The organism is Pseudobutyrivibrio sp. 49 (genome assembly GCF_900100545.1).
Classification (GTDB): domain Bacteria; phylum Bacillota; class Clostridia; order Lachnospirales; family Lachnospiraceae; genus Pseudobutyrivibrio.
On record NZ_FNDP01000023.1, the window covers coordinates 1 to 42,938 of the forward strand.

Here is a 42,938-nt window from a genome sequence, read left to right on the forward strand (position 1 = left end):
AATTTTTAAGCTTCAAAACCAAGGCAAAGAATACTCTTTTGCACCTTGGTTTTTGAAGTTGTTTTCGATTTTGGAACAACTTCAATTTATACTTCTTTTTCTTTACGAAAAAGTGTATAGACAATTTTCAAATGAAGGATCATTTTCCTTTCCCATAACATCATCTGCTGACAAACCTTTGAAAATTGTCTATGCACTTTCGTATATGCGATATAAAATAAAGTGCTAATAATACCCCAAATAATTCGACTGATACTATACTGCTATCACTAAACAGCCTCATTTAATCTGAAGGTTGGAGCTTCAATTAATTTGACGAACAACACCACATTTACTCTGCTACTACAAATGTGATAGTTATTAGACTTCGTTGTTCCTTGCCAACTTATCTCTCGTAGCCTAGCCTTATATGTGATTTCTGTCCGTCGGACCGGAGATTTGCTTACAGCTTCCTTCAGATTCCACCTCACAATGGACACCCTTGCTGTTCGGCTATACACTTCCCACTATCTGGGCATGTTCGGGACTTTCACCCATTAGAGCGCGCCCATGGCGCGCAAACAAAGAAAGCAGATTTTGCAATATGCAAAACCTGCTTTCTAAGCTTACTCTGCTTCAAGTATAAACATACGAGATGTAAAATCCTTGTCGGCATGATACCATGGTTCGTCAGCACCCATTGTGCCAAGTCCACGTTCCATAAGGAAATCTCCGTATAATTTTTCCTTGTTATTAATATTGTAAATAAGGTTTTCGTCGAGACCCTGAAGCTTTATGGTCTCCATTCCGATGTTTGGAGTCTTGTGGGTCTTGTACATAACTACGACCGCCTTCTTCTTATCATCTGAAACAACCATCCAGCTTGCAATATTCTTCTCAAATGGAGACTGCAATCTGTAAAGTGTTCCGTACTGGAAAAGTCCTCTGTATTCCTTCATAAATACAATTTGGCGCTTAACTGCTTCGAATTCTTCCTCATCCACATCGTTAAGATCCAGCTCGTAGCCAAAGGTTCCGAAGCATGCAATATTTGCTCTGTCATCTACGTGCATGATACGTCCAGTCTGGTTGTTAGGTGATTTAGAAACGTGAGCACCCATAGATGCAATTGGATATCCGTAGCTTGTACCATACTGAATCTTCACACGCTCATGTCCATCTGTATCATCTGATGTCCATGCCTGTGGAGCATAATATAAAAGTCCAGCATCAAATCTACCACCGCCACTAGCGCATGACTCAAACAAGATGTGTGGGAAATCCTTAATGAGTCTCTCGTAAAGTGAGTATACTCCAAGGATATATTTGTGATAAACCATGCCTTGCTTTTCAGGCTCTATTCCTTGGCTAAAGCACTCTGTAATTGAGCGGTTCATATCCCACTTGATATAGCTAATATTTGCCTTTGAAATAACGTCGTAAAGCTGATGATAAATGTTGTCTACAACCTCTGGCTTTGAATAATCAAGTACCATCTGGTGACGACCAAGAGTTCTTCTGCGTTCTGGTGCAGCAAGTACCCAATCAGGATGTGCACGATATAAATCTGAATCTGGATTTACCATTTCTGGCTCAATCCAAAGACCAAAATCAAGACCAAGCTCGTTTACTTTTTTAGCAAGTCCTGTAATTCCATCTGGAAGCTTCTTCGTATTTACGAACCAATCTCCAAGTCCTGCATAATCATCATCACGCTTGCCAAACCATCCATCATCAAGTACAAAAAGCTCCACTCCAGCTTCCTGTCCCTTCTTGGCAATCTTAAGGATTTTCTCCTCATCAAATTCCATCTCTGTAGCTTCCCAGTTGTTGAGAAGAATTGGTCTTGGCTTGTTCTTGTATGGTGAACGAACTAGGTTGTTGTTCATAAATTTATGAATGTTCTGGCTTAAATCATTAAGACCTTCCTTGGTATATGAAATGATAACCTCAGGTGTATCAAACACTTCCCCTGAATTAAGAGGCCATACGAACCAGTTTGGATTTATACCCATTGTAAAACGAAGCTTACCAAAGTTATCCACCTCTGCTGCCGCTCTAAAGTTACCACTGTAGACAAGATTTACACCGATTGCTTCGCCCTGAAATTCATCTGTATTTTTACGCTTCAAAATTACAAATGGGTTGAAGTTGGCACTTGAATGTCCACGCATGCTTTCGATGGAAATAATGCCCTTTTCTACTGAGCGAACATGTGGATAACGCTCTCTTCCCCACGCTCCCTCAAACTGCATCCAGTCATACTCATAATCAGGCAAATCTAAGCAAACACTATAAGCCTTTGTAAGCTTAACTTCCTCAGAGCCAAGATTTCTAAAGCTTGTATGACGAGTGATGATATTGTAGTTTTCATAGATTGTGTAATAAAGAGTTACCTCTACATTTATCAATTCATCTTTGCAAACAATCTCAAGGGTTGTCGCTTCTGAATCCGTATTTACGTAGCTGGCTGGAAGACCAGGAATTGGTTTCTTGCCCTGATATATTTCATATCTATCATAAACAAGATTGGTTACTCTAGAGCCATTTGCCTGTCTGATTTCATATGCTGGTCCTCTGAAATCACCATTACCAAAAGCTGGATATTCAAGGCTTGCCAGCTCCTTAGTATAATTCTCATCATCTGTCACTGGGCAACAAAGAGGTCTGCCTGCGAGAGTCTGATAACCATATATAATCTGATTTTCATTTATCCTTTTTCCGAAGTAAAGCTGCCCGATTTCTCCATCGCGGCATTCGCCAATAACATAGCTCACCTTTGAATTATATAAATGAAATTGTTTTTCCTTTTCAAATACTTTAACTGCCATAATTCCTCCATTGAATCTCTATTTTTCATACGATAGAATGAATTATAGTATTTAATATAGTTTTTTAGGATGTTTTTGTTGACTAAACTGATGTCATTTTGTGACATATATGATATTTTATGAGTGAAACGAAATAAAATGTCATATGCCATCGCGGCGAGCGACATATAATCATTTGGGAGTTTTTTATTATGGAAATATCGGGAGTAGACAGGGTCAAATTCATTGACCTTACAAAGTCTAATGATTTTTACTTATTTGAAATCGGGGAATGTAAATGTAAACCTAGCTACAGCTACGGTCCTATCGTCAGAACCAGAACCATTTTTCACTATGTTGTTTCTGGTCGTGGACATTTTATTCTTAACGATAAAAGATATGACATCGAGCCTGGTCAGGGCTTTTTAATCCCTTCAAAAATAAAAGCATATTATGAAGCCGACCCTGATGATCCATGGGAATATGTATGGATTCATGTGGACGGTCCACGTACCATGGAGCTTTTTGCCAGCGCTGGCATCACTGAAGAATCTCCTGTTTTTATTCCAAATGGAGACTCTGGAAAGATTGTAGATATCATCCATGATATTTACGATCACAGCGACAGCGAGTGCTACTGCTATGCAAAGGTTTATGAGTTTTTTGATACCATTATTTTCATGTCAAAAAACCGTGTATTCCATGATGTAGACCCACGCCTGGCATATGTAAAAAGCGCGATCAACTTCATTCGCTTAAAATATTCTGAGCCTATCACAGTGGAAGATATTGCCGCTGCTTGCTGCCTTAATCGTAGCTACCTTACCAGATTGTTTAAGCATGCCACTGGCTACACTCCACAGGCTTACCTTGGTACCTACCGCATAAAAAAAGCTACTGAGCTTCTTTTGGAAAGTACCGAAAGTGTCAGTAGCATAGCATTGCTAGTTGGATATTCAGATAGCTTTACATTCTCAAAAGCCTTCAAACGCTTCAAAGATGTCTCACCTAGTGAATATAGAAAAAATCACGGAGTCGAAATCTGACCCCGTGATTTATTTTTTTATAAATTCTTAACTAGCTCGTCCATTACGGCTTCTGATGACGCATTTAGAGTAGACTTAATGGATACGACTGGTTCTACCAGCTCGAGATTCTTGCTGCCCTCTAAGATTGCTTTCATCTTGCCAGCAGCCTGAGGTGCCCAGGTACCGTTTTCTACGAAGGCTACCTTACGGTTCTGATAAGCCTTTGCTGTCAGGTGATGTAAGAAATCCTGCATTGGTGGGAATAAACCTCCATCATAGGTACAAGCACAGCAAACCATCTTGTCATAATAGAATGCTCGTGCTACAGCCTCTGACATACTGTCTCTTGTCAAATCAATAAACATAGTCTTCTTGCCAGCAGCCTCTAATTTTTCTTGAAGCTTAAGCGCAGCCTTCTTTGTATTGCCATGAATAGATGCACATGTAATTAACACACCCTCTTCCTCTGGCTTATAGCTGCTCCACTTGTCGTACAAATCAATATAGTACCCAAGATTTTCTGTAAGAATTGGACCATGAAGTGGGCAGATAGTCTTGATATCAAGTGTTGCTGCCTTTTTCAATAATGCCTGAACCTGCACTCCATACTTACCCACAATATTAAGATAATATCTACGAGCTTCATCAATCCAAGGCTCATCGCTATCAAGCGCTCCAAACTTTCCAAAGCCGTCTGCTGAGAAAAGAATCTTCTCTGTAGATTCATACTCTACCATTACCTCTGGCCAGTGAACCATAGGTGCAAATACAAATGTAAGCTCATGAGTACCAAGAGAAAGCTTATCTCCCTCAGCCACTACATGCTTTCTATTCTCAAAAAGAGCAGCTTCCATAAACTGTCCCATCATTGTAAATGTCTTAGCATTTCCAACAACTGTTGTGTCTGGATATTTCTCAAGAAATGCCTTGATAGAGCCAGCATGATCTGGCTCCATATGAGATACCACAAGATAGTCTGGCTTGCGACCAGCAAGCTCTCTATCCAAATTTCCAAGCCACTCATCTGTGACTCTTGGATCAGCTGTATCCATTACAGCCACCTTTTCATCTAATATTAAATATGAATTGTAGGATACCCCATTTGGTACTGAATACTGACTCTCGAATAAATCGATAGTCTTGTCATTGCAGCCGATGTATTTGATTGAATCTGAAATATACATGATTTACCCTCCTTATTATTTATCAATATCATACCAAATTTGTGTATAAAAAAGAACCTTGGAAAAATCCAAGGTTCTTAACATATCAATTATTTATTTTCCAGAGAGTCTTTCTACAATTTTATCAAGTGTCTCACGAGGTACTGTACCATCTCGATATAACTGATTAATTGTGCTTTCACTTCCAAGAAGAGCTGTGGCATCAAGCCATGTTCCCTTTTGAAATTCTTCATCAAATACAGCAAATATTTTTCTGTTTTGCAAAAGCTGTGAAAGCGGAAATTCTCTGTAATCCATAATAGTCCTAACTAAATAACTGTCTATATATTATACTCTTGAGAGGTACTCACCTGTTCTTGTGTCGATCTTAATTGTCTCGCCGTTCTCAACGAAAAGAGGAACGTATACAACTGCGCCTGTCTCAACAGTAGCTGGCTTTGTAGCACCTGTAGCTGTATCACCCTTGAAACCTGGCTCTGTATCTGTAATCTGAAGCTCTACGAACATAGGTGGCTCAACTGAGAAGATTGAACCATTGTGTGAAAGCATCTTAACAATCTCGTTTTCCTTAACGAACTTAAGAGCATCACCAATCTGATCTGCTGTAAGAGCAACCTGATCATATGTCTCAACATCCATGAAGTTGTAAAGCTCACCATCATTGTAAAGGTACTGCATATCCTTACGATCGATACGTGCAGCTGGGAACTTCTCTGTAGGACGGAAAGATGTTTCTGTAACACCGCCACCCTTGATATCCTTAAGCTTTGTACGAACGAAAGCTGCGCCCTTACCTGGCTTTACGTGCTGGAACTCGATAACCTGGTATACCTTGTTATCCATCTCGATAGTCATACCGTTTCTAAAATCACCGGCTGTAATCATTATAAAATCCTCCTTAACAGGTGCGAAACAACATCCTTTCGCACATTTAATACTAATTCAATTGGCATATAGCCACACTCGTATACAGTATTTTACCTCAGAAGTACAATAATTTCAAGACATTTATATATTTCGCACCTATGTTACTATGTCGTAAAAGGAGCGAAAAACTATGGAAATCGAAAGAAAATTTTTAATAAAAGAACTACCTGATTTATCAAAATATGAATACGTGGATATTGAACAGGGCTATCTTTGCACTCACCCCGTAGTTCGAATCAGAAAAAAGAATGATAAATATATTCTTACCTACAAGGGCAGTGGCCTTATGGCTCGTGAGGAAATTGAGGCTGAATTAACAAAGGAAGCCTATGAGCATCTTCGTGAGAAAATTGATGGGCATGCCATCACAAAGCGACGCTATCTCATTCCATTTGATCCATACACAATCGAGCTTGATGTATTCGAAGGTCATAAATCTGGCCTCATTATGGCTGAGGTAGAATTTCCTACCGTTGAAGAAGCAAACAGCTTTGTTCCTCCAGAATGGTTCGGCGAAGATGTCACTCAGGATAGAAGCTATCACAACTCTAATATGATTTACGATTAAAGAGAGCCCCGAGGGGCTCTCAAATTTATTTCATATAATCTTTTACATTACTAGCATCAACTCTTTCAAATGGAACCCAAATGTAAAATCCATCTTCTGATAAACCTTCTATTCCATCTGCTGTACCACCGCTTGCCAATGCTTTTGTTAACTGAATAGCCTTTTGAGCCTGGCCATCTGCTGACTGATAAACTGTAAACTGCATCTCGCCTTTTGCAATAGATTCGCATCCTGCAACAGTTGCATCTACACCTACTACAGGGTATTTATCCAAATCATAGCCAGCTTCTTTTAAAGCCTCTACAGCACCAAGTGCCATATCATCATTATTACAGAAAATAGCATCGAAGCTTTGATTTGTTTTCTGGAAAATATGGAACAAATCCTTTGCCTGTTCAGTGCTCCAATTTGCTGTATCATCGAACACAACATTAACCGCAACCCCTTGGCTTCTCAGCCAGTTCTTTACTGATACTGAACGAGCTACTGCTGCATTATGGGTAGCCTCGCCACGGAAAATAATAATGTTCATTGAGCTTGGCTTACCCAGCTTGTTGTAAACATACTCAGCCTGATATTCACCGGCATTCATCTCGTAACTACTAACTGCCATATATTTATTTGGCTTTAGGAACTGCTCATCAGGACAAGCATTAACGTAAATTATTGGTTTATCCCCAGCTGCAATTTCCAGCTGCAATGCAGTTGCTCTATCCACCGGCAAGCAGATGATGGCATCATATCCATCAGCTACTGCTTTTTGAATCTGCTCCACCTGATCATTTGTAGAAGCACAAGCTTCTCCAATTGTAAGATCTATACCTTCACTTGGGGCATATTCTGCAAGCTTATCCATCAGCATCTGCTTAAAGGTATCTGTACCAGGGCCAGAATAAATCGCCTTAATTCCTCCAGAACTACTAGAACTACCGGAATTACCTGAACCTCCCGAGTTTCCACAGCCTGTTAGAATCAATCCTAAGGACATTATAATTGTTAGAAGAAGTACCGTAAGGTTTCTACATTTTCTGCTAACCTTCATAATCACTTACCTCCTCATCAATCTTAAATTTCTGAACATAATCCGTAAGCTTCTGAGATGTATTTGCCAACTCGTGAGAATTGTCTGCTACATCCTGGCTGCTCTGGCTAATACTATTGGCCTGTTCAACCATATTCTGAGATGTTTCAAGAATTTCATCAGCACTAGCTGCCTGCTCCTCAGATATTGCAGCAACATTGTTTGCAACATCATCAACCTTCTGAATATTATCAAGCATCAATTCAATCAGTTCATTAGATTTTTCTATGTTAAGATAAATCTGATCAAAGGTTTCAAGTGCTGTACCAATTCTCTCTGAGTTTTGTTCAATTTCCTCTGCACTTGTCTGAGCCTGCTCTACAACACTGTCTATTGCTCTACCTACCTCATTGATAAGGTTCGAAATATTCTCGGCACTAGACGCAGAATTTTGAGCAAGCTTTCCGATTTCTGTTGCAACTACAGCAAATCCCTTACCTGCTTCACCAGCACGGGCCGCCTCAATAGACGCATTTAACGAAAGCAGATTTGTTTCGTCTGCAATATCCTTTATCAAACTAACAATCTTTGTAATCTCTTCAGATACTTTTCCAACCTCGTTGATTGATTCAACAAGCTGGTCATTACTACTCTTAATTCCTTCCATAGCAACGGAAAGCTGTTCCATATCAGCCTTACCCTTCTTACTGATTTCAACAGTTTCCTTCATGCTATCATTAGCTTCATTTGAATTATCTCTTGTGTCTGCTACTACCATAGCAAGAGTAGTTGCATTTTCAGCGATTTCATTAACAGCTATAGCCAGCTGATCTACTGTAGCATTCAGATTCTGCATAGCATCCGCCTGAGAACGAGATGCATCAAACATATCCTTTGATACCCTATCAGAGTTATCCGACTGCTCTTTTAATCTTTCAGATTCGTTATTAATTTCAGAAAGCATTCCTCGCATTGACTGAACGAACTCACTTACCTTGCGTCCCATAAGTCCAATTTCGTCATTGCTCTCCTGCTTAACCTTAATTGTAAAGTCTCCAGCAGACATATCTGAAATATGCTTTGTAATATTTCCTATAGGTGCGATTACTCTGCTTACAAGCACATTAATTAGAATGACAATGATAATAATAGCTACTACACCTATTATTGCCAAAAGCTGTATCAATTTATTTACGTCCTGCAAAATTACACTATTGCTTATATATGAAACAAGATACCATTCTGTTCCTGCAATATTTCTAAATGCTACCTGATAGCCTTCTATTTCGGTGGTTGTATAATCACGTTCAGCAAACTTTTTTGCTATACCTGCCATAAGCTTATCTGAATCATCTTCACCAAGAACTGTGAATATTCTAGAGGCATCTCTATGAGCCAATATAGTGCCATCAAAAGAATCAATAAGGAAGGAAGTTGCCTGATCCATTTTTACACCAGAATTAACGATGATACTAATTTGGTCAAGTGTAACATCAGCTGCAAAAACTTTAAGTTCGTCGCTTCCATCATTAAGAATACCTGATGCACTTATAACGGAATCACCATTTGCATTTTTATAAGCCCCACCATAATTTAGGCGCACTCTAGTAATGCCCTGCTTATACCACTCTTCATCCTTTGGATTAGAAACGGTCTTAGAGGACTCACTAGCTTTCATAAATTTTCCTGATTCGCTGGCAATATAAAATCCGTCAGTACAATAGGTGTTGTAGCCATAGAATGCATCCAAAAGAGACTGCAGAGCCTCATCGTCAGGCTTCTGAGTCTCAATAACCTGCTTGGCTGTTGAGAAATTCTCGAGATTTTTCTGTAACCAGGATTCGATATTATCGCCCTGGTTTGAGATAGAAGAATCAAGCTGAGCTGTCGCCATCTTTTTCAAACTCTGGCTAGAAATATAACCAGAAATAACAACCAGTAGTATCACCTGAAGCAATACTACTGGCATCAATAACGCAATCAGCTTATTCTTTATTTTTGCGTGCTTTTCTGAAGATTTTGTATTGGCCATGGTATTCTCCTTAACTAAGAAAAATGTATCCCTTACACACTACATTAAAATTATTTTAATACCACAGCCACATTATTTGTTGTTTTTCACCAAATCTTCATGCATATTTAACATTAACGTCTAAAACGTAATGTTTCGTATTTAGAACGTGTTCTAACACAGTTCTTTAAATCCTGAACTCTAGTCTCAATATCTCCATCCTCAACAACTACATCAATAGAAGATGCCATATTATCTATCAGGAGATTATCGAAATCCATAATAGGTGTTGCCACCAAAATCTTATATTTCTCCTCAAAATCATCTGTATCCAAAAACTCTAAGAGAATTGGATTGACTTCTCCATCATAATTTCTTTCCATAATTTATATTGCTCCTAACTTAAAAATTCGAATAATAAATATGTCTAGCCAAATCAGCTGTACCAAAATCTACGATAATAATACCATAGCTGGTCTCAGATTTAAGCTCATACTCCATAAGTAGAGTATTTAAGGCATTTGCATATCCCTTTGGATGTCCAAATTTACCATCGCCAGCAGTACTAACGAAATTTAGGAAAAAGGTAGTCTCGTCAGCCTCGCAATTTTCCAAACCATCTACCACTGACTCATATTTATCTTCTACAGAATATTTATATCTATCCTGCACCCAGAATCTGTAATCTGAGTTAACATAAAGCTCATATGGAATATCTGCAGGTACTCTATTATCCTGCTCCTCCCATATCATATTCAGACCAGTAACATCAGATGCAAGCTCATCATTAAATCTTGTAGCAAGGATAATTCGACCTCTGACATCACCGAGAGTAGGTATCTCATTTTCTGTGTACCAGTAATCCTTATTAGCTTTTACCTGCTCCAGTAATAGCTTCTGAATATCAGCTGTTGCGTAATCCTCATCCTCGATTTTTATATTTACAATAACAGTCTCACTTTCGTGATTCTGAAGGAATTTATATATATCTGCAACGACATCATCAAAATAAAGAAAATCTGAGAAAAGATTTCCATCTGTGTGACAGCTGGCAAAATTATGCACAAGCTTTAACTTATCTCCGTCCTCAGTCTCTTCGATGGCAACTCTGAAATCCAAATATCGATAACCATCTTCAAGCTGCTGTGCAATTGATGTCTCCTGACATCTCATAACATAGCCCAACGCAACATTCTGAGCGCCTGAGTTGTGAGCTCCTGGTATGGTAATCTGTGAAATATAGGTATCATCGGATATGTTCTCCATCCAGCTGGCAGTGTCCGAATATTCCTTCGTCATATCCACACTGAACTCCGAGGCAGTATCATCATCGCTGACAAACAGAATAACAAGAATACCCACGATGATTGCAATCATTACTCCACAAATAATTCTAAAAAGCCGTCCCTTATCCATAAGCACGTCCCCCGTATTTAGGCTTTAACATTATTCTATATAAATATATTACCATTCTTTAGTGACAAAGTCTTTCAAAATCGGTACTATTGAATAGAAATATATCTGATTTATGGAGGATAACTATGATAGATAGAGGCAGACTCTTATCTTTAGGATATTATAAAAAAGCTCCCTCTTTTACAGGGAGCGATAAAAATAAATGTTATAAAATTGAGCGCTTCCGCGAGGAAGATTCTGAGGTAGATATGTTCAAAGCCACAATCTGGCCTGGCCCATTCAGCTCAGAAAACACTCCTGAGGAATCCAAGCAATCCAAGCTTGCTCCTTTTACCGAAGACGGCTTACAGGAGCTGGTAGATTGGATGAACAGTCTGGATATCTAAACTGTCTTGGATGCTTTCTTATTTTCGTACATTGATTCGTCTGCGCGCTTCACAAGTGCGCGGAAGTCTTTGTCGAGCTCAGAGTCAAACATCGCAGCTCCGATGGCAACTCCAATTGAGTACTGGTACTTTCCTTCAAGATTCGCAGTATAAATCTTTGTCATAAAGAGCTTCTTTAATCGCTCCATATTAACTGCTTTGCTTGAAGGGATGATACAACAGAACTCATCTCCACCTGTACGGTAGCAAGTTCCATATCTTCCAAATACGCCGTTGAAAATTTCTGCCACAAGGGTAATATACTCATCACCAGCCTCGTGACCATAAGTATCATTACATGCTTTAAGACCATTGGCATCTGCAACAACAGCGATTATGCCATCAAGCTTTCTATCCGACTCAGCCTGACTTTCAAATGCATTTCTATTATAAAGGCCTGTCATACTATCTGTAAGAGCAAATATCTCAAGCTGTCTAGCACGACGTCCCTTTTCAATAAGTTCGTTAGTTCCTCGAATCAAATCCCATGCAAGGAGTAATACGAATATAAGAACCATGTAACGACCGAGTCTGTCAGCATCACCAATTATTCTGTAATAATTGATAACATCTACAACCATTGCAATAAGGAATAAAGATACACCGATAGTACAAATTATTACCTGACGTGAAAAATCACGGTGTAAAAGCTGTAGGATAATAGCACCTACAACATATGCCACGGCAACGGTTATCATAAGCTGTACAAACATCAGATTTTCTCTAAATTCTCGTATCTTAAGGAAATGCATAGATGTAACAGTAATAAATTCCACCATTGATGCCCAAAGAATTATTTTCTTTATAATCTTTCCGTTAATTCCTAAGTAAGAATCAAAGAAAAGAACAAATGGCGGAACTGAAAGCATTAAGCATATATAAGGAATTATCGAATCAAATATCCTATTTTCGGATACCAAAGTCCATGCAATAGTTTCATTTGTTGACCACACGCCAATAAACAACGAGAAATAACCAAGATAAATAAGGTCTTTTCCTAAATTAAGTCGCTTATTCATGAAAATATAGTATGCAAATAGTGTCAAACTAAAAATAACTATAAAGATACTGGCTATAAGCCTAGGAATAGAGTCACGAAGAAACTCAGAATATATCTGATACGTATTTCCTATGTAAAACTCAGGTACCTTTTCGCTAACAATATCATAAGCTGGAGTTAATATAACTGCCACATTTTGCATTTTCTCATTTATAGAAACAAAATTGTATTTAGCTCCTGGTGTAGAACCCCAAAAACCGCCAGTTTTTGTAAATGAGTAAATCTCATGCCCGGCATTATATACGGTAACTGACTGATGCGCGGTAAAAAACACCAAGCCAGAGTACTGACTATCATAGCTAGATAAATCGATAAAGTATTCCTTAGAGCCATCTTCTAAAAGCGCAACTTGATATGGCTCAATTCTAGAGGTAGACGTCTCATCTTTTTTTACATCTCTTGTCATCATGTAACAAATGATAAGACCCACTATCGCTATAACAAGCATCACATTATTCAATTTTCTATGAAAACTAAATAAATTCTTTCCTTGCTTCATAAAAAAACCAATCCAGACATTTTTCAAACATCATTACAAAAATAAATATTTTCATAAAAACTTCACGTTTTATAACGATTATACAATCTAAATGTTGGATTGGCAACTAAAATATTATCTAATAAAGTTATAGATATGTGGATATAATGTATCTTTTTCCACAATATAACTGCTATGATTTTCCCCAGAAAGGATTTTTAATACTGAATTGGGGATACTTTGAGCTATCTTTTCTGTTTCTTTTTGCTTCACGCAGTCATCTTCTCCAGCAAATATCATTGCTGGAACAGTTATATTCTTCAAATCCTCTGGATTTATATCAGGTTCCTGAAGCATCATCAAAGTTCTAGGATCATTATACTTTTTATAATCCTTCTTCATTTCCCTTAAATCTCTGTGATGAAGCCCTGCCGGACTAAGATTTGCACCGCAGCACACTATTCCGGATAACAACTCACTTGCCTGCATGGCAACCAATAAAGAAATAATACCGCCATCTGAATATCCAATGAGATATGGCTTTTCAATATCTAATCCTTTAATTAAGTTAATTACATCATTCGCCATATCACTATAATGATATTCCTTCGGCGTGGCACTCTCACCATGACCTCTTGAATCCATAGCATAAACGACATTGTATTTGCTGAGACGCTCTACCAATGGATCGAAGATATGATGATCTTCTCTATTTCCATGTATGAGAATAACCGGGGTGCCCTGATCCCCGGTCCTTTCATAGCATATGATTTGTGAGTTAAGTTGAATATACATATACGCCCTCGGCTATAATTATTTTTCTGCGATTACTTCTTTCATATCGTAAAGGCCAGCTGACTTACCAGCAAGGAACTTAGCAGCTTCTACTGCTCCCTTTGCAAATACACTCTTTGAATATGCTGTATGCTTGATTGTAATAACCTCATCAAGTCCTGCAAAGATTACCTCGTGCTCGCCTACAATATTTCCACCACGAACTGCAGAAATACCAATTTCATTCTTTGGTCTCTTCTCTCTTCTGTCAGCTCTGGCATAGCAATACTCATACTTTTCATCTAAAGCATCGTTGCAGGCATCTGCAAGAGCGAGTGCTGTTCCACTAGGTGCATCAAGCTTTTGATTGTGATGCTTCTCAACAATTTCAATATCAAAACCAGCATCAGCAAAAATCTGAGTAGCCTTCTTACATAAATCAAATAATGTATTTATTCCTAATGACATGTTAGCAGAGCGAAGGATAGCAACCTTTTTGCTAGCTGCATCTACATGTGCAAGCTGATTATCATCAAGTCCTGTAGTGCAAAGAACAACTGGCTTTCCAGTCTTCTCACAAACATCAAGCAAACCATCTACTGCAGCTGCTGTAGAGAAATCAATTACAACATCGTAATCTACATCAACCTCTTCAAGAGAATCGAATACAGGATAATCATTATCTATGCCTTTGAACTTATCTACTCCTGCAACAATAGTAGCCGCTGAATCATTCATGCATAAATCTGTGATAACTCTTCCCATGTGTCCGTTGCAACCGTGCATAACAATTTTTGTCATTATTCTTACCTCTTTTTCGTACATGCCAATAATATGTTTTATTTTATTATATAAAAGAACTGCCATAGAGACCATAAAAAGTCCATGGCAGTCCTATGAAATTACTTTTCAGGTTTAAGATTTAAAACACTGTCAGCAATTTCAAATATTCCTCTTGTTATATTTAATCCTGTCAAAATAACATTAGTCGAATATGAACGACCTTCCAAAGCGCATAAAATATCCTGCTCTGAAACGATTCCTTCATCAACTACACCAAGAATCTCATCAAGAATAACTAAATCACTTTCGCCTGTGCCGAGAACCTTTTTAGCATAATTAAGGCCATTTTGAATATTCAAAATCTCCTCCTGCTTCTGCTCATCTGTAAGATCAGAAAAGCTTTCCTTTGAGCGCTCAAATCTAAAAAGCTTAATCTCTGGCTCAAGCTTACTTAAATACTCAGTATTTGTCTCAGATTTAAGGAACTGGATAATTGTCGTGGTGCGCCCCTGAGATGCATTACGCACAGCAAGGCCTAGTGCTGCTGCCGACTTTCCCTGTCCTGTTCCATAATATACTTGAACAATTCCCTTTTCCATAAGTCTCCTTATTTCTTAAAGCTAGCTCTCTTTCTAAGTGTTGGATCAAGAATTCTCTTTCTAATTCTAAGAGATTCTGGAGTAACCTCCAAAAGCTCATCTACATCAATGAAATCAAGTGCCTGCTCAAGGCTAAGAACTCTTGGTGGAACAAGTGTAAGCGCCTCATCTGCTGAAGATGAACGAGTATTTGTAAGATGTTTTTTCTTACATACATTAAGCTCAACATCCTCTGCACGAGAGCACTGGCCAATAACCATACCAGAATAAACCTTCTCACCTGGTCCGATGAAAAGTGTACCACGGTCCTGTGCTGAGAAAAGTCCGTATGTAACTGACTCACCTGTCTCGAAGGCAATAAGACTTCCAAGCTTACGATAAGAAATATCGCCCTTGTAAAGCTCATAACCATCAAAAATTGTATTGATTATACCATTTCCCTTTGTATCTGTCATGAATTCTCCACGATATCCGATAAGACCACGTGAAGGAATCTTAAATTCGATACGAGTATATCCACCTGCGATAGGTGTCATGTTCTGAAGCTCACCCTTTCTCTGAGAAAGCTTCTCGATAACTGCTCCTGTAAACTCGTCTGGAACATCTACGTAAGCACGCTCCATTGGTTCGAGCTTGTGTCCCTTTTCATCTTCCTTATAAAGAACCTCAGCCTTTGATACAGCAAACTCAAAACCTTCGCGACGCATGTTCTCGATAAGAACTGAAAGGTGAAGCTCACCACGACCAGAAACTTTAAGTGAATCTGGTGAATCTGTATCCTCTACACGAAGTGAAACGTCGGTGTTAAGCTCCTTCATAAGACGCTCACGAATGTGACGTGAAGTAACGAACTTACCTTCCTGACCAGCAAGTGGGCTATCATTTACAATGAAGTTCATTGAAATAGTAGGCTCAGAAATCTTCTGGAATGGAATTGGATTTGGAGCGTCTGGTGCACAAATTGTATCTCCAATGTGAATATCTGAAATACCAGAAATAGCAACAATTGAACCAATCTGAGCCTCAGTAACGTCTACTTTATTAAGTCCATCATACTCAAAAAGCTTTGAGATACGAACCTTATTATTCTTGCTCTCATCGTGAGCATTAACTACGATAGCATCCTGGTTAACCTTGATCGAACCATTCTCTACCTTACCGATACCGATACGTCCAACGTACTCGTTGTAATCGATTGTAGAGATAAGTACCTGTGTAGGAGCCTCTGGGTCACCCTTTGGAGCTGGAATGTAATCTACGATAGTCTCAAAGAGGGCTGTCATATCCTTATGCTCTTCGTTAAGATCTCTGATAGCGAAACCTTCCTTAGCAGAAGCATAAATAAATGGACAATCAAGCTGCTCATCTGAAGCATCAAGATCCATGAAAAGCTCTAATACTTCATCGATAACCTCGTCTGGACGAGCCTCTGGTCTATCAATCTTATTGATACATACGATAACTGGTAAATCAAGATCAAGTGCCTTCATAAGAACGAACTTAGTCTGTGGCATTGCACCCTCAAATGCATCTACTACAAGTACAACACCGTTTACCATCTTAAGTACACGCTCTACCTCACCACCGAAATCAGCATGCCCTGGTGTATCGATGATGTTAATCTTTGTGTTCTTATAATATACTGCTGTGTTCTTTGAAAGAATAGTGATACCACGCTCACGCTCAATATCATTTGAGTCCATGACACGCTCAGCAACTTCCTGATTCTCTCTAAATACACCTGACTGCTTTAAAAGCTCATCTACAAGTGTAGTCTTACCATGATCAACGTGTGCGATGATGGCAATATTTCTAATATCTTCTCTACTCTGAATTGACATAAATTTCTCTTTTCTTAATTCTTACAATAAACTACATTGTAAAAACCTACCCCTAAATATCAAGCAGTTCCCAAAAATGAGAACTGCTTGATTTTACATTGTTATTTCGTTGGTGTCAACTCACTCTTTCCACCCATGTATGGACGGAGTGCTTCTGGGATAGCAACTGAGCCATCTTCACGTAAGTTATTCTCAAGGAATGCGATAAGCATACGTGGTGGAGCAACTACTGTATTGTTAAGTGTATGAGCGAAGTACTTATTACCGTTCTCATCCTTAACACGAATCTTAAGACGTCTAGCCTGAGCATCACCAAGGTTAGAGCAAGAACCTACCTCAAAATACTTCTTCTGACGTGGTGACCATGCCCCTACGTCACAAGACTTAACCTTAAGATCTGCCAAATCTCCTGAACAGCACTCAAGTGTACGAACAGGAATATCTAAGCTGCGGAATAAATCAACTGTGTTGTTCCAAAGGATATCATAGTACTTCTTTGACTCCTCTGGCTTACAAACTACGATCATCTCCTGCTTCTCGAACTGGTGGATACGGTAAACACCACGCTCTTCAATACCGTGTGCACCCTTCTCCTTACGGAAGCATGGGCTATAGCTTGTAAGTGTATATGGAAGATTAGCTTCGTCATTGAGTGTATCAATGAACTTACCAATCATAGAGTGCTCTGATGTACCGATGAGGTAAAGATCCTCGCCCTCGATTTTGTACATCATGGCATCCATCTCTTCGAATGACATAACACCAGTTACTACGTTTGAACGAATCATGAAAGGTGGGATGCAATATGTAAATCCTCTATCGATCATGAAATCACGAGCATATGAGATAACTGCTGAGTGAAGACGAGCAATGTCTCCCATGAGGTAATAGAAGCCGTTACCAGCAACCTTACCAGCAGCATCCAAATCGATACCATTGAATCTCTCCATGATATCTGTGTGATAAGGAATCTCAAAATCAGGTACAACTGGCTCACCAAACTTTTCGATTTCTACGTTGCAGGAATCATCTGGACCAATTGGAACTGAAGGGTCGATAATGTTAGGAATCTTCATCATGATTTCCTCAACCTTATCAGCAAGCTCCTTCTCAACTGGCTCTAAGTCCTTAATGCGCTGCTTGAGCTCAGCTACCTCAGCCTTAGCCTTCTCAGCCTCTTCCTTCTTGCCCTGACCCATAAGAGCACCAATTTCCTTTGATGCCTTATTCATCTGAGCACGGAGGTCGTCAGCTTCCTGCTGAGCAGCACGTCTCTTGTCATCAAGCTCGATGACCTCGTCTACGAGGCCAAGCTTGTGCTCCTGAAACTTCTTTTTAATATTTTCCTTAACTGCGTCTGGATTCTCACGTAAAAACTTAATGTCTATCATGTTTTTTCTCCTAGTTCTAATCTTAATTCTTTGAAGCAAACTTAAGCTTAAGGATGTACCAAAGCTGTGTTGCGATAAAGATTGATGAATATGTACCAGCAATTACACCAGCAAGAAGTGGTAATGCGAACTCTCTGATTGATGAAACACCAAGGATAAGAAGCATAAGTACCATGATAGCTGTTGTGATTGATGTTGAAATAGAACGTGAAAGTGTCTGAGCAAGTGACTCGTTACAAAGTGCCTTAAGTGTCTCAGCATTTTCTGTTCTAACTGCCTTGTGGTTCTCACGGATACGGTCGAATACGACGATTGTATCGTTGACTGAGTAACCGATAACTGTAAGCATACATGCGATGAATGCAGCGCCTACTGAAATTCTTGCGAATGCATAAAGTGCAAGTACTACAAGAACGTCATGTACAAGGGCGATGATTGCTGAAGAAGCAAATCTGATGTCCTTGAATCTGAACCAAATATATACGAGCATGCAGAGAACTGCAACAAGTACTGCGATTGTAGACTGGCTACGCATCTCTCCTGAGATTGTAGAACCAATTGTCTGCTGAGTTATTGAAGTGTCCTTAACCTGGAACTGGCTTTCAAACATCTCATTTAATGACTCTCTCTCTTCAAGAGTAAGATTTCTTGTCTTGAAGATTGCCTGGTTGCTTCCATCTACTGTTGTAGTCTGGATGCTTCCCTCGCTAACACCGATTGTGCTTGCAATCTGAGGAACTACCTTTGCATCCAAATCTGCAAGTGAATATGTCTCGTTGAAATCAACTGTTGTTGATGTACCACCAAGGAACTCAAGTGAGTAGTTAAGACCTGAACCAGTCTTAGCCTTCATAGCTCCCATTGTGATAAAACCAGCTGCAATAATTGCAACTGAAATTGTAATGAAGATTGCCTTCTTGCCAACGAAGTCGAACTTTGAAGGCTCCTTAGCCTTTCCATAGAACTTAGCATCACGAACGCCAAGTGCATAGAAAGAATTAATAAGAATTCTTGTAATAACAAGAGCTGTAAACATTGATAAAACAACACCGAGTGCAAGAGTAATTGCGAATCCCTTTACAGAACCTGAACCAAGGATACCAAGTACTGCTGCTGCGATAAGTGTTGTGATGTTACCATCAAGGATTGCTGAAAGTGCCTTAGAGAAACCAGCCTCAATAGATGAAACTACTGGACGACCATTCTTGATTTCCTCACGTACACGAGCGAATACGATAACGTTAGCATCAACCGCCATACCGATTGAAAGAATCATACCTGCGATACCAGGAAGTGTAAGTGTAATATCAAATGCCTTAAGAATGCCGATAAGCATTGCTGTGTAAAGAGCAAGTGCAAGTGATGAAACAAGACCAGGTACAAGGTACATAACAATAAGGAATATCATTACGAGACCAAGACCAATACCTGCTGCGATAAGTGATGTTCTAAGAGCATCAGCACCAAGCTGAGCACCTACAACCTGTGACTCTAACTCCTGAAGCTCGATATCAAGACCACCGATACGGATGTAAGAAGCAAGCTTTTCTGCTTCATCCATAGAAGACATACCAGAAATCTCACAGTTACCTGTTGTGATTGCTTCGTTTACCTTTGGAACTGAAACGAACTTACCATCATAGTAGATACCAATTGTCTCGCCTGCAACTGCTGCTACTGTTGTAGCATCACCGAAAGCCTTTGTTCCTTCGTCGTTGAACTGAAGTGTTACAACGTACTTTGTAGCGCTAGTAGTCTTATCCTGCTCGGCTCTTCCCTGAGCTGCTGTAACTTCTTTACCTGTACAAATAACTGAACCATTTTCTGTGAGTGTCTCGATATCGTAGTTGAGCTCGTATCCGTTCTCACCGTAGCTGTAGTTCTCATTTCCTTCGCTATCCTTCTGAGCGATGAAGTAAAGTGTACCAGGAGTACCTAACTCCTCCAATAATGCATTTGCATCTGAAACTCCAGGAATCTCAACTGTGATTCTGTCATCGCCTACGCGATAAACATTTGCTTCTGTAGTTGCGCTTTCCTCGCCAAGGTCATTTTCAATACGCTGCTGGAGCTTAAGGATTGTGTCTGCCATCTGCTCATCTGTAGGCTTGTCTCCAACTGCTTCATATGTAATGCTGACACCTCCATCAAGGTCGAGACCAAGCTTTAAGCTGTCATCATTCTCTTTAATTGTGCCTGTGATAACTGTTGCTGCGTAGTATCCAAGTAAACCAAGAATAACTACAAATGCAACGAGCCAGGCAATCCCCTGTCCTTTTTTTAAACGTTTCATTATTTATTCTCCTATCTTGTAATTTATAACTGCTGTGCAGTCTAAAGAGGACTATGCCTCTTTTGTTTCGTTAATCTCTGCATTGTGCACCTTTAATGCAATTGCACATTCAACACGCTTCTTCTGAAGCTCACATCCTACATGGTAATTACCAAGAATGCTTCCTGTGAAGTTAAATGCATTTGCTGCACATCCGCCGCTGCAGTAGAATCTTGCAAAACAATTCTTGCATTCTTCTTTTGCGTAAACATTGCAATGCTTGAACTGATTTACAACTTCTTTGTTCTTCACCCCGCCCCATACGTCACCGAGACAGAAATCTGTGTTTCCAACGAACTGATGACATGGATAAAGCTCACCTGTAGGTGTAACTGCCATGTACTCTGTTCCTGAACCACAGCCTGAAAGACGCTTGTAAACGCAAGGGCCTCCCTCCAAATCAATCATGAAGTGGAAGAAATTGAAATCCTTGTCTGTACCCTGGCGACGCATCATCTCAGCACAAAGTGAATCATACTCTTCAAAGAGCTTTGGTAAATCCTCCTCACGAAGAGCATAATCATCTGTTTCCTGTGCAACTACTGGCTCAACGGAAATCTGCTTGAAGCCTTCATTAGCAAGATGAATAACATCCTTAGAAAAATCAAGATTGTTACGTGTGAATGTACCACGGATATAATATCTGTCCTGATTACGTGAATCAGCAAGCTTTTTGAATTTTGGCATTACGATATCGTAGCTGCCTGCTCCCTTCTTGAATGGGCGCATAAGATCATGAATCTCTGGACGACCATCGCAGCTAAGTACTACGTTAGCCATCTCCTTATTTGCAAATTCCTGAATCTCGTCATTTAACAATACACCGTTAGTGGTGAGTGTAAATCTAAAGTTTTTATTGTGTTCCTTCTCAAGAGAACGACCGTAGGCAACTAAATCCTTAACTACCTGCCAGTTCATAAGTGGCTCGCCACCGAAGAAATCAACCTCAAGGTTTCTTCTGCTGCCTGAATTAGCAACGAGGAAATCAAGAGCCTGCTTACCAACCTCGTAGGTCATAAGCTCGCGCTTTCCTGTGTGATATTCTCCCTCTTCTGCGAAGCAGTACTTGCAGGCAAGGTTGCAATCGTGGGTTATATGTAAGCAAAGAGCCTTTACAACTGCAGGACGTGCTGTAAAATCAGCAATCCTTGGCTCGTAATTGTCTTCTGTAAATAATGCGCCATCAGCAATAAGCTGCTCAATTTCTGACTGAATCTCTGTAAGCTCTGCCTCAGAAACCTCAGGATGGCTTATCTTCATCTGTGAAAGCGCTGCATCCTTTCCCTGCTCCTGCCAAAGACCAAGAAAATCGTATGTGACTTCATCTACTACGTGGATGGCACCGCTATTGATATCAATAACAATGTTGTAACCGTTGTTTTTAAACTGGTGAATCACTAAAAAAATGTCCTTTCATAAACGCACAATAGACCGTTCCCCACCAAAACTGGTGAGGTCCGGTCTGCGTTAAATATTACTTCTTTAAAAATGAGCTATTACTTAGAGTGCTCACAGCTCTGGTTTCCAACTGTGCAAGAAGTCTTGCAAGCTGACTGGCATGATGTCTGGCACTCGCCACATCCGCCTTCCTTTACAGTGTTCTGTAATCTTGCAGTATTTAATGTTTTGATGTGTTCCATAATGAATATCTCCTTTTCTTTAAACAGCTACTACTCATAGTAACCCTAAGATTAATTGATTATACTATAAATCGGCTAAAATATAAAGCTTTTTCCTATTCTGCTACCGCAGGTGCTCCTGTGTAACTTGCATTATCAATACAGAAATCAAGCGCCTTCTGTGTGAGATATGCCTGACGGAAATATCTCTCACCTGTATAGCCGTCTACGTCATATACTTCATAGAAGCTTGTCTCGTCTGATGCTCCTGAAGATGAAAGGATGCCCTGGATGAACTCCTTATATCCATCCTCATCGATTTCGATGCCCTCAGCCTTTGCAATAGCTTCAAGGATGAGCTCTGTCTCTGTAGACTCCTGAATGCTTGTCTTCATGCTTTCAACATAAGCATCGTAATCCTGTCCCATAGACTCAAAATATTCTTTTGCAGTAGTGCCATATGACTGATACTGCTTTTCATATACATTAAGGTACATGTCTACTCTTGCCTGAAGAAGATCCTCAGGAACCTTTGATACCTTACTGTTGTTTAAAACTGCGTTTAATACTGTTGTCTGCTTGTCGCTCTTAAGATTGTTCTCAAGGCTTGCTGTGTATTTATCCTTAAGTGAATCAATGTAAGCATCAACTGTATCATAGCCAAACTTATCAGATACAATATCATCTGTAAGTGCCTTCTTAGAATCGATAGCCTTTGCAATGTAATTAACCTGGAAAGTGAAGATAACTGTCTGTCCAGCTAAATCTGCGTTGCCATAATCATCTGGGAACTTAACCTCGTAAGCAACTTCCTCACCTACCTTATGACCTACAAGACCAGCAGTAAATCCCTCGATATATCCGCCGCCTGTAGCAGAGCTGTTGTTTCCTACATCGATAAGCTGATCCTCTGCAGAACCGCCATCAAAAGCTACCCCATCCTGAGAACCTACGTAATCAACATTTACGATAGAATCCTCTTTGATCTCCTTTGCGCTGCTATCCTCAACATAGATAGCTGCCTCAGAAATAGTCTTTGAAACGTACTCATCAAAGCCCTTGTCTGTGTACTCATATTCACCATCAAGAGTGATGTCTAAGCCCTTATAATCACCCAATGTAACAAGCTCATCCACATCATATTCTATAGGCTTTGCGTCAGATTTCTTCTCCGTATCTGCTGACTGCTCAGTCTTTGTTTCTGCTTTATCCTCTTCTTTGCTGCCACAGGCTGTAAAAGAAAAAGCCAATGTGCCAACTAAAAGCAATGCTAAAAATCTATTTTTCATTTGTGTAATCCCTCCTAGAAAAGTCTGAATTAGTTTACCACAAATTCAATTTTTAGGCAAAGAAAAAGCTCGCTTACTTGCGAGCCTTTTTCTTAGCTTTAGGGGGTTTTTTAGTTCTGTCGTACATAACCGACATATCAAAAATCTTCTTTGCCAATTCAGGAGTAGGTTCTTTGGCAAGGAGACGCCACTGCCAGTTACCGCTTTCTGTTCCTGGCACGTTGATTCTGTTGTATTTTCCAAGTCCAAGGAAGTCCTGCATCTGAGCCACAAATAAAACAGAAACTGAGCTCATTCCGCCACGAATCATTCCCCAGTTAAAGCCCTCAGCCTTTGAGATACCAAGGTACTTGCTGGCATATTCCTTGTCCTTTTTATCTGCTTCTTCATACCAGCCCATGATAGTAGCATTGTCATGGGTTCCAGTGTAGCAGATACAGTTTTTATCGTAGGTGTGAGGCTGATAATTGTTAGGCTCACCTGAATCAAAAGCAAATTCAAGTACCTTCATGCCTGGCCAGCCACTATCCTGAAGAAGCTTAACAACAGTAGGTGAAGGTTCTCCCAAATCCTCAGCAATAAATTCTATGCTTGGGAAAGTCTTTGTAAGAAGGCCAACAAGATCCATTCCTGGTCCTTTTTTCCACTTACCATTCTTTGCTGTCTTCTCCTTTGCAGGAACAGCCCAGTACTCATCAAAGCCTCTGAAATGATCAATTCTAAGAACATCATAGAGCTTTGCAGCACCTTCAATTCTTCGAATCCACCACTTATAACCATCCTTTTTCAAGGCATTCCAGTCATAGCATGGGTTGCCCCAGAACTGTCCGTCCTCGCTGAAATAATCTGGTGGCACACCAGCCACCTCTACTGGATAATTATCCTCATCAAGGCTGAAAAACTCTGGTTCAGCCCAAACATCGCAGGAATCCAGTGCAACATATATAGGAAGATCTCCAATCACCTCAATGCCAAGACTATTGATATAAGTCTTAAGCTTTGCCCACTGCTTAAAGAATAAATACTGAATGTAAACAAAAAATTCAATATCCTCTTCCAGCTTCTTGGTGTACTTCTCAACAGCCTTTGCCTCGTGAAGACGAATGTCTTCCTCTGGCCACTCCTGCCAGCTAAGCTGACCAAAATGCTTCTTTATTGCCATGAAAAGCGCATAATTTTCCACCCAGGCATTTTTCTTTCTGAAATGAGAAATCTCACCGAGAGAATCTTTGTATCCTCTCTCCTTTGCCTTTTCAAGAATCTTGAAACGACTTTCGTAAATCTGGCCATAATCCACATAACGTGGGTTAGTTCCCCAGTTTTCAGCCTCCACTTCTTCCTTTGTAAGAAGGCCTTCCTCTATAAGCATTTCAAGATCAATGAAATAGGGGTTTCCGGCAAAGGTAGAAAAGCTCTGATATGGGCTGTCTCCGTAACTAGTTGGACCTAATGGTAATACCTGCCAGTACTTTTGACCGGCAGCCTTCAGAAAATCCGCAAAGTCATATGCGGCTTTTCCAAAGGTACCTATTCCATAAGGTGAAGGTAATGAAGATATAGGGAGCAAAATTCCACTACTTCTTTTCATAATTTTTAGTCTCCTTAAATTAGCCTTTTACAGCTCCTGCAATAACGCCTTTAATAATGTATTTCTGTAAGCAAATATACATAATTATGATTGGCAATACAGTCATCATAATACATGCCATCATTGGTCCCATCTCAACGTGTCCGTAGCTTCCACGGAAGTACTGAATGAGAATAGGAATTGTCATATATTTCTTTCTGTCGAGAACAAGGTATGGCAAAAGGTAATCATTCCAAAGCCACATTGTTTCGAGAATAGCAACTGATATAAGTGTTGGCTTCAAAATTGGAAGCACAATCTGGAAAAATGTCTGGATTGGGTTGCAACCATCAATCATGGCTGCCTCTTCAATCTCAAGTGGAATTGACTTCATAAATCCTGTGAACATAAATACCGCAAGACCAGCGCCAAAACCAAGGTAAATAATGCAAATATTATATGGTGTATCCAGGTCCATTCTGTCAGCTGTTGATGCAAGTGTGAACATCAGCATCTGGAAAGGTACTACCATCGAAAATACAAATAAAGCATAGCATACCTTTGAGAGAATTCCGTGAACTCTGGTGATGTACCAGGCACACATTGATGTACAAATCAAAATCAAAACTGCAGATGATACTGTAATTACCAAACTGTATCCAAAGGCTGCTGCAAATCCCTTAGATGAAAGTGCATCAAGATAATTGCTGAAGCCTACAAAGCTCTTTGCATCTGGAAGGGTAAATACGCTGTTAGTGCTGATGAAAGCATCACCCTTAAGTGAGTTAATCAAAATCATAAACACTGGATAAATCCAGCAAACTGCCAGAAGGCACAATACGATGAACACGATAAGACGTGCAACCTGTTCTTTTGCTTTCATTACTGCTGTACCTCCTTTGATTTAGTAATCTTAAGCTGAATCATGGAGATAAGAATAACCATAATACAGAAAATAACTGCCTTTGCCTGACCATAACCCTTCCACTGTGGGCCTGTACGGCTGTAGAAGGTATTGTAGATGTTAAGGGCAAGCATCTCTGATGCGTGAGCAGGCTCACCACCTGTTAAAGCAAGGTTCTGATCAAAGAGCTTGAAGCCGTTTGTAATTGTCAGGAACGAACAGATTGTAATAGATGGCATTACATTTGGAATCTTTATCTTGAAAAGAATCTGTCCTGTTGTTGCACCATCAATCTTTGCAGCCTCGATGTAATCGTCTGGGATAGACTGAAGACCAGCGATATAAATGATCATCATGTATCCAATCTGCTGCCAGCACATAAGGATTGTTAAACCTATAAATCCATATGTAGCATTAAGTGCAAGAAGTGGCTTTTCCAAAAGCGAAAGCACACAGTTGATAAGAATCTGCCAAATGTATCCAAGAACGATTCCGCCGATAAGGTTTGGCATGAAGAATACTGTTCTGAAGAAATTTGAACCTTTAATCTTATTTGTAAGTGCAAGGGCAATAGCAAAAGCTATTACATTTATAAGTACTGTTGATACCACAGTAAAAAGCGCTGTGAACCAGAACGAATGCCAGAAATCAGCATCTGTAATGGCATACGCATAATTTCCGAATCCAATGAATGTAGATTTCTTTATAGTAGTAAATTTACAAAATGATAAATATAAGCCCTGAACAAAGGGATAAATAAATCCAACCGAGAATGCAGCCAATGTTGGCAATACAAAAACTGGCCAGTATTTTCTTATTGCTTTTTCCATAATTATTCCTTTTTGAGTATTATTTACAGTGAAACTTTCCAAAATTATGGAGGGCGTTAGGCCTCGCCCTCCAATGTTAGTTATCCGCGTTTTATGCCGTAGCAAGAACCACGAATTGGGAAGAAAAACTCTTCTATGTGAACTGCCCTAAGAGAATGGTTGATTCGGACAGTTTACATCAATATAAAATTAGTGACTTGCAGCGTACTCTGAAGCCCATCCATCAACGAATGCTGAAACAACATCGTCCCATGAACCTGTACCAGCTGCATAAGCTGTAAGAGCTGAACCTACACCGTTCTTCCACTCCTCAGATGGCATTGTTGTGAAGTTCCAAGAAACTGGAGTCTTGCCTGCCTCTGTGTAAGCTCTATCGTTAAGAACGAAAAGGTTTGTTGTATCTGCTGCCTTCTTGAAAGGAATAACACCAATCTGCTCTGAAAGCATCTTTGTACCTGCATCAGATGTTACCATCCATGTAAGGAAATCAATTGTTGCCTGAATATCCTCCTCAGAAGCCTCTGAATTTACACACCAGTAGTTTTCTGTACCTGTGCAAAGTCCCTGATTCTTTTCGTCGCCAGCACCAACATAAATTGGAATCATAGCAAGCTCATCATCAGTCATACCCTTCTTTGTAAGGTTTGCATATTCCCAAGAACCATTCTGATAGAATACTGCCTGTCTGTCAGCAAACTCGTTCTCAGCATCATCACCTGTCTTGCCAGCTAAATCGCCAGGCTTGCATGTAGCGTTGTTGATGTAGAGATCCCAAATTGCCTTATAGTTGTCTAGGTACTTGCCCTCGATAGCATCTGTAGAATCGATACCCTTCTCCTGATACTCGAAGTAGATTGGAAGGTTTGCAAGGTGTGTCTTGAATCTCCAGTCAGAAGAACCATCCATACCTGATGATGTAAATGCTGCAAATCCAAGCTCATCCTTGCGAGCTGTAATGTCCTCAGCAACTTTCTTTAAATCATCAAAGCTCTGAATATCCTCAAGTGTGTAACCAGCCTGCTCAAGAAGCTTTGTGTTTGTGATGATACCGTATGACTCGATAACGTATGCGATACCTGCAACTGCATCATCATTGTAAAGAGCGAATGAATCGCTTGTTAACTCGTTGTAAAGTGAAGAACCCTTAAGGTCGTAGCAGTAATCTGCCCAGTTTGCAAGACCTACAGGACCATTTACCTGGAATAATGTAGGAGCCTCATCCTTAACGATTTCAGATGAAAGTGTCTCCTCGTATGTACCAGAAGCTGCTGTGATAACAGTTACAGGAACACCTGTCTCTTCTGTGTACTGCTTAGCAATCTCCTGCCAAGCCTCATCTGCCTCTGGCTTGAAGTTAAGGTAATAAACCTTTCCACTTGCTCCATCAGCTGATGCTGAATCCCCTGCTGAATCTCCTGAAGCGCTTGAACCACAACCTGCAAATGTTGCAGCTGCCATCATTGCGATTAACCCCAGTGCCAATACTCTCTTTCTCTTCATTTCTTACACTCTCCTTTTTGAAGTTTAAAATTTTATGTTTCTCATCCCTATATTCGATAGGAATGTTAAAACCAATTCTTAAACTTCTCGGAAGGACTCACCTTCTCGTAATGTGGTGGACAGTAGTATGTGCTTATGATTCTTCTTTCCTTTAATGATATCAACCACAAGCTTTACTGCCTCATCACCCATTTCTTCCATAGGCTGACAGAGAGTGCTCAAAACCGGATTCATGTACTCAGAAGCCTCAATACCATCGATGCCAATTACTGCTACATCCTTTGGTATTGATTTTCCAGCCTCTCTCAGGGCTTTCATAGCGCCCATAGCCATATTATCCGAGATGGCAAATACTGCCGAAAAGTCGTTATTCTTTTTTAACCATGCTTTCATGCCTTCATAGGCATCAGCAATGTTGTAACTATTTATAGGAATGATGAGATTCTCATCAAGTTCTATACCAAAATCATTGAGAGCTCTTTCATAACCGGCGAATCTCACCTGACTGACTGAGCCATCATCTGGACCAGAAAGAAGAACTGCAATTCTTCTGTGCCCCTCTTTATAAAGATACTCAACTGCTTCATAGGCAGCCTGATTATCATCTATGCAAACACTTGAATAATCTGATTTATCCAGTGTTCCGTACTGGTTATTAAAAGTACAGCAAACAAATGGCACATTTATAGCTGAAACCTGCTCCTTTGTATAATTAAGTCTTCCTCCAAGGAAGATAAGACCAAGAAGCCTCTTATCTCTTTCCATTCTGGCTGCTGCTAAGATTTCATCATCTGATGTGCCAATCTGCTGCATCACCATTGTGTATCCAGCTTTTTCGATCTTGTCAGAAATCTCAGTAATAATCTTTGTATAGAATGGGTTCGAGATACCTCTTACCACCAGTCCAATGTTATCTGAAGATGATTTCCCCAAATCTCTTGCACTGGTATTTGGTATGTAATTGTATTCGTTTACTACAGCAAGGACCTTTTCCTTTGCTGATTCACTAACATCCGGGTGATCATTAAGCACACGCGAAACCGTGCTAACGCTGACCCCTGCCAGCTTAGCTATGTCTTTGATTGTCATTTGTTTTCCTTCCATTGCATATAAATGCTTTTTTACATGGGGCCTAATCCATGTTATTTGGAAACGTTTCTGGTAACGTTTCCAGTTCATGATTAAATCATAGCCTATCGACTAATCTCAGTCAATAGGCTACAAGTTTTTCGCTTTTTACGACAAAAATGCACGACACGTGTCGTGCATTTTTTACAAAATTAATTTATCTAGGTGCGATAAGAGAATTTAAATCTAATCCAATCATTTCGCTGGCCTTTGCTGTGTATTCAGGCTCTCCAGCATGCTTGTAGTAATCATAAGATAGCTTATGTGTGTTGTTATCTCTCATAAGTCCAAAGGCAAGTCCCTGTGGAACCTCGATATATGGATCATCCTTCTCACGTGAAAGAATAAATCCATCGATGTGGCTGTTGTTGTTTACAACCAGCATTGCAAATGTGATAGCTGCGCACTGGATTTCTTCACCCTGTGAGGAAGTGTAGCCCTGCTCAGAAAGCTTAACTGTACGAACTGCACCTGATGGTGAAAGTAATTCTGGCTGGCTAAGGAAATCAGTTACAACATCAATATTATAAATTGAAACGAACTTTGTATTCTGGTTACGCTGAACATTTGCTGTAGGTACCCAAGGTGTAGCTGACTTTAATGGATAGTCATAAGCGTGGAAAGCAAGTCTCCAGTCAATATTCCCCTGTGCTCTGATGTAATTGTTGAACTGAGTAATGAATGCCTTTGCACCATGTGTATTCTTTGTATTAACTGCCCACTGGTGATCTGTACAAATGTAAACATTTGCGTTTGCATTCTCAGATTTGATTGCATTAAAGAGAACGCGGAAGGCATTAGCATACTCCTGAGCATATAATGAAAGATTTCCACCACAGCTCATGTAGTTCCACTCATTCCATGCATTTACCTCATTACCAATAATGAAGTTATCAACACGTGCATTCATTCCAAAATATGAATGAGACATCCATCTTGAAGCTATGAAAGAGCCTGCTGCTGCAAGTAATTCGATACCTTCAGTAGTTGTTGCATTAAGTCCGTAGTAATTGTGCTTTCCAAGGCCATTAAGTGCGTATGGGCTGATAAATTCACCCTGTGAAGCCTGGTCTACTAAAAGAATCATAGTAACCTGAACACCCTGTGCATTAAGACGTCCAAGATAATTATCAAAAGCAGCTATGTATCTTGTATCAAAGTTATAAGTCTTTCCATTGTAAACATATGGAACACCACTACCACCTGAAATCTTTGAAAGTGGAAGTGAAACTGTAGCCTGCTTTACACCAAGGTCAGCAAGTGTACGCATACCAAGGTTATCTGTGCTGGCATCTGTAAGAATACCCTTCTTACCGTTGTCCATTCTTGCAATGGCACGTGAACCGCATGCCTCTGGATTTGTAATGTACATGCTGTTTGAAGCTGCTGTAAGAGCTCCGCCTTTCATTACACATACAGTAAACTTCTTAAAAAGAACTGACTCAGCTGAGTTCTTATTTAATGGGAAAGTGAAGTTTGCAGCTGCTGCAACTGGTGCCTGTGCAACCTCCTTACCTGTGTTACCTGCCTGATTTGGGTCAGATGCAATAAGATGATAAATACCATCCTCTGAAGCTGTCTGTCCTGAAGCAGCAACTACTACATTGCCACCTTCAATAACTGCGCCTCCAATTGCTACGCCACTAGTGCCCTTTGCCTCTGCTGTGAGGCTTGGCGCCCCAGCAAACATTGTTACAATAAGTGCCAAAGCAATTACACCGCTGGCAATCTTCTTGAAAACTTTCATAAATCCTATAAATCCTTCCTATATTTATCTATCACTCATCATAAAGCTACTCATGGATTTTGTTCCATGAGTAGCCTATAAACTATTTAATTATCTAGCTGTGATTAATGATGTAAGATCAACACCTGCTATTGCGCTAGCCTGTGCGATAATATCTGCGCTTGATGCATTCTGATAGAAGCTAAATCCCATCTTCTGCGAACCATCCATATTGCACATTCCATAAGAAAGTCCCTGTGCAAGCTCTTCTGGATGATCAACCTCTCTGGTAACTATCAAACCATCAATATATCTATTGTTCTCAGCCACAAGGTAAGCGTAAACAAGTGATGCTGCCTGAAGTTCTTCACCGTCATGACTTACATAACCAACCTCTGACATCTTTACAGATCTAACTGCTCCTGTTGATGAAAGCATCTCTGATGAGCATAAGAAATCTGTTAAAACATCTATATTAGCAACTGTAACGTAAGGAGTGCTCTGGCTGTGTGAAACGTTCTTTGAAGTCTCCCATGCTCTTGGAGCATAAAGTGGAGCATTGTATGGATGAACTGCTACTCTCCAATCAACATTTCCTTCGCTCTTAATAATGCTGTTGAGCTTTGTAAGGAATTCCTTACCTGAAATATAGTAAGAAGCCTCTGCTCTTGACCACTGGTGATCAATACATGTATATACGTTTGCGTTTGCATTCTCAGACTTGATTCCGTTGTACATAATACGGAAAGCCTTTGCATATTCCTGCATAAAAGCATCGTTTGAACCACAGTTCATGTAGTTCCAAAGCCACCAAGCGTTAACCTCATTACCAATGATAAAGTTATCTACCTGACCATGACCTGTACCTGCATAATGCTTTGCAAGGTAAGATGCAGCGTTCTGAAGTGCAGCAATACCCTCTGCTGTGTTAGCGTTCATTCCATAATAATTGTGAGCGCCTAAACCATCATATGCATATGGATTAAAGAATTCCTGTGAAGCATTACCATCAACAAGGATAATTACGTTAACCTGCATTCCAAGCTTGTTGTACTTCATAACTGAATAATCGTATCCAGCAAGTCTGTTAATCTGAGAAAGAGGGATATTTAAGTTAACCTGCTTTGCGCCAAGTGCTGCTGGCTGATTCTTATCAGCTACAGACTTTAATAACTCAGGAAGAACACCCTTCTTTCCAAAATCCATACGACCTGGAGCAAGTGATGCACATGCCTCTGGATTTGTAATATACATACTGTTTGATACGGCCTTTAAAGCGCCACCTGACATTACACAAACAGTAAACTTCTTATATAACATAGAATTTGCAGTATCCTTTGCGAGAGGAACTGAAAAAGTTGCTGCTGCAGCTACTGCTGTCTGAGCTACGTCTGTTCCAGCAGGTGCAACCTGATTTACATCAGAAGCAACAAGATGATACATACCATCGTCAGAACCTGCGGTTCCCTGTGCAGTAATATTAACATTACCACCCTGTATTAAAACGCTACCAATTGCAACTCCAGCTGCAGTGCTGGCTGTCTTAGCAGTCTTAGCCTCGGCGGTAAGGCTTGGTGCTGCTGCAAAGGTAGCAACCATTAGTGTCAAAACAAGTGCGATACTAGCAATCTTTCTAAAAAACTTCATATACCAATACTCCTTTCACAGTCGATAGTACTTAACCGTGCCCCATATATGGGGAGTGTAAACACTATACAATATAATTATAAAAATTATGTGAAAACTAATTGCCAAAACGAAATATAACACATAGAATTCACATTTGAAAAGATGTTTTCCTGTGAAATCTTTGTGAAAAACAAAAAAGCCTGTGGATATACCACAGGCCTACATAGTCTATTGTTTATTTACTTTTAATTATGCCTTTGCTTTAGCAATCTCATCTTCGAGCCAAGCGATTACATCCTCCAAGCCTTCTCCAGTCTTGCCGCTAACAAAGAAAATCTTTGCCTTTGGATTAAGCTTTAAGATTCTTTCAGTAACCTTTTCCTTGCTAAAATCAAAATAATCAAGTGTATCTATCTTATTAATAAGAACAACATCACTTATCTCAAACATAAGTGGATACTTAAGTGGCTTATCATCTCCCTCAGGGACAGATAAAAGCATAAGGTTCTTATTAGCTCCAACATCGAACTCAGCTGGGCACACAAGATTTCCAATATTCTCTAATATAAGAAGGTCGAAATCTTTTGTATCATACTCCATAAGAGCTCGACTGGTCATATCTGCATCGATATGGCACAGACCCATGTTGTGAATTTGGATAGACTGAACACCAGTGGCATCAGCTACACGCTGTGCATCGATGCTGGTCTCGATATCCACATCCATCTCACCAATCTTATATTTATCTTTCATTCTGTTGATGATGGCAGAAAGTGTTGTAGTCTTTCCTGAACCTGGGCCAGACATTACATTAACGAAGAATGTGCCCTGATCCTTCATCTGCTGACGAATGGCAGCTGCGGCAGCCTCATTCTCAGCAAATACACTTTCGCCTATTTCAATTACTTTAACTTCACCCATTTATTTATACTCCTTATCTATACTACATTATACAATCCGCCAGTTACACTAACAAGCCTTAGTATTTCTCCGCTCATCTAACACGATTCGCTTGAGAAATCTAAGAGCTTGTTAGTTACTGGCTAGGTTGTGAAATAAAAAAAGCCAGCGACTATACGCTGGCATTGTTATCGGGGAGTGCGACCAAAGTTGCCCTTGGTCGCTGAGTTATGAAAAATTTGGTATTAGCTTTTCGCTAGTACGATAAGTACTATAACATGTAGAAACCGTTTCCGCAAGATGTTTTTTCATATTTTTTTCACAAAATTGTATTTTTCTTGTATTTGGGGCTTACTTTTTCTAACCTAATACACAGGGTGTGTATTATTGTCTAGAAACCAGCAATATCAAGCCTTGCAACCAGTTATGCAAAACATTTTATCTGGTATGTAAAACTCATCATGTTCGACGAAAATGCGGCTTCCAAATTCGACGTCAAATGTAACATTTTTGTAACCAAGCTGTAACAATATTTCTTTATCCCATTGTGGTCTATCAAGAGTACTGATTGTCAGCATGTGATAAATATCATGACATTCATCTTTCATGCTATCTGGAATCTTGCTGTGAGCAAGATTCTCAGGACTCTTAAGATTGTGGGCGCCTTTAGCGTATTCAGCATCGAAATTAATGAGAATACCGCCCTTTTTAAGCACTCTAAGCCAATCACGATAAGCATCGACTGGATGTGGAAGTGTCCATGTGAGATTTCGTGTAATAACCACGTCAAAAGTCTCATCCTCAAAATCCAGACTCTCTGCATCACCAGTAACGGCTGTAGCCTGAGCAGAAGACAATCCATACATACGAATCATCTCATTGGCCTTAGTAATCATCTCCTCTGTAAGATCGATTCCTGTAACCTGATGGCCCAGCTTTCCAAGAATAACCTCGAAAAAGCCTGCTCCACAGCCTACATCCAATATCTTAAGGCTCTTCCCCTGTGGCAGAAGCTTCTCAATCTCTCCTGTCCAGCGGGCGGCTTTATTACTTTCTATTTCATCATGACGAAGATCGAAAAAGCTGTCAGCACGCTTTGTCCAATAGCCTTCTACTTTCTCTTTAATATTCTCTGCCTCTTCTTCGAAGGCAATATGATGTAACTCACCCATTTTTATTTCCTAACTAACTTCACCATAAAAAGCGGTGTAGATTTATAATTTACCAGTTCCTTTTTTGAATAAACAAGCTGGCCTACATCCTCCTGAACGGTCACCTGGCCTGCCTGTAGCTCTGTGAGATATTCCAAATCCCACTGTGGACGAAGCTTTGCTGTAAGTGGCATCTTGCCTGCGATAACTTCCATCTTGTCGAAATCATCTCCGATATTGTAGTCGCCATAGCCTTCCTCAGCCACGTGCTGACGATCCTCATCATAGGCCGCCTTCTTATCTTCATCTATAAGATATCTGTACCAGTTGGCATCAAAAACCATCATAAGCCCATTTGAACGCAATACTCTTGTCCAATGCTGATAAGCCTTTGCCGGGTCTGGAAGATTCCAGGTAAGATTTCTTGAAATGATCACATCAAAGCTGCCATCCTCAAAATCAAGATTCATGGCATCACCCTGAACAAACTGAATCTGCTTTGCAAGATCGCCAGCGTTAGCCTTTGCCTCTTCTATCATAGTCTCTGCAAAATCAAAGGCTGTGACCTTGTAGCCTGCCTCTGCAAGAATGATAGAAAGGAATCCTGGGCCTGCGCCAATATCAATAATGCTTATATCAGCTGGCTCTCTGTCAGGGAAGGCTGTTGCAATCTCCTTAGTCAAAAAAGACGTCCAATTTTTTCTTTGGACGCCTGATAATTCTTCTCTATTAACTTCCGAATAACCTGCTGCGCGCTTAAGCCAGTAGGCCTTGTTTTCTTTTGTTAAATCTGCGTTCATATCTGTAACTATACCACACCTGTCCATTATTCCAAACCACAGTTACAGGATTGAGTCAACTAAAGACTTAGTGTACTCAGCCTGTGGATTATTAATGATATCATCCGGTTTGCCCTGCTCAACAATCTGCCCATCATAAAGCACTATTACTCTGTCGCAAAAGCTCTGCACCAGGGCAAGATTGTGACAGATAAAAATAATGCTTAAATCCCTAGTTTTACGGAGCTCATCCAAAAGCTCGATTATCTGTTTCTGCACTGTTACATCCAGAGCACTTGTTGCTTCATCACAAACAAGAATGTTTGGCTCCACCGCAAGAGCTCTGGCAATTGCAGCTCGCTGGCATTGACCACCACTAACCTGATGAGGATATTTGGTGGCAAACTCAGGTGTAAGCCCTACCTTTTCCAATAACTGCGCCACCATTGTCGCTGCATCGGATGCTGAAACACCTCTATTTCGCAACGCTTCGCCTATGCTATAACCAAGAGTTTTTCTTGGATTAAAAGACTCTATAGGATTTTGGAAAACCATCTGTATTTTGCTGTAAAGCCCCAACGGATTCTCACGTTTCTGGCTTTGAATATCATTATCGCATATACGAATTTCTCCAGCAGTTGGAGCAATCAGGCCTGTAATCAGTCTTGCCACAGTACTTTTTCCACTTCCTGATTCGCCTACGATACCAAGAGTCTCACCTCGTTCAAGAGAGAAGGAAACTCCCTTGACTGCAAGTGTGTCAGAGTTTCCACGACTTATGAAATTTTTACTCACGTTATTAACAGTAATCATCTCGTCCATTAGACAATCTCCTGACGCCTCTTAAGTCTTGGCACTGCTGACAGTAGCATCTTAGTGTAATCATTACTTGGATTATGAAGTATTTCCTTTGCCGGACCATACTCCATCATATATCCATCCTTTAAAACAAGGACGGTGTCAGCCATGGCAGCTGCCACGCTGATGTCATGTGTAACAATAATTATGGCTGTTCCAAATAGTTCTCGAAGAGCAAGCATCTCCTCCACCACCTGCTTTTGAACTGCCACGTCCAGTGCGCTGGTAGGTTCATCTGCCAAAAGAATAGATGGATTTAAAAGCATTGTAATTGCAATGGCTGCTCTTTGGTTCATTCCACCGGAAAGCTCAAAGGGATAACTGTTCCACAGCTTTTCTGAGTCTTTGAAATTTAACTTTTCAAACAACTCTAATGCTTTCGCCTTTGCTTCATCCTTGTTTATCTTTCTATGGGCAGACATGCTTTCCAGTATCTGATCTCCGATAGTCCTGATTGGACAAAGTGAACCTTTTGCATCCTGAAAAATCATTCCGATTTCTGCGCCACGAATTTGACGCATCTCTTTTTCACGGAGGGATAAAAGATTTGTGCCTTTGTAGCTAATCTCTCCTTTGGTCACTTTCCCATTATCATTTAAAAGCCCCAAGGCGGAGCGAATCAGGGTGCTTTTTCCACTACCTGATTCGCCCACCAGAGCCAGTATTTCTCCCTCATGTAAAGAGAAGCTAATGTCGTGAACAACGGGAAGCTTCTCGAAGGAAATATCTACATTTTCGTAAGTTAATAATGAATCCATATTATTCGATATCTAAATCTGCTGTGAACTCGTAGTAATCACTTGGGTGTGCTACAAGTCCTGTTACGTTTGACTTTGTAATCATGCTCATACGAAGGAATGAACAGAATATGAATGCGTTATCATCGAGAATCTGCTGCTGCATCTTGATTGCAATATCACCTCTTGCATCTGCATCAAAGGTAGCGTTCATCTCATCAGCTAGCTTCTGAATCTCGTCGCTGTGATATCCGCCACGGTTCTTTGATGAATCATCTAAGCAATGTGTTGTGAAAAAATACATTGGGTCGCCGATACCACATGTAACGAAGGCTGCTGCATATACATCCCATGTGTCCTTCTCTGCTACGATTGTTCCGTGGTCTGCTGTAACATTAAGCTGAATATCAAAACCGATATCTTTAAGAGTTGCCTGTGCAGACTCAGCAAGGAGTGGAAGCTCCTGACGGCTTGGATAACTAATCCATCTGATAGTAAGAGTCTGTCCATCCTTCTCACGGATTCCATCTCCATCTGTATCTACCCAGCCTGCTTCCTCAAGAAGAGTCTTTGCAGCTTCTGGGTCATAGCTGTCTGTCTTAACTACATCTCCACCAAATGTGAAGTTATCTGGGAAGGCGCCAATACCAACATAGCCGTAGCCATTTAATAACGTATTTACGAATCCCTCTTTATCGATACCCATAGCAAGTGCCTGGCGAACTGCATCATCCTTGATTACAGGTGAATTGTAGTTCATCTGGCAATAGAAAGCACGGCTTGTAGGTGTGCCTGTAAATACATAATCATCATTTTCAAATAATGGATAGTTTGCATATGCCATTCCATAGGCTGCATCAATGTCACCATTCTGAAGTGCAAGAGCAAGTGTATCACCATCAGAGATTGTGATGACCTTTGCCTCGTCAATCTTTACTTCACCGTTCCAGTAATTCTCATTCTTTACAAGATTAAGGTGGTCACTTGTAACAAGCTCTGTACATACAAATGGTCCTGTGCCCACAACGATACCATCAGCATTTCCTTCCTCAACATCTATTACGCATCCATAAGGATCGCAAAGGTAATTAATAAGTGTAGGCTTTGGTGTAGTTGTCTTAATTGTAAGAGTCTGACCATCAGCCTCTATTGTATCAATAGCAAGATCTCCTGCTGCTCTTTCATGAACAGCTACAAGATCCTCGATGCAAGCCTTTACAGCTGCTGCATCAACAGTCTTGCCATTTGAGAAGGTTACACCATCCTTAATAACAATCTGCCATGTAAGCTCATCTATATTTTCATAGCTCTCTGCCACCCATGGCTCAAGCTCCATATTGTCGTTGAATTTAAATAATGTCTCTCCAATGCCGTAACGGATGCATGCCCATCCACAATAAGTATCGTGTGGGTCGATGTTTGCCTCCTCGTTTTCTGCATTAAATGTTGTGTCTCCAAATGTGAAGGTCTTCTTGCCATCTGTTACCTGCGCTGTATCTGAGCCTGACTCAGACTTTGCTGCACCGCAACCTGTAAATGCGGCGACTGTAAGTGCCATTGCCATAACAAATGCAACCGACTTCTTTAATCCTTTCATATATCATACTCCTTTCTTTATATGGCGCGGCTACTTAGGATCCAAATAATCCCTAACCGTATCACCCAACAAATTAAAAATCACTACCGAGACGAAAATTGCAAATCCCGGTGAAAGTACCACCCATGGGTAAGTCTGAAGCATACTTCGTCCATTGGACATCATACTTCCCCACTCTGCTATTGGAGGCTGAGCTCCAAGACCTAAAAAGGAAAGACCAGCGAGCTCCATCATCATTGTTCCTATATCAAGCATTGATGTAACCAAAATTGGTCCAAGTATGTTTGGCAAGATGTGACGAACAATAATCTGTACTGGACTATCTCCTGCCAGCCTTGCTGCCTGAATGAAGGACAATGACTTCACAGATAATGTCTGGCTTCGTGCCACTCTCGAATACTTTGGCCAACTGATAACAGCCAGTGCGAAAACTGCATTAATAATTCCTCCACCTAAAAGGGCTGCCACAGCAAGGGCGAATACAAGCCCAGGAAAGGCTAGGAAGAAATCTGATATACGCATTACCACCGAATCTACTTTGCCTCCGCAATAGCCGCATATAACGCCTACAGCGGTACCAAATATTGTAATAATGGCGACCAATGCCAATGTTGATAGGATGCTGGCTCTGGCTCCTATGATGACTCTTGAAAACATATCCCTGCCATATGTGTCTGTTCCCATGAGATGCTCAGCAGATGGAGCATTGTAGCTAAGGGATAAATCCTGTGCATATGGATCATATGGGCATAGCCTGTCAGCGAAGATGGACACAAGAATCAGGGCAGCAGCCATTATCGTAAATACGATAAGTTTTTTGCTTGGCTTCTTATTCATTGCTTGTGTCCTCCAATCTGATTCGTGGGTCTAACAGCCTGTAGGATAAATCAGTAATCAGATTAACTGTCACATAAATAATAGCCATCCACATTACATAAGCCTGTATGATTGGATAGTCACGCATGTTGATGGCATCCACAGCCATCTTGCCAACGCCATCCCACATAAAGATGGATTCTACGATGGCAGTACCGCCAAGAAGGCTTCCTATTGAAAGTGCAAGCAGAGTAATGATAGTTACCAGACACTCTCTCATAACACTCTTCCATAGAATCACAGAAAACTTCACGCCACGTGATTTTGCTCCCAAAATATAATCCTTGCTCAGCTCATCAAGAACTGTAGCTCTTACCTGACGAAGATACTTTGCGCTCATGGCGATAGCTAATGTGAAAGTAGGCATAGCTACAGCCGATAAGCTCATATCCTTGGAAATGATTGGGAACCACCCTAATCGAATACCAAGGAAATACATCAGCACAAGGGATACGAAAAAGTTTGGCATACTGTTGCCAATAAAGCTGATGAATCTGATTAAATAATCCCAAAATTTATTTTTGTAAACTGCAGAAATGATGCCTAAAGGGATTGATATTACTATGGTAAGTAAAATAGATGTAACTGTAAGAAATAGTGTAGCTGGTAGCTTTGAAATAAATGTCTCGAAAACATCCTTTCCTGACACATAGCTCACACCCATGTCACCATGGAGAAGCTTTCCAAACCACACAAAATATTGAACTAAGAAAGGCTTATCCAATCCAAGCTCTGCCTTCGCAGCCTGAAGCTGCGCCTCTGAAACTACCTGCCCGGTGTTCAGCATTTTTTGCTCTACAACATCGGACCCAGCCAGTCGCATCATAGCAAAAGACAAAAACGTGATTGCAATAAGTATTGGAATCAATTGTAAAATGCGTTTTATACTATATTTCAAAAAAGAATACCTCTCAAACTAACTAAATAGAGACAGTTTAGTTTACATCCTAAAATCCACCCTATCAAGATAGTTGAGAGGTATTTATTATTCATATATTGAATTGTGGTATTCCACTATGGAATGTTTCACCAAGCACCGCCACCGCCGCCTGAGTCTCCGCCGCCCGAGAAATCACAGCTTGAGCCGCAATCAGAATTATCGGCATACGACCACCAGTGAGAATTGTCAGCTTCTCTTGTTGTTCGCTTTGAGTAGCCTCTTGAATCGTATGGCACATAATCATGCTTACCTGTCAGAGATTCCTTGAAGCGTTTCGCAAAAGGACGTCTTGCGAATTTTCTATTACCGCGTCTAATCATTCTATCAAGCTCTTTATTCAGCTGCTGAATAGTCATAAGGTCAAGACCTTTAAACCACTCAACCTTTGGAACATTGATATCATGCTTTTCAAAATGCTTTTTCCACTGTTTCTCCAAACCAAATGCATAAGCATATGGCAGAATAACATAGTAGTAATTTGGATTTTCTGCCACAAGCTCTTTAAGCTTTTCAGGCTGAGGAAATCTAATAAATTCATATAAGCCGCATACCTTATTACGGATTTCTGTGCTCTTTCTAGTTTTCCAATTAGCAGAATAATGACTTGTGAAAAAGCTTAAGGATTCAACAGAGCGATAAAACTCTTTTTTCTGCAACCCCTTCTCTGTAATTACTCCGCCAGCTCTCATGCCCTTAAATATTCCAAGAAGAATTTCCTTTTCGTCAAAGGTGCATTTTTTGTAGTCGTCCTTCTTTAACGTAAATGCAAATATATTATCTTCTTTTATACTGATATCAAAAAAGCCTTTATTTGCCAGATATGGAATCATAACCAGAACTTTATCTGTCCTGCGCATTGTACGAATTACCTCTGCCTCACGTGGTGAAATCCCATCTGGTGGATAATACATCTGCTTACAATTCTTATATCTCTTAGGAATTCTTTTTATAAGCTTTACAATGCCCTTTATTAAGAGAACTATCAGGACTACCAGAAGGATTTCAGCTAACATTAAGCAGAATATATAAATCCCACCAATAATCTTCCCATAATCAATTTGCTTTTTTGCTGGTGGCACATATTTAAAATAACCCTCCGGCAATGAAGCCCTCACTGTGAATGCCTCTCCCGGCTTAAGTTCATGATGATAACTCCCAGAAATAGTTCGTCCATTCACCGACGCTTCAAATGGATTATCAAGCTTGGAATACTCTACTTTAGATGAATCGAAATCTTTAGGAAGATTAATCTCCCAGCTTACATTCTCAATGTAGCAATCCCAGCCTTTACCAATAATGTTAAAGACGAATTCATCCTCATCTGGAAGCGGATCCTCAGATTCCACCACATAATCATAATTAAATGTGTAAGTATGCTCATCATCATATTTATAATACTTAACACCAACCTTTACTGTTCGTGTGGAATTGCCCCAGCTTGAGTCCGATTCATCATATGATATAAAGCTATTTGCAGTATCACTTTCTACATAAAGATTTTCTACCTTTGCCTTTATCCTACTCTTACTTCCATCAGGACGGACTCTTTTATGATTCTCACTGAAAACCCTCACCGGACCATGATGAGGCTTTACAAAGTTGTAATCGATTGTCTCTGTAACAGAAAACACATTGTTTTCTTGAACATCCACCTTTAAATCAATTGACTCGATGTAATAATCTTTCTTTGATGCTGCATCAGCTGTCAGCGGGGTAAGTAGTCCTAATGCTGTACACAATACCAGCACTAAAATTCTTAAGTTCTTTTTCATATATCTTCTTCCAAATCTAAATAACTGATGTGGGCTATTCTACTATTTTTTCCCAGACTAGTAAATGTGGATATGTAACAAAAAAGACAGCAGGTAATTGCTTACCTGCTCAGAGTGTAGACAAAGAGGATGCTGCAAAACCAAGTTTTGCAGCATCCTTTCCTTTTTTCTAAGATTCTATTTTTATTTTTGTGTAAAAAGACCTGTTTTTAGGCCATTTTCAATTCCCATTCTTGCTGTATTTTTGCTAGCTTCTTTAAATTCATACACGCAAAGGTAAGCGCAACCTTCATTACCATGCGCGCCTTACCATACATCTGTGTATATCTGAAACCATGATTCTCTTTAGCTGTCCCAAAGATTCTTTCAATGGTTTCTTTTCTGTGAGAGTATAAATCTTTCATACCTAAGGTCTGTCTTATATCTTCACATGCTTCCATGTATTCTTCCCAGACATGACGAGTTACAATTTTTACATGATTCTTGCTGGCTGTACATTGTCCTAAGAA

39 protein-coding genes are annotated in these 42,938 nt (G+C 40.1%); 4 read left to right on the forward strand and 35 right to left on the reverse strand.

Annotated features, from left to right (window positions below; all coding sequences use genetic code 11):
* A partial coding sequence (locus BLP54_RS15985; protein WP_207646785.1) for a hypothetical protein occupies positions 1-229 on the forward strand: 229 nt, incomplete at its 5' end.
* A gap of 376 nt (positions 230-605) precedes the next feature.
* On the opposite strand, the gene BLP54_RS13850 is transcribed toward BLP54_RS15985, so the two are convergent.
* Entirely contained in the window at positions 606-2,810 is a 2,205-nt protein-coding gene (locus BLP54_RS13850; RefSeq protein ID WP_090170687.1) for an alpha-galactosidase, read from the reverse strand.
* 191 nt (positions 2,811-3,001) lie between these two features.
* Here BLP54_RS13850 and BLP54_RS13855 point away from each other — a divergent pair, with 191 nt between their 5' ends.
* Positions 3,002-3,835 (forward strand): AraC family transcriptional regulator, encoded by an 834-nt coding sequence (locus tag BLP54_RS13855; RefSeq protein WP_090170690.1) that lies wholly within the window; start codon positions 3,002-3,004, stop codon positions 3,833-3,835.
* A gap of 17 nt (positions 3,836-3,852) precedes the next feature.
* Here BLP54_RS13855 and BLP54_RS13860 read toward each other — a convergent pair whose 3' ends face one another.
* The 3 genes from BLP54_RS13860 to efp form a co-directional block, all read right to left on the reverse strand.
* Positions 3,853-5,001 (reverse strand): FprA family A-type flavoprotein, encoded by a 1,149-nt coding sequence (locus BLP54_RS13860; protein ID WP_090170693.1) that lies wholly within the window; start codon positions 4,999-5,001, stop codon positions 3,853-3,855.
* Between the two features lie 93 nt (positions 5,002-5,094).
* The gene (locus tag BLP54_RS13865; RefSeq protein WP_090170696.1) at positions 5,095-5,298 is read right to left on the reverse strand and encodes a hypothetical protein; all 204 of its coding nucleotides are present in this window, start codon (positions 5,296-5,298) and stop codon (positions 5,095-5,097) included.
* A 30-nt stretch (positions 5,299-5,328) separates the two neighbouring features.
* Positions 5,329-5,886 carry an elongation factor P gene (gene efp, locus BLP54_RS13870; RefSeq protein ID WP_015548742.1) on the reverse strand — a complete coding sequence of 186 codons (558 nt, stop codon included), beginning with the start codon at positions 5,884-5,886 and terminating at the stop codon, positions 5,329-5,331.
* A 172-nt stretch (positions 5,887-6,058) separates the two neighbouring features.
* On the opposite strand from efp, the gene BLP54_RS13875 reads away from it, so the two are divergent.
* Complete coding sequence (locus BLP54_RS13875; RefSeq protein WP_090170699.1) at positions 6,059-6,496, forward strand: CYTH domain-containing protein; 438 nt, start codon at positions 6,059-6,061, stop codon at positions 6,494-6,496.
* 25 nt (positions 6,497-6,521) lie between these two features.
* On the opposite strand, the gene BLP54_RS13880 is transcribed toward BLP54_RS13875, so the two are convergent.
* The 4 genes from BLP54_RS13880 to BLP54_RS13895 form a co-directional block, all read right to left on the reverse strand.
* Positions 6,522-7,538 (reverse strand): substrate-binding domain-containing protein, encoded by a 1,017-nt coding sequence (locus BLP54_RS13880; protein ID WP_090170701.1) that lies wholly within the window; start codon positions 7,536-7,538, stop codon positions 6,522-6,524.
* Entirely contained in the window at positions 7,528-9,549 is a 2,022-nt protein-coding gene (locus tag BLP54_RS13885; RefSeq protein WP_090170704.1) for a methyl-accepting chemotaxis protein, read from the reverse strand. Before BLP54_RS13885 ends, BLP54_RS13880 begins: the two co-directional genes overlap by 11 nt.
* A gap of 113 nt (positions 9,550-9,662) precedes the next feature.
* Positions 9,663-9,911 (reverse strand): hypothetical protein, encoded by a 249-nt coding sequence (locus BLP54_RS13890; RefSeq protein ID WP_090170710.1) that lies wholly within the window; start codon positions 9,909-9,911, stop codon positions 9,663-9,665.
* 19 nt (positions 9,912-9,930) lie between these two features.
* Entirely contained in the window at positions 9,931-10,944 is a 1,014-nt protein-coding gene (locus tag BLP54_RS13895; protein WP_090170715.1) for a phosphatidylinositol-specific phospholipase C domain-containing protein, read from the reverse strand.
* A 125-nt stretch (positions 10,945-11,069) separates the two neighbouring features.
* Here BLP54_RS13895 and BLP54_RS13900 point away from each other — a divergent pair, with 125 nt between their 5' ends.
* Complete coding sequence (locus BLP54_RS13900) at positions 11,070-11,330, forward strand: hypothetical protein (protein WP_090170718.1); 261 nt, start codon at positions 11,070-11,072, stop codon at positions 11,328-11,330.
* Here BLP54_RS13900 and BLP54_RS13905 read toward each other — a convergent pair.
* From BLP54_RS13905 to BLP54_RS14035, 27 genes are all read right to left on the reverse strand, one after another.
* Entirely contained in the window at positions 11,327-12,928 is a 1,602-nt protein-coding gene (locus tag BLP54_RS13905) for a GGDEF domain-containing protein (protein ID WP_090170720.1), read from the reverse strand. The two genes, BLP54_RS13900 and BLP54_RS13905, sit on opposite strands and share 4 nt — an antisense overlap.
* A gap of 114 nt (positions 12,929-13,042) precedes the next feature.
* On the reverse strand, positions 13,043-13,702 hold the full coding sequence (locus BLP54_RS13910) for an alpha/beta fold hydrolase (RefSeq protein ID WP_090170723.1): 660 nt from the start codon (positions 13,700-13,702) through the stop codon (positions 13,043-13,045).
* A gap of 18 nt (positions 13,703-13,720) precedes the next feature.
* On the reverse strand, positions 13,721-14,482 hold the full coding sequence (gene dapB / locus BLP54_RS13915) for a 4-hydroxy-tetrahydrodipicolinate reductase (protein ID WP_090170726.1): 762 nt from the start codon (positions 14,480-14,482) through the stop codon (positions 13,721-13,723).
* 101 nt (positions 14,483-14,583) lie between these two features.
* Positions 14,584-15,063: a cob(I)yrinic acid a,c-diamide adenosyltransferase gene (locus BLP54_RS13920; RefSeq protein WP_090170729.1), complete on the reverse strand. Its 480-nt coding sequence runs from the start codon at positions 15,061-15,063 to the stop codon at positions 14,584-14,586.
* A gap of 8 nt (positions 15,064-15,071) precedes the next feature.
* Entirely contained in the window at positions 15,072-16,904 is a 1,833-nt protein-coding gene (typA, locus tag BLP54_RS13925) for a translational GTPase TypA (protein ID WP_090170732.1), read from the reverse strand.
* Between the two features lie 101 nt (positions 16,905-17,005).
* Complete coding sequence (gene serS, locus BLP54_RS13930) at positions 17,006-18,295, reverse strand: serine--tRNA ligase (protein WP_090170735.1); 1,290 nt, start codon at positions 18,293-18,295, stop codon at positions 17,006-17,008.
* A gap of 22 nt (positions 18,296-18,317) precedes the next feature.
* Positions 18,318-20,588 carry a protein translocase subunit SecD gene (gene secD / locus BLP54_RS13935; RefSeq protein ID WP_090170738.1) on the reverse strand — a complete coding sequence of 757 codons (2,271 nt, stop codon included), beginning with the start codon at positions 20,586-20,588 and terminating at the stop codon, positions 18,318-18,320.
* A 51-nt stretch (positions 20,589-20,639) separates the two neighbouring features.
* Positions 20,640-22,025 (reverse strand): thioether cross-link-forming SCIFF peptide maturase, encoded by a 1,386-nt coding sequence (gene scfB / locus BLP54_RS13940; protein ID WP_090170740.1) that lies wholly within the window; start codon positions 22,023-22,025, stop codon positions 20,640-20,642.
* Between the two features lie 98 nt (positions 22,026-22,123).
* Positions 22,124-22,267 (reverse strand): six-cysteine ranthipeptide SCIFF, encoded by a 144-nt coding sequence (gene scfA, locus BLP54_RS13945; RefSeq protein WP_015548727.1) that lies wholly within the window; start codon positions 22,265-22,267, stop codon positions 22,124-22,126.
* Positions 22,268-22,362: 95 nt separating this feature from the next.
* Positions 22,363-23,535, reverse strand: coding sequence for an FKBP-type peptidyl-prolyl cis-trans isomerase (locus tag BLP54_RS13950; protein WP_090170743.1), 1,173 nt, complete (start codon positions 23,533-23,535; stop codon positions 22,363-22,365).
* A gap of 73 nt (positions 23,536-23,608) precedes the next feature.
* Positions 23,609-25,123, reverse strand: a complete 1,515-nt coding sequence (gene malQ, locus BLP54_RS13955) for a 4-alpha-glucanotransferase (RefSeq protein ID WP_090170746.1) — start codon at positions 25,121-25,123, stop codon at positions 23,609-23,611.
* 19 nt (positions 25,124-25,142) lie between these two features.
* Positions 25,143-25,985, reverse strand: coding sequence for a carbohydrate ABC transporter permease (locus tag BLP54_RS13960; protein WP_090170748.1), 843 nt, complete (start codon positions 25,983-25,985; stop codon positions 25,143-25,145).
* The gene (locus BLP54_RS13965; protein ID WP_090170751.1) at positions 25,985-26,836 is read right to left on the reverse strand and encodes a carbohydrate ABC transporter permease; all 852 of its coding nucleotides are present in this window, start codon (positions 26,834-26,836) and stop codon (positions 25,985-25,987) included. Before BLP54_RS13965 ends, BLP54_RS13960 begins: the two co-directional genes overlap by 1 nt.
* Before the next feature lie 189 nt (positions 26,837-27,025).
* Positions 27,026-28,336, reverse strand: coding sequence for an ABC transporter substrate-binding protein (locus BLP54_RS13970; protein WP_090170755.1), 1,311 nt, complete (start codon positions 28,334-28,336; stop codon positions 27,026-27,028).
* Positions 28,337-28,414: 78 nt separating this feature from the next.
* Positions 28,415-29,425, reverse strand: coding sequence for a LacI family DNA-binding transcriptional regulator (locus tag BLP54_RS13975; RefSeq protein ID WP_176754578.1), 1,011 nt, complete (start codon positions 29,423-29,425; stop codon positions 28,415-28,417).
* Positions 29,426-29,621: 196 nt separating this feature from the next.
* The gene (locus BLP54_RS13980) at positions 29,622-31,211 is read right to left on the reverse strand and encodes a DUF5722 domain-containing protein (protein WP_090170761.1); all 1,590 of its coding nucleotides are present in this window, start codon (positions 31,209-31,211) and stop codon (positions 29,622-29,624) included.
* Positions 31,212-31,301: 90 nt separating this feature from the next.
* Positions 31,302-32,837 (reverse strand): DUF5722 domain-containing protein, encoded by a 1,536-nt coding sequence (locus BLP54_RS13985; RefSeq protein WP_090170766.1) that lies wholly within the window; start codon positions 32,835-32,837, stop codon positions 31,302-31,304.
* Positions 32,838-33,068: 231 nt separating this feature from the next.
* A complete protein-coding gene (gene hypB / locus BLP54_RS13990) occupies positions 33,069-33,740 on the reverse strand; it encodes a hydrogenase nickel incorporation protein HypB (protein WP_090170769.1) in 672 nt (223 codons plus the stop codon).
* Between the two features lie 386 nt (positions 33,741-34,126).
* Entirely contained in the window at positions 34,127-34,891 is a 765-nt protein-coding gene (locus tag BLP54_RS13995; RefSeq protein ID WP_090170772.1) for a class I SAM-dependent methyltransferase, read from the reverse strand.
* 2 nt (positions 34,892-34,893) lie between these two features.
* Entirely contained in the window at positions 34,894-35,697 is an 804-nt protein-coding gene (locus BLP54_RS14000; RefSeq protein WP_242870717.1) for a class I SAM-dependent methyltransferase, read from the reverse strand.
* Between the two features lie 15 nt (positions 35,698-35,712).
* Positions 35,713-36,471, reverse strand: coding sequence for an ABC transporter ATP-binding protein (locus BLP54_RS14005; RefSeq protein WP_090170775.1), 759 nt, complete (start codon positions 36,469-36,471; stop codon positions 35,713-35,715).
* Positions 36,471-37,265 (reverse strand): ABC transporter ATP-binding protein, encoded by a 795-nt coding sequence (locus BLP54_RS14010; RefSeq protein WP_090170778.1) that lies wholly within the window; start codon positions 37,263-37,265, stop codon positions 36,471-36,473. Before BLP54_RS14010 ends, BLP54_RS14005 begins: the two co-directional genes overlap by 1 nt.
* Before the next feature lies 1 nt (position 37,266).
* On the reverse strand, positions 37,267-38,841 hold the full coding sequence (locus BLP54_RS14015) for an ABC transporter substrate-binding protein (protein WP_090170781.1): 1,575 nt from the start codon (positions 38,839-38,841) through the stop codon (positions 37,267-37,269).
* A 30-nt stretch (positions 38,842-38,871) separates the two neighbouring features.
* Entirely contained in the window at positions 38,872-39,678 is an 807-nt protein-coding gene (gene nikC / locus BLP54_RS14020) for a nickel transporter permease (protein WP_090170783.1), read from the reverse strand.
* Positions 39,671-40,615, reverse strand: coding sequence for a nickel ABC transporter permease (gene nikB / locus BLP54_RS14025; RefSeq protein WP_176754579.1), 945 nt, complete (start codon positions 40,613-40,615; stop codon positions 39,671-39,673). The genes nikC and nikB overlap by 8 nt, the downstream gene beginning before the upstream one ends.
* A 128-nt stretch (positions 40,616-40,743) precedes the next feature.
* Complete coding sequence (locus BLP54_RS14030) at positions 40,744-42,429, reverse strand: DUF2207 domain-containing protein (protein ID WP_090170786.1); 1,686 nt, start codon at positions 42,427-42,429, stop codon at positions 40,744-40,746.
* 209 nt (positions 42,430-42,638) lie between these two features.
* A partial coding sequence (locus BLP54_RS14035) for a transposase (protein WP_442960173.1) occupies positions 42,639-42,938 on the reverse strand: 300 nt, incomplete at its 5' end.

Bases quoted from the DNA above. Each gene is read 5' to 3' on its own strand.
- BLP54_RS13850 (WP_090170687.1), bottom strand. From the start codon at position 2,810: ATGGCAGTTAAAGTATTTGAAAAGGAAAAACAATTTCATTTATATAAT.
- BLP54_RS13855 (WP_090170690.1), top strand. From the start codon at position 3,002: ATGGAAATATCGGGAGTAGACAGGGTCAAATTCATTGACCTTACAAAG.
- BLP54_RS13860 (WP_090170693.1), bottom strand. From the start codon at position 5,001: ATGTATATTTCAGATTCAATCAAATACATCGGCTGCAATGACAAGACT.
- BLP54_RS13865 (WP_090170696.1), bottom strand. From the start codon at position 5,298: ATGGATTACAGAGAATTTCCGCTTTCACAGCTTTTGCAAAACAGAAAA.
- efp (WP_015548742.1), bottom strand. From the start codon at position 5,886: ATGATTACAGCCGGTGATTTTAGAAACGGTATGACTATCGAGATGGAT.
- BLP54_RS13875 (WP_090170699.1), top strand. From the start codon at position 6,059: ATGGAAATCGAAAGAAAATTTTTAATAAAAGAACTACCTGATTTATCA.
- BLP54_RS13880 (WP_090170701.1), bottom strand. From the start codon at position 7,538: ATGAAGGTTAGCAGAAAATGTAGAAACCTTACGGTACTTCTTCTAACA.
- BLP54_RS13885 (WP_090170704.1), bottom strand. From the start codon at position 9,549: ATGGCCAATACAAAATCTTCAGAAAAGCACGCAAAAATAAAGAATAAG.
- BLP54_RS13890 (WP_090170710.1), bottom strand. From the start codon at position 9,911: ATGGAAAGAAATTATGATGGAGAAGTCAATCCAATTCTCTTAGAGTTT.
- BLP54_RS13895 (WP_090170715.1), bottom strand. From the start codon at position 10,944: ATGGATAAGGGACGGCTTTTTAGAATTATTTGTGGAGTAATGATTGCA.
- BLP54_RS13900 (WP_090170718.1), top strand. From the start codon at position 11,070: ATGATAGATAGAGGCAGACTCTTATCTTTAGGATATTATAAAAAAGCT.
- BLP54_RS13905 (WP_090170720.1), bottom strand. From the start codon at position 12,928: ATGAAGCAAGGAAAGAATTTATTTAGTTTTCATAGAAAATTGAATAAT.
- BLP54_RS13910 (WP_090170723.1), bottom strand. From the start codon at position 13,702: ATGTATATTCAACTTAACTCACAAATCATATGCTATGAAAGGACCGGG.
- dapB (WP_090170726.1), bottom strand. From the start codon at position 14,482: ATGACAAAAATTGTTATGCACGGTTGCAACGGACACATGGGAAGAGTT.
- BLP54_RS13920 (WP_090170729.1), bottom strand. From the start codon at position 15,063: ATGGAAAAGGGAATTGTTCAAGTATATTATGGAACAGGACAGGGAAAG.
- typA (WP_090170732.1), bottom strand. From the start codon at position 16,904: ATGTCAATTCAGAGTAGAGAAGATATTAGAAATATTGCCATCATCGCA.
- serS (WP_090170735.1), bottom strand. From the start codon at position 18,295: ATGATAGACATTAAGTTTTTACGTGAGAATCCAGACGCAGTTAAGGAA.
- secD (WP_090170738.1), bottom strand. From the start codon at position 20,588: ATGAAACGTTTAAAAAAAGGACAGGGGATTGCCTGGCTCGTTGCATTT.
- scfA (WP_015548727.1), bottom strand. From the start codon at position 22,267: ATGGAACACATCAAAACATTAAATACTGCAAGATTACAGAACACTGTA.
- BLP54_RS13950 (WP_090170743.1), bottom strand. From the start codon at position 23,535: ATGAAAAATAGATTTTTAGCATTGCTTTTAGTTGGCACATTGGCTTTT.
- malQ (WP_090170746.1), bottom strand. From the start codon at position 25,123: ATGAAAAGAAGTAGTGGAATTTTGCTCCCTATATCTTCATTACCTTCA.
- BLP54_RS13960 (WP_090170748.1), bottom strand. From the start codon at position 25,985: ATGAAAGCAAAAGAACAGGTTGCACGTCTTATCGTGTTCATCGTATTG.
- BLP54_RS13965 (WP_090170751.1), bottom strand. From the start codon at position 26,836: ATGGAAAAAGCAATAAGAAAATACTGGCCAGTTTTTGTATTGCCAACA.
- BLP54_RS13970 (WP_090170755.1), bottom strand. From the start codon at position 28,336: ATGAAGAGAAAGAGAGTATTGGCACTGGGGTTAATCGCAATGATGGCA.
- BLP54_RS13975 (WP_176754578.1), bottom strand. From the start codon at position 29,425: ATGACAATCAAAGACATAGCTAAGCTGGCAGGGGTCAGCGTTAGCACG.
- BLP54_RS13980 (WP_090170761.1), bottom strand. From the start codon at position 31,211: ATGAAAGTTTTCAAGAAGATTGCCAGCGGTGTAATTGCTTTGGCACTT.
- BLP54_RS13985 (WP_090170766.1), bottom strand. From the start codon at position 32,837: ATGAAGTTTTTTAGAAAGATTGCTAGTATCGCACTTGTTTTGACACTA.
- hypB (WP_090170769.1), bottom strand. From the start codon at position 33,740: ATGGGTGAAGTTAAAGTAATTGAAATAGGCGAAAGTGTATTTGCTGAG.
- BLP54_RS13995 (WP_090170772.1), bottom strand. From the start codon at position 34,891: ATGGGTGAGTTACATCATATTGCCTTCGAAGAAGAGGCAGAGAATATT.
- BLP54_RS14000 (WP_242870717.1), bottom strand. From the start codon at position 35,697: ATGGACAGGTGTGGTATAGTTACAGATATGAACGCAGATTTAACAAAA.
- BLP54_RS14005 (WP_090170775.1), bottom strand. From the start codon at position 36,471: ATGGACGAGATGATTACTGTTAATAACGTGAGTAAAAATTTCATAAGT.
- BLP54_RS14010 (WP_090170778.1), bottom strand. From the start codon at position 37,265: ATGGATTCATTATTAACTTACGAAAATGTAGATATTTCCTTCGAGAAG.
- BLP54_RS14015 (WP_090170781.1), bottom strand. From the start codon at position 38,841: ATGAAAGGATTAAAGAAGTCGGTTGCATTTGTTATGGCAATGGCACTT.
- nikC (WP_090170783.1), bottom strand. From the start codon at position 39,678: ATGAATAAGAAGCCAAGCAAAAAACTTATCGTATTTACGATAATGGCT.
- BLP54_RS14030 (WP_090170786.1), bottom strand. From the start codon at position 42,429: ATGAAAAAGAACTTAAGAATTTTAGTGCTGGTATTGTGTACAGCATTA.